Source organism: Variovorax sp. EBFNA2 (assembly GCF_033802765.1).
Classification (GTDB): Bacteria; Pseudomonadota; Gammaproteobacteria; order Burkholderiales; family Burkholderiaceae_C; genus Variovorax; species Variovorax paradoxus_H.
The window spans coordinates 2,891,764-2,946,144 of sequence record NZ_CP138496.1 but is presented as its reverse complement, the minus strand read 5'-3'; the positions used below and the strand labels follow the sequence as shown (position 1 = coordinate 2,946,144).

Genomic DNA, 54,381 nt, shown 5'->3' with positions numbered 1-54,381 from the left:
GTTCAGCAGCAGCAGCGCGGCGGCCACGCCGGCGATGCCCATCGGGCCGGTGATGAACACCAGCAGCGAACGGCTGAAGCTGTGCAGCTGCAGCATCAGCAGCGTGAACACCAGGAACAGCATGATCGGCACGCCCGCCACGATGGAGGCCGAGCCCTTGCTGCTTTCCTCGACCGCGCCCGCCACCTCGATGCGGTAGCCGCCCTGCCCGGCCGCATGCCAGCCGGCCTCGAGCTTGCGCAGTTGCGGCAGCAGTTGCTCGGTCACGGTGGCGCCCTGCAGGCCTTCCACCACGTCGCCCTGCACGGTGATGGCGTAGTCGCGGTTCTCGCGCCACATCACGCCGGGCTCCCAGGTGAACACCGGTCGGGCGATCTGCGTGAGCGGAATCGAACGGCCCGTGGTCGTCGGGATGTAGGCGTTGCCGATGTCCGAGATCGCCTCGCGCTCGTCGGCCGACTGGCGCAGCACGATGTCGATCAGCAGGTCGTTCTCGCGGTACTGGCCGACCGTGGTGCCGCTGAACATCGTGCGCGATGCTTGCGCGATGGCCTGGCTGGTCACGCCGAGCGCACGCGCCTTGGCCTGGTCGATCTCGAGGCGGATCACCTTCACCGACTCGTTCCAGTTGTCGTTCACGCCGATGAGGTTCGTGTTCTCGCGCAGCACGGCCTTCACCTCGTCGGCGCGCGCGCGCAGCTGGCCGGGCTCGGTGCCGACCACGCGGAACTGCACCGGATACGGCACCGGAGGGCCGTTGGGCAGCAACTTGACGCGGCCGCGCACCTCGGGAAACTCTTCGGCGAGCACCGCGGGAAGGCGCAGGCGCAGGCGCTCGCGCACCTTCAGGTCCTGGGCCAGCACGATGAGCTGCGACACGTTGGTCTGCGGAAAGACCTGGTCCAGCGGCAGGTAGAAGCGCGGCACGCCGGAGCCGATCCAGGTGCTGACGGTCTTCACGCCCTCTTCCTTCATCACGCGCTGTTCGACGCGCCTGGCCACCTCTTCATTCGCGGCGAACGACGTGCCCTCGGGGAACCAGAGGTCCACCATGATCTCGGGCCGGCTCGAATCGGGGAAGAACTGCTGCTGCACCTTGCCCATGCCGAAGATGCCGAGCGCAAAGATCAGCACGGTCGCGCCGATGGTCAGCCAGCGGTGCTGCACGCACCAGTTCACCGCGCGGCGGAAGCCGTTGTAGAACGGCGTGTCGAACAGCTCGTGCGGCGGCGCGTCGGGGTCGTGCGGCTTCACCTTGAGCAGCAGCGTGCCCAGATACGGCACGAAGTACACCGACACGATCCACGACAGCACCAGCGCAATCACCGTCACCGCGAAGATCGCGAAGGTGTACTCGCCCGTCACCGACTTGGCGATGCCGATCGGCAAAAAGCCTGCCGCCGTGATGAGCGTGCCCGTGAGCATCGGCTTGGCCGTCACGTCGTAGGCGAAGGTGGCGGCGCGGACCTTGTCGTAGCCCTCTTCCATCTTCCGCACCATCATCTCGACCGCGATGATCGCGTCGTCGACCAGCAGGCCCAGCGCGATGATCAGCGACCCCAGCGATATCTTGTGCAGCCCGATGCCGAAGTAGTTCATGGCCAGGAAGGTCACGGCCAGCACCAGCGGAATGGTGATCGCCACCACCAGCCCCGGGCGCATGTCGATGTACCAGCCGAAGCGCCCGCCCTTGTGCAGGCCGAGCGCGATGATGCTCACGGCCAGCACGATGGCCACGGCCTCGATGAGCACGCCGACGAATTCGTTGACCGAGCTGGCCACCGACACCGGCTGGTCCTGCACCTGCGCCAGCTTCACGCCGGCCGGCAGGCGCTGGTCGATAGTCGCGGTGGTGGCCTTCAGCGCCTTGCCCAGGGCAATGATGTCGCCGCCCTTGGCCATCGACACGCCGAGCGCGATCACTTCCTTGCCCTGGTGGTGCACCTTGACGGCCGGCGGATCGACGTACCCGCGGCGGATCTCGGCGATGTCGCCGAGCTTGATCTGGTTGCCCGAGCTGCCGCGGATCGGCATCTCGCGCAGCTGCTCGACGCTGGTGAACTGGCCGCCCACGCGCACCTGCACCACGTCCAGCGGCGACTGGATCGTGCCGGCGCTTTCGACCGCGTTCTGCGAGCCGAGCTGCGCGAGCACGGCGTTGAAGTCGAGCCCCAGCTGCGCCAGGCGCTTCTGCGAGATCTCGATGAAGACTTTTTCGTCCTGCACGCCGAACTGGTCGACCTTGGCGACGTCCTTCACGCGCAGCAATTGCTGGCGCACGTCGTCGGCCAGCGTCTTGAGCTCGGCGTAGCTGAAGCCTTCGCTCTCCAGCGCGTAGATCACGCCGTAGACGTCGCCGAAATCGTCATTGAAGAACGGCCCCTGTACACCCGCGGGCAAGGTGCCGCGCATGTCGCCGATCTTCTTGCGCACCGTGTACCAGACGTTGGCCACCTCGGCGGCCTTCGACGAATCCTTGATCTGGAAAATGATCTGCGACTCGCCGGGCTTGGAGTAGCTGCGGATCTTGTCGGCGTACGGCGCTTCCTGCAGCGTGCGCTCCAGCTTGTCGGTGACCTGCTCGGCCACCTGCTGCGCGGTCGCGCCGGGCCAGTAGGTGCGCACGACCATCGCGCGGAAGGTGAACGGCGGGTCTTCGTCTTGGCCGAGCTGGAAGTACGCAAACGCGCCCAGCACCATCAGCACCACCATCAGGTAGCGCGTGAGCGGCGCGTGGTCCAGCGCCCATTTGGAAAGATTGAAGCCGGCGGGTTTGTGTCCGGGAGTTTCAGGGTTCGTGGGGGTCGCAGGGCCTTCCGTCATTTGGCGGCACCCGTTGCGATCTCCTTCTTCGTCGCGGCCACGGCCTCGACGGCCTGCTGCTGCGCCTGTGTCTGTTGCTTGCCGTTGGCGGCGGCCGCCATGGCCTCCTTCGACTGGTAGACGGTGACCTTCTGCCCCGGCGACAGCACATGCACGCCCGCGGCCACGACCATCGCGCCGGGCACCAGGCCCGAACCGATCACCGCTTCATTGCCGTCGGCCGTGACCACCTGCACCGGCTGCGAGCGCACGGTCATGCTGTCCTTGTCGAGCACCCAGACCGCGGAGCCCTTGCCTTCCTGGCGCAGCGCGCTGGTCGGCAGCTTGATCACCGCGACATCGGTGCGCGCCAGGGCCTGCGGCCTTGCGTAGACCGTGGCGCCAAGCGCCGGCGATGTGGCCGCGTCGATCGACACCTTGACCGAATAAGTGCGCGTGACCGCATCGGCACTGGCCGCCACCTCGCGCACCTTGCCTTGCAGCACCTCGCCGCCGGACCAGCCGCGCACCGCGACCGGCGAGCCGGGCTTGATCAGCGCGGCGCGGTCTTCAGGCACCGCGAACACCACGTCGCGCGCGCCGTCCTGGGCGATGCGCACGACCGGCGTACCGGCCTGCACGACCTGGCCCGGCTCGGCCTCGATGGCAGTGATGACGCCCGCCACGTCGGCCACCAGCGTCGTGTAGCTGGCCTGGTTGCCCTGCGAGGCCAGTTGCGCCTGCGCCTGTTCGAGCTGCGCCTGCGCGGCCTTCCAGGTGGTTTCGCGGCGCTCCAGTTCGGCGCCGCTGATGAAGTTCTGCGAACGCAGTTCGGTGTAGCGCTTCAGGTCGGCAGCTGCGAGGTCGCGGTTGGTCTGCGCGGCGGCCTGCTGGGCGCGGGCGGCGTCGGCAGCCAGGCGGTAGTCCTGCGGATCGAGCTGCGCCAGCACCTGGCCGGCTTGCACGTGCTGGCCGAGTTCGGCCTGGCGCTTGGTGATTTTTCCGGCGACGCGGAAGCCCAGGCGCGATTCAACCCGGGCCCGCACCTCGGCCGAGAACTCGGGCTGGGCGTCGTAGTCGCTGGTGCCGACGGTCACGAACTTGACCGCCCTCACGGGCTCGGGGGCAGGTGGTTTCGGCGAACAGCCGGCCAAAAATATGGCGGGAAGCAGCAGCCAGGCGGCGCTGCGGGCACGGAGTGAGGCGGCGGAGGCGGTCATGAGACACCCAAGAAGAGAGGAACCGGGTCATTAATGACCCACCGGTTAGTAATCTAGGGTAAACGTTAAACAGTGTCAATGACCCGCGGGTCAGTTGAGCAAATGTTGCGCTACGTTCTCTGCCCCATTTCGACCAGCCGGTTGTCGGGAAGCTCGAAGTAATCGGATGCCCGGCCCGCGTTGCGCTGCAGCCAGCCGAACAGCACCCGTCGCACCGGGTTCATGCCCGGCAGGTTCTCCTCGCCCACCGAGGCGCGGGAGACAAAGTACGAGGTCTTCATCGAATCGATGGCCAGGGTCTTCTGGTAGGCCAGGATGCGGATGAACTCGGGCACGTCGGGCCGTTCCATGAAGCCGTGCCGCGCGGTGACCACCCAGATGCCGTCCATGAGCTGATCGGCCTCGATGCGCAGGCGCGCGTCCACGCGCGGCGTGTCGCACGAGAGCACGCGCAGCACGATCACCTGCTCGTGCAGCACCTGGTTGTGCTTCAGGTTGTGCAGCAGCGCGTGCGGCACCGCCGTGGCGTCGGGGTTCAGGAACACCGCCGTGCCGCTCACCCGGTGCGGCAGGTGGCGCGCCAGCGACTCGACGAAGGGCCGCAGCGGCAGGCTGTCGGCCGCCGCCGCTTCCAGGCCCAGGCGCCGGCCCTTGGCCCAGGTGGTGAAGAGCACCATCACCCCGGCCGCCACCGCCAGCGTGAGCCGGCCGCCCTCGGCCACCTTCAGGCTGTTGGACACCACGAAGGTCAGGTCGACGACCGCGAAGGCCAGCACGCCGACCACCACCGCCACCCTGTTCCGGCGCCACAGGCCCCAGGCGACGACACCAGCCAGCAGCGTGGTGGTCACCATCGTGATCGACACCGCGATGCCATACGCCGCCGACAGCGCCCCCGAGCTGCGGAAGCCCAACACCAGCAGCAGCACGCCGACCATCAGCAGCCAATTGACTGCTGGCACGTAGATCTGCCCGATGGCCGTGCCCGAGGTCTGCACCACGCGCATGCGCGGCAGGTAGCCCATGCGCATCGCCTGCGCAGTGAGCGAGAAGGCGCCCGAGATCACCGCCTGCGACGCAATCACCGTCGCCATCGCGGCCAGCACCACCATCGGCAGCACGCCCCAGGACGGAAAGAGCCGGAAGAACGGGTTGTCGATGGCCGCCGGGTTGCCCAGCACCAGCGCGCCCTGCCCGAAGTAGTTGAGCACCAGCCCCGGCAGCGCGATGAATATCCACGCCAGCCGGATCGGCCGGGCGCCGAAGTGCCCCATGTCGGCATACAGCGCCTCGCCGCCCGTGAACGCCAGGAACACCGCGCCCAGCACCGCCAGCGACTGCGCCCGGTGCTCGACCAGAAAGCCCACCGCCCGGCGCGGGTCGAGCGCCGCCAGCACCTGCGGCTGCTGCAGCACCTGCCAGAGACCGGACAGGCCCAGCACCAGGAACCACAGCAGCATCACCGGCCCGAAGATCTTGCCGACCACGCCTGTGCCCTTCTTCTGCACCATGAACAGCCCGATGAGGATGGCCACCGTGATCGGAATCACCGCGCGCTGCAGCACCGGCGCCTGCACCTCCAGGCCCTCGACCGCCGACAGCACCGAGATCGCCGGCGTGATCAGGCTGTCGCCATAGAACATGGCCGCGCCCACCAGGCCCAGCAGCCCGATCCCGCGCCACACCCAGGGCCGGGTCTTCGAGCCCGCGACCGCGTTGCGCGCCAATGCCTGCAACGCCAGGATGCCGCCCTCGCCGTCGTGGTCCGCGCGCAGCACGAACACCACGTACTTGAGCGTCACCACGAACATCAGGCCCCAGAAGATCAGCGAAAGCAGGCCCAGCACCGCGTCGGGCGAGAACGGCACGCCGTGCTCGGGGTTCATCGTCTCCTTGAAGGCATACAGCGGCGAGGTGCCGATGTCGCCGAAGACGACGCCCAGCGCCGCGATCATCAGCCCCGGCCCGGCCGGATGTGCGGTGTCGCCCGAAGCGGAAGGCGAAATCCCGGAAGTCCCGGAAGCCGCGGCAGTTGCTTTCATCGTCATGGGCGAAAGAGAGATGGAAAGTGGCGACGCCGCCAGCATAGTGCCCGGACATGACGTCGCGGACAATCGTGGCGTGTCCGCCACTCCCCCCGCCAATCCCCGTCATGCCGCCGCGCCGGCCCATTACGAAAACTTTCCCGTGGCCTCGTGGCTGTGCCCGCCGCACCTGCGCCCGCCGATTGCCGCGATCTACCACTTTGCGCGCACCGCCGACGACATCGCCGACGAAGGCGACGCCTCGCCCGACGCGCGCCTGGCCGAGCTGCGCGCCTACCGCGGGGAACTGGCCGCCGCCGCGCGCGGCGAAGCACTGCCCGACTCGCGCTGGCCCCATGTGTTCGGCCCGCTGGCCGGGGCCATCACCGAGTACCACCTGCCCGAAGACCTGCTCGCCGACCTGCTCAGCGCCTTCATGCAGGACATCGAGAAGACCCGCGACCGCGGCACCTATGCCGACCGAGCCGAGCTGCTCGACTACTGCCGCCGCTCCGCCAACCCGGTCGGCCGGCTGCTGCTGCACCTGTACGGCGTGACCGATGCACAGGCGCTGGCCCAAAGCGACGCGATCTGCAGCGCGCTGCAACTCATCAACTTCTGGCAGGACCCGAGCGTCGACCTGCCGCGCGGGCGCTTCTACTTTCCGCGTACCGACTGCGCGCGGCGCGGCCTGACGTCCGAGCATTTCAAGGTCTTTGAACCGCTGTCGCCGGCACCGCCGCCGCAGGAAGCGATCAACCTGATCGCCGTGGTGGCCTTCTGGGCGCGCGAGCTCATGACCGAAGGCGCCCCGCTCGTGCACCGCCTGCCGGGCCGCGTGGGCTGGGAGCTGCGCCTTGTCGTGCAAGGCGGCCTGCGCATCCTCGACAAGATCGAGGACCTGGGCTTCGACACCTTCACGCAGCGCCCCACCGTCGGCAAGGCCGATGCGCCCCTGCTGCTCTGGAAGGCATGGCGGATGCGGAGACAATCACGCCCCATGAAAGCAGCGCCTCCCCGATGAATCCCGAGCAATACGTGCAAGACAAGGCCGCCGCTTCGGGCAGCAGTTTCTATTACGCCTTCCTGTTCCTGCCCAAGCCGCGGCGCGCCGCGATCACGGCTTTTTATGCCTTCTGCCGCGAGGTCGACGACGTGGTCGACGAGGTTTCCGACCCCGGCGTGGCCGCCACCAAGCTCGCCTGGTGGCGCACGGAAGTCGCCCAGGCCTTTGCCGGCACGCCGCGCCACCCGGTCATGCAGGCGCTCATGCCGCATGCCGCGGCCTACGGCATCGAGGCGCGCCAGCTCCACGAGGTGATCGACGGCTGCCAGATGGACCTGGACCAGACCCGGTATCTCGACTTTCCCGGCCTCGCACGCTACTGCCACCTCGTGGCCGGCGTGGTCGGTGAAGTCGCGGCGCGCATCTTCGGCCAGACCGATCCGCAGACCACCGCCTACGCCCACAAGCTCGGCCTGGCGCTGCAGCTCACCAACATCCTGCGCGACGTCGGCGAAGACGCGCTGCGCGGCCGCATCTACCTGCCGGTCAACGAACTGCAGCAGTTCGACGTGAAGGCGCACGAGATCCTCAACCGCATCCACTCCGACCGCTTTGTCGCGCTCATGAAGTTCCAGGCCCAGCGCGCGCACGCCGCCTACGACGAGGCACTGGGCATGCTCCCGCTGGCCGACCGCCGCGCCCAGAAGCCCGGCCTCATGATGGCCAGCATCTACCGCACGCTGCTGCGCGAGATCGAGCGCGACGACTTCCAGGTGCTGAACCAGCGCGTCAGCCTGACGCCCGTGCGCAAGCTCTGGCTGGCCTGGAAAGTCCAGGCCCTGGGCCGTATATGACGCCCCACCCTTCGTGCCGATGAGGCTCGCCGTCATCGGCGCCGGCTGGGCCGGCCTCGCCTGCGCCGTCGAGGCCACGCGCCTCGGCCACGCCGTCACCCTGTTCGAAGCCGCGCCGATGGCCGGCGGGCGCGCGCGGCGCGTCGATCACATGCACGGCATGGCGCTGGACAACGGCCAGCACATCCTGATCGGCGCCTACACCGCCACGCTGGCGCTCATGCGCGACGTGGGCGTGGATGTCGACACCGTGCTGCAGCGCCTGCCGCTCTCGCTGCGCTTTGCCGACGGCGGCGGGCTGCAGCTGCCCGCGGGCCGGCCGCCGCCGCTCGACCTACTGATCGGCATCTTCACCGCGCGCGGCTGGAGTTGGCGCGACAAGGCCGCGCTGCTGTCCACCGCCGTGCGCTGGCGCCTCGCGGGCTTTCGCTGCGCGCCCGGCACCAGCGTGGCCACGCTCTGCACCGGGCTCACGCCGCGCGTCATGCAGGAGCTGATCGAGCCGCTGTGCGTCTCGGCGCTCAACACACCCGTGTCGCAGTCGAGCGGCCAGGTGTTCCTGCGCGTGCTGCACGACGCGCTGTTCAGCGGGCGCGGCGGTGCCGACCTGCTGCTGCCGCGCGTCGACCTCGGCGCCCTGCTGCCCGACGCCGCGCTGGCGTGGCTTGCCCAGCATGGCGCCACCACGCGCATCGGCCACCGCGTGCGCGCCATCGCGCCCGAAGGTGACCAGTGGCGCGTCGATGACGAAGTCTTCGACCAGGCCGTGCTCGCGGGCGCGCCCTGGGACGCCGCGCGACTCGCGCGTGCCACCGGCCTGCCCGCGGCATCGCGCTGGTGCAACGTCACCGAATCGCTGCGCTTCGAGGCGATTGCCACGGTCTACGTGCGCGGCGCCGCGCCACTGGCCGAACCGATGCTCGCGCTGCGCAGCCAGCCGGGCAGCGCACCGGCCCAGTTCGTGTTCGATCGCGGCCAGCTCGGCGGACCAGAAGGCGTGCTCGCCTTTGTCGTGAGCGCCAACGAAACGCCGCGCGAGACGCTCGAAAAACAGGTCCTCGCCCAAGCCGGCACGCAGCTCGGGCAACCGGGGCTGACGCCGATCCAGACCGTGGTCGAGAAACGCGCCACCTTCGCCTGCACGCCCGGCCTGGCCCGCCCGCCGGCCATCATTGCGCCGGGGCTGCTGGCCTGCGGCGACTACACCGAAGGCCCCTATCCCGCCACGCTCGAAGGCGCCGTCCTCAACGGACTGGCCGTCGCGCGCTCGCTTGCCACCCCATGACCACGACCCTGCGCTACCTCGATTTCGACTACAGCGAAGACACCGAAGACCACGGCACCTTCGACGCCATGGCCTCGACCCCGCCCGAGCGCACGCCCGAGGTGGAAGCCGAGATCGCGCTGGTGCTCGCCTGGGCCGACGCCACCTTTCCGGGCGCGCGCGGCGCCCTCGACGAAGGCGCGATGTGGGACTGCGACGTGCAGCGCACGCGCGAAGACAACCCGCGCCTGGACACCCTCACGCTCTCGCTCAGCGGCACCGCCGACTTCTGCGCGGCGCTGCGCGAGCGCTTCGGGCTCGACTGAAAAGCCAGGGCCGACTCAGGCCGTCTTGTTGCGCAGCCGCAGCAGGCTCAACCCCAGCAGCACGAAGGCGCCGCCCGACACGCGGTTGAAGAGCTTCGCGCGCTTCGGGTTCGCGAACTGCTTCTTCAGCAGGCGCGCCAGCACCACGTACGACCCATGCGCCACCACCGAGCCGACCGCGAAGGTCGTGGTGAGCACAGCGAACTGCGTGAGGATCGGCGCGTCGTGCGTGAGGAACTGCGGGAACAGCGCCGAGAAGAACAGGATGCCCTTGGGGTTGGTCAGCGCCACCGTCACGCCATGCCCGAACAGCCGCCGTGCAGAGCGCGAAGGCGCCGGTGCACCCGAAGGCTGCAGCTCGGCGAACACGCTCGTGCGGCTGCGCCACTGCCGGATGCCCAGGTACACGAGGTAGCCCGCACCCGCCACCTTCAGCACCATGAAGGCCGTGGCCGAGGTGTTGAGCACCACGCCCAGCCCGCCCATCGCGGCGGCCGACACCAGGAAGAGCCCGCAGGCGTTGCCCAGCGAACTGATCATCGCGCGGCGCGGGCCGACGGTGATGGCGTTGGAGACCGCGAGCAGCACGGCCGGGCCGGGCGTGAAGGCGACGAGCAGGGTCACGCCGCAAAAGAGGAGCCAGGTGGAGAGATGCATGGGAGGAAATTCGCGCGGACGCGATGAAGAAAGCAGTGAAAGGAGGCAGCCGCAAAACTATAGTCCGGGCAGCCGCGTGCCGCTGAGGCCGTGCCGATAGTCCCTAGACCCCCGTCACCCATGATCACCTGCTACCTGCGCTACATCGTCGATCCGTTCAAGCTCAAGGAATTCGAGCACTACGGCAAGCTCTGGATTCCACTGGTCGAGAAGTTCGGCGGCCAGCACCACGGCTACTTCCTGCCGTCAGAAGGCGCGAACAACGTCGCGCTGGCGATGTTCAGCTTCCCGAGCCTGGCCGCCTACGAAACCTACCGGGCCGACTCGATGCAGGACGCCGACTGCCAGGCCGCCTTCCGCTACGCCGAAGAAACCCGCTGCATCGTCAGCTACGAACGCAGCTTCTTCCGCCCGGTGTTCCGCTGACCCGAAGAAAGTTCAGGCGCCCAGCGCGATGCACAGCGCGTGCAGGTTGGGCACGATCAGCTGCGGGCGCGCGCCGTGCTCCCACGGGCGCTCGTCGCGCACCAGCCATGCGGCCTGCATGCCGGCGTTGAGCGCGCCCACCACATCGAGCGCGGCATCGTCGCCCACGTGCAGCACGTCTTTCGGGAGCAGGCCGACCGAGGCCGCCGCGGCGCGGAAGATCGGCGCGTGCGGCTTGCCGCTGCCGAAGGCGCGCGCATTGAAGGCGGTGCGGAACCACCGGCCGACGCCGGTCTTGTGGATGTCGGCATTGCCGTTCGACACCGCCACCAGCGGGTAGCGCTCGCTGAGCCACTTGAGCGCCGGCAGCGCGTCGTCGTACAGCGTGACGCGCTGGCGCTCTTCGAAGAAGGCATCGAAGGCCGGGTCGGCCAGCGCCGGGTCTTCGCCCGCGCGCGTGAGCGCCGTGCGGATCGACTCGCGGCGCAGCGCGCTCAGGTCGTGCGCAAGATCGGAACGCTCCTTGGCGGTGGCTTCGCGCAGCTCGCGCAGCACGCCCGGCGTGAGCAGCAGCGAGGCCGTCTTGGGTGCCTCGCGCAGCAGCCATTCGTGCAGCACGCGCTCGGCGCGTTCGATGGTCGGCCAGATCGGCCACAGCGTGTCGTCGAGGTCGAGCGTGATCGCCGAAATGCGTGAGATGTCGAGCGGCGTGGCGCCGCCGGGCGCCGGGGAAGCGGAAGTCATGCCCGAGAATATCGCATGCCTCTCACGCCCCCAGACAGCAAGAACAGCAGCAACGACCGCACCGCCGTGCTCTGGTGCAACCTCGGCTCGCCCGACGCGCCCACCGCCGCCGCGGTGCGCCCCTACCTCGCCGAATTTCTGGGCGACCCGCGCGTGGTCGAGATTCCCAGGGTGCTGTGGGCGTTGATCCTGCACGGCATCATCCTGCGCACGCGGCCCGCGAAGTCGGCTGCGAAGTACGCGAGCATCTGGCTGCCCGAGGGCTCGCCGCTCAAGGTCTGGACGCAGAAGCAGGCCACCTTGCTGGCCGGCTTGCTCGGCGAACGCGGCCACCGCGTGACGGTGCGCGACGCGATGCGCTACGCCAACCCGTCGATCGCCTCGCGGCTCGACGCACTGCAGGCCGAGGGCGCCACGCGCGTGCTGGTGCTGCAGGCCTATCCGCAGTACTCGGCCACGACCACCGCGAGCGTGATCGACGCGGTGAACGACTGGAGCCGCAAGCAACGCCGCATTCCCGAATTCCGCTTCGTCAACCAGTACCACAACGATCCCGCCTACATCGATGCCCTGGCCCAGGGCATCGAAAAGCACTGGAAGACCGAGGGCCGTGGCGAGCTGCTGGTGATGAGCTTCCACGGCATTCCCGCGCGCAACATCGCGCTCGGCGATCCCTACGAGGCGCAGTGCCTCGAGACCGCGCGCCTGCTCGCGGCGCGGCTGGGCCTGGCGTCCACGCAGTACCGCACGACCTTCCAGTCGCGCTTCGGCCGCGCCAAGTGGCTGGAGCCCTACACCGAACCGACCCTGCGCGAACTCGGCGCCAGCGGCGTGAAGCACGTCGACGTGGTGTGCCCGGGTTTTCCGGCCGACTGCCTCGAAACGCTCGAAGAGATCGCCATGGAAGGCCGCGAAGCCTTCCTGCACGCAGGCGGTGAACGCTTCGGCTACATCCCCTGCCTGAACGACAGCCCGGTGTGGATCACCGCGCTCGCGGGCATCGCCGAACGCAACCTGGCTGGCTGGCCGACGCGACCAGACACCACTTCATGAAGAAAGACCTGCACGAAGCCAACCGCCAGTCGTGGAACGCGGCCACGGTCGCGCACAACAGCCACAAGGGCGACCAGGCCGCCTTCTTCCGCGCGGGCGGCTCCACGCTGTTCCCCGAGGAAAGCGCCCTGCTCGGCGACGTGAACGGCCTCTCGGTGCTGCATCTGCAATGCAACGCGGGGCAAGACAGCCTGAGCATCGCGCGCCGCGGTGCACGCGTGACCGGCGTCGACATCTCCGACGAAGCCATCGACTTCGCCACCCGGCTCTCGGCCGAGTCAGGCGTTGCGGCGCGCTTCGAGCGTGCGGACGTCTACGACTACTTCGAGGCCGCCGCCGCACGCGGCGAGCGCCACGACCTCGTGTTCTGTTCGTACGGCACGCTGTGCTGGCTGTCCGACCTCGGCGCGTGGGCGCGCGGCGTAGCGCAGTTACTCAAACCCGGCGGTCGCTTCGTGATCGTCGAGTTCCACCCGTTCGCGCTGGTGTTCGATCCGCAGTGGAGGTTCCGCTACGACTACTTCAACGACGCACCCGTGCCCGAGGAAGGCGTAGGCGACTACGTGGCCGAATCGGGCGACGGCCTTGTGCCCGACGACCGGCCGATGCCCGGCGTTCAAGGCTTTCGCAACCCGCACCCCAGCTTCGAGTTCACCTGGGGCGTGGGCCAGGTGACGACCGCGCTCGCGCAGGCGGGCCTGGCCATCGAGCGCGTCGAGGAGTACCCGTATACCAACGGCTGGAAGCCCTTCGAGGGCATGCGTGACATGGGCGGACGGCGCATGGCCCCGCCCGAAGGCATGCCGCGCATTCCGCTGATGTACGCGCTGGCGGCACGCCGCGCCTGAACGGGCTCAGAAGCGGCCGAGGTAATCCATCTTGCCGACGGGCACGCCCTTGTGGCGCAGCACGTCGTAGGCGGTGGTCACGTGGAAGAAGAAGTTCGGCAGTGCGAACTGCAGCAGGTAGCGCTGCGCGGTGAAGTGCGCCTCGCCTTCGCGCGCCTTGATGGTCACGGGGCGTTCTTCCTGGCCGTCGATGAGCGCGCGGTCCACGGTCGCCAAAAAATCCTGCGTCTTCGCGATGCGCGCCAGCAGGTCGTCCCAGGTCTTTTCCTCGTCGGGAAAGCTCGGGGCGGTGATGCCGGCGATGCGCGCCGTGCCCAGCTTCGAGGCGTCGCTCGCGCGCTGGATCTGGCCGGCCAGCGTGAGCATGTCGGGCGCGAGGCGCGCGTCGACCAGCGTCGCCGGATCGATGCCCTGGGCCGTCGCGTGCGCGAGGCCCTTGTTCAGCAGGTGAGTGAGTTGGCCGAGTCCGCGGGTGAAAACCGGCACGGACAGGTCGTACATCGAGAGGGCCATGGCGAGGTGGTCTTGGAGTTGAAGTCGGCCGGATTGTGATCCGGCCGTGCCTTCAACGACCGGCCGCGCGAATAAACCCTTCGATCGGGTCCAGTTGTTCCGCCACGTTGAGCGCGGGCGCGTGACCGCACCCCTGCACCTCGATCACCTGCAGGCGCCCGGCCGCGCCCGGCCCGCGCCGGTGCATCTCGTCGATCACCTCGGGCAGCACCAGGTCGGACTCGGCGCCGCGCAGGCACAGCACCGGCGCCTCGATCACGTCGTAGTGCGGCCAGATCAGGTAGTCGTTGTCGTGCGCGCTGAACTGCCGGACCATCGCCGGGTCGTAGTGCGGCGTGACGCGGCCGTCGGCCAGGCGGCGTGTGGAGCTCTCGGTCAGCCGGCGCCACTGCGCATCGCTGAGCCAGCCGTAGGGCTTGTAGACGGTGCGGAAAAAAGCCTCGAGCTCGGCGACCGTGTCGAAGGCCGGCGGGTCGCCGGCATAGGCGCGGATGCGCTCGATGGCGGCCTGCGCGAGCTGCGGTGCGTTGTCGTTGAGCGTGAGGCTGGCGATGCGCGCCTTCATGCGCGGCTCGAACAGGCCCGACGCGCAGACCGTGCCGATCGCACCGCCCATCGACGTACCCACCCAGTGCACGCGGCCCAGCCGCAGCTCGTCGCACAGCGCATTGGCCAGGCGCGCGTAGAACGCGAGCGTGTATTCGTCGTCGGGCGCCGGGCTCCACTGGCTCAGGCCGCGCCCCAGCGTGTCGGGGCAGATCACGCGGAAGCCGCGCGCCGCAAAGTGCTGCGCCAGCTCGTCCATGTCGCGGCTGGTGCGCGCCAGGCCGTGCCAGGCGATGACGACGGGGGCGTTGGCGGTGCCCCAATCGAGCCAGTGGATTTCACGGCCGCAGAGTTGGGCGTAGTGCGATGACGGCGTCATGGGGCTGTTGTTGTTGCCGTCATTCATTTCGCCGCCCTCGCCCGCAGCTTGCCGACGATGCCGGTCGGGAAGTAATACACCGACAGCACGAACAGCACGCCCAGCCACAGCAGCCAGCGGTCGGGCGACAGCAGCGCCGCGAGCCACGGCAGCCCGCTGGCGGCTTCGCTGCCCATGCGCAGCAGGTCCTGCAGGTAGCTCTGCGCCACCACGAACAGCACCGCACCGATGGCCGCGCCGTAGATCGTGCCCATGCCACCGATCACCACGATGAGCAGCACGTCGATCATGATCTCGAAGCTCAGCGAGGTGTCGGGCCCGTTGTAGCGCAGCCAGATGGCGAGCATCGCGCCGGCCAGCGTGGCGAACAGCGCCGACAGCACGGCCGCCGTGGTGCGGTACACCACCACGCGGTAGCCGATGGCCTCGGCACGGAACTCGTTCTCGCGGATGGCCTGCAGCACGCGGCCGAAGGGCGAGTTCACGATGCGCAGCATCGCCAGCACCAGCACCACCGCCGCCACGAACAGCAGGTAGTAGCACAGCAGCCGCCCGTCGAGCGAGACGCCGAGGAACGGTTCTTCCGAGAACTCGAAGCTCGGCGAGATCAGCTCGGGCAGCTTGAAGGTCAGGCCGTCTTCGCCGCCGGTGAAGTCCGACAGCTGCGAGGCCAGCGTCTGGAACGCCGAGGCCACCGCCAGCGTGATCATCGCGAAGAAGATCGCGCGCACCCGCAGCGAGAACAAGCCGATGGCCAGCGAGAGCACCAGCGAGATGGCGAGCGACGCGCCCAGCCCCACCAGCACCGCGCCCCAGTTGGGCCCGAGCCGCGAGGCCGAGATGGCGATGCCGTAGGCGCCGATGCCGAAGAACATCGTGTGCGCGAAGCTCACGATGCCGGTGTAGCCCAGCAGCAGATCGAAGCTCGCGACCAGCACCACGAACACCAGAATCTTGGCCGCGACGCTGAGCGCCTTCACGCCCGGGAACAGGAACGGCGCAAAGGCCAGCGCCAGGAACAGTGCCACCAGCAGCAGCGCCAGCAGGCGACTGCGCGGCATGTCGTTGGAGAGAAGTCGTTTCAGGAACATGACGGCTTTCTCCTCAACGGTTCGCCACGGGGTACACGCCCTGCGGGCGCCACAGCAGCACGGCCACCATGAGGAAGATGCTCGCGAACTGCGTGAGCGTGGGCAGCAAAAAGCCGATGTAGTTGGTCATGAGCCCCACGAGCACCGCGCCGAGCAGCGCCCCGCCGGTCGAGCCCAGCCCGCCGATGATGATCACGATGAAGATCAGCACGTTGACCTGCGCGCCCATCTGCGGCACCAGGTTCTGCTGGAACAAGCCCCACATCACGCCGCCCAGGCCGGCCAGCGCGCTGCCCACCACGAACACGCCGACGAACAGGCGACCGATGCGGTAGCCCAGCGACTCGACCATCTCGCGGTCTTGCACGCCGGCACGGATGAGCAGGCCGATCTTGGTGCGGCCCAGCGTCCAGGCGAGCACGCCGAACACCACCACGCCCACGGCCACCGCGAGCAGTCGGTACTTGCTGATGGCGGCGTCGCCGATCAGCAGCGAGCCGCGCAGCGCCTCGGGCAGCGGCAGCGGAATCTGCGCCGGGCCCCAGATCACCTTGATGAGCTCTTCGCCGATGATCATGCCGCCCATCGTGATGAGGATCTGCTTCAGGTGCTGGCCGTACACCGGCCGCACGATGAAGCGCTCGAAGGCCAGGCCGATGGCGCCGGCCACTGCCATCGCGGCCAGCATGGCCGGGAACACGGCCACGAGGTTGCGCCACAGCTCGCCCGAGCCGGTCCAGTCGCCCATGAGGCCGAGCACGCTGCTGGCCACGAAGGCGCCCAGCGCAATGAACACGCCGTGGCCGAAGTTCAGAACGTCCATCAGGCCGAACACCAGCGTGAGGCCCGAGGCGATGATGAAGATGATCATGCCCATCGCCAGGCCCGCCACCGTGAGCGTGAGCCAGGTGGAGAAGGAGCCGGTGAGCGGCAGTGCGACGAGCGCGAGGATGGGGGCGAGAAGCAGTGGCTTCCAGTCGAAGTCGATCTTGGTCATGAGCGCGCGCCCTCCTGGTCTTGGTCTTGCTCCTTCCCCCTCTGGGGGAAGGCGGGGATGGGGGCTGACGGCGCTTGCAAGGCCGCGCTGTATCGAAGGCCGCGAGCCCCCACCCCGACCCTCCCCCAGAGGGGGAGGGAGACATACGTCGAATACTTCATAGAGCCAGTCCCAGCAGCGACTGCTGCAATTGCGCGTCCGCAGAAAACGCGGCCATCGAGCCGCTGTGCACCACGCGGCCGTTGTCCATCACCGCAACGGTGTCGCCCAGGCGCTGGGCGAAGTGGATGTTCTGTTCGACCAGCAGGATCGTCACGCCGCTCGCCTTGAGCTCGCCGAACGCTTCGATCATGTTGTTGATCATCACGGGCGCCAGGCCCTTGCTGGGCTCGTCGATGATGAGCAGCTGGCGCGGCTCGACGATGGCGCGCGACACGGCCAGCATCTGCTTTTGCCCGCCCGACAGCTTGCCGGCCGGGTGGTTCCAGAATTTCTCGACCGCGGGGAAGAGCTTGAAGATCCACTTCAGCCGCGTGTCGTCGATGGCGTCGGCGTTCTTCGCGCCGCGCGCAGCCAGCACCATGTTCTCCTTCACCGTGAGGTCGGAAAAGATGCCCATGTTCTCGGGCACGTAGGCCACGCCGAGACCGGCGATCTGCGGCGTGTGCATCGCCGTGATGTCCTTGCCGTCGAACTGCACCCTGCCCTGCGACGCATGCCACAGGCCCATGATGGTTCGCAGCGTGGTGGTCTTGCCTGCGCCGTTGCGGCCCAGCAGCATGGTGAGCTGGCCCCTGGGCACGGCGAGGTCGACGCCGTGCAGGATGTGGTACGCCCCGATGTGCGTCTGCACGCCTTCGAGGGTCAACAGGTTCTGAGTGCTCATAGGTCTTGCTCCTTCCCCTTCCGGGGGAAGGCTGGGATAGGGGCAAGCGGCGCTTGCAAGGCTGCGGTGGTGTGGAGGCCGCGAGCCCCCACCCCTGCCCTCCCCCGGGAGGGCAGGGAGAAATTCAAATTCATCAGGGCCGTCTTCATGCGGCGGCCTCCTTCGCGATGCCCAGGTAGGCCTCTTGCACGACCGGCGAGGCGATCACCTCGGCCGGTTCGCCGTCGGCCACGAGCGTGCCGTTGTGCAGCACGATGATGCGGTCCGCGAGCTCGCGCACCACATCCATCTTGTGTTCGACCAGCAGGATGGTCTTGGTCTTGTCCTGCTTCAGCTTGCGGATCAGGTCGAGGATGACGGGCGCCTCGGCCGCGTGCATGCCGGCCGTGGGCTCGTCGAACATGAAGACCTTGGGTTCGAGCGCCATCAGCAGCGCCACCTCGAGCTTGCGCTGGTCGCCGTGCGGCAGGCTGGCCACGGTGGCGTGGGCGCGCGGCTCGAGCGCCACGTCGGCCAGGATCTGGTCGGCGCGTTCGGTCAGCGCCTTGTGGTCGCTCCAGATGCTCCACAGGTTGAGCCCGTGGCGGTGCGCGCCGGCACGCGTGGCCTGCACGGCGAGCCGCACATTTTCCAGCACCGTGAGGTTCGGGAACAGGTTGGTGAGCTGGAACGCGCGCCCCAGCCCGGCGTGCGTGCGCGCCGACGGCGACAGGTGCGACAACGGTTGCCCGTCGAGCGACACCGTGCCGGCCGTGGCCTTGAGCTGCCCGGAGATCAGGTTGAAGTAAGTGGTCTTGCCCGCGCCGTTGGGGCCGACGATGGCCGTCAGCGTGCCTGGCGCGAATGCGCAGCTCACGCTGTTGACGGCCACGTGCCCTCCGAAGCGGATGGTCAGATCCCGGGTCTCAAGCATTGTGGAAAGGTCCTTGCGAATCAAAAAAAATCAGTGCTCGGTGAGCGGCCTCAACAGGTGCCGATCACGTAGTAGTTGGTGCCCGTCTGCTTCAGCGTGGTCGTGGCGTAGATGTTCCAGAGGCCCATCGACTGGCCCGAGCCGTTGGCATAGGTCAGGCCCCACAGCGCATAGGCGCGTCCGGCCATGGTGTGCGTGTAGTTGCTCGCGGTGTAGCAGGTGCCCCCGCCGCCGCCCGGGCCCGCCGTGGTCGCGCCCGTGGCGGCCGCCGACATCGCGCCTTCGACGTTGCTCGCGTTCAGCGCGGCCACGGTCCAGCTGTAGGTGGTCGACGCGGCCAGGCCGGTGTCGGTGTAGCTGGTGCCGGACACCGGCGAGGCGTTGACCTTGCTGCTCCCGCGGTACACGTTGTAGCCCGATGCGCCCGAGACGCCGGCCCAGCCGACGACCATGCTGCTGCTGGTCGCGCCCGAGGTGCCCACGCCCGTGGGCGCCGGCAGCCCGCCGCCGCCGGCCGAACCGGTCACGCGGTCGATCATGGCCTTCATGGCGGCCATCTGCGGGCCCGACTTCTTCGCGTAATTGGCGCTGTCGTAGCCCCACCAGTCCCAGCAGCTGTTGGTGGCCGCGGTGCTGGTCTGCGGGTAGATCAGGATGATGTTGTTGGTGTCGGCCCAGCGGTTGTAGCCGGTCTTCCTGACGTACTGGTCGCTCACGTCGGTGTAGTTCTGCTTGCAGCCGTGCAGCACCAGGTGCACGCGGCACGAGGTGGTGGTGCAGGCCTGCGGCACGTAGAGCCAGCCGGTGGCGGCCACGCCGTGGCCGGTGACGAACTCCGACTGGTTGAACTCGGTGAAGGTGCCGCCGAGCGTGCCGTTGTTGCGCGGGTTCAGCGGACCATACAGCTGCGTGAGGATCTCGCCCGCGAGGTCGAAGCCGCAGTTGTTGATGTACGGCGCGGCCGTGGTGCTGCAGGCGCCGCCGTAGTCGTCGGTGACCATCGCGTGGCCCGCGCCGAGGTTGTTCTTGTAGACCGTGTTGGCGGCCGGCACAAAGCTCTGGTAGTACGTCTTCAGGTCGTCCATCACCGCCTGCTTGACGGTGTTGTCCGAGGTGCCCGAGAACAGGTAGACCTTGGAATTGGTGAGATTCGACACCGGGTCGATCGCGCCGCTGGCGGCCCAGCTGTTGGTGGTGCTCACGAGCGTCGACACCGGAATGCCGGTGCTGTGCGTCATGCAGCGCCCGGTGGCATTGAGCACGGAGCCTTCGGCGCAGTAGTACGGACCGCCGGCGACCACGCCCGCGCCGCGCTTGAAGGTGGCCGAGTAGGCCACGTGCAGTTGCACCGCCATGAAGCCGCCGGCCGACAGGCCGGACACGCTCACCTCCGCCGGGTTGGCGCCGAGCGCCGGCAGCGGCACGGCCGCCGTGGCGGCCTGCGCCGCGGCCGTGATCACCGCCGCTGCGGCAAACCCCTTCCAGTTGTTCCATCGCATCGCTGGCATCGCTGTCTCCTATTGGTTTATGTATCGAACGCTTGCTTGCAGACTGACGAATTGGCCGTGGAGCGCGACAGCGTGCGCAGGCGCAGGCTGGCGCTTCGCCCGGCGGCCATCCGGGGCGAAAAGGGGGCGGCGCCTGCATGCGCGCCGCGGGTTCAGGGGGCGATCAGCGCCGTGTTCAGCGCTTGTTTTTGATGGGGATGTCCATCTCTTCGGGCTTGATCTCGTGCACCAGCTCGGGCACGCCCCACGCGAAGGCGGGGTCGGCCTTGATCTTGAAGTGGTACATCGACTGCATCGCCTGGTGATCTTCCTTGCGGAAGGTCATCTTGCCCTTGGGCGTGTCGAAGCTCATGCCTTCCATGGTGCTGATGAGCTTGTTGGTGTTGGTGTCGCCGTTGGTCTTCTTCAGCGCCGTCACCACCGCCATTGCGGCCGAGAAACCACCGGCCGTGAAGAAGTCCGGCGGCGTCTTGAATTCCTTGTAGTGGGCCGCGACCAGCGCCTCGTTCACCGGGTTCTTCGGGATGCCGAAGTAGTAGTAGGCCGCGCCTTCCATGCCCGGCAGCGACTTGTAGGCCGCCATGGCCGGCAGGATGTTGCCGCCGGTGGCGATCTCGATGCCGTAGCGCTTCAGGTCGAGGTCGACGATCTTGAACGGGTTGCCAGCGCCGGCCCAGACGATCCAGATGATCTTGCGGCCCGGCTGGTCCTTCAGCTTGTCGATCAGGCGCTGCGCGCCGGCCGTGAAGTCGGTGGTCGTGGGCGGCAGGTATTCCTCGTGCGCGAGCTTGGCTTTCTTCAGCGCGGCGCCGAAGGCCTTCACGCCGTCGCGGCCGAAGGCGTTGTCTTGTGCGAGCGTGGCGACGGTGACGCCGGCCTTGTCGATGGCCACGGCGTTGGAGATGGCGTCCTGGCTCGAGTTGCGGCCGGTGCGGAAGATGTACTTGTTCCACTTGTCGCCCGTGATCGAGTCGGCCACGGCGGGCTCGACGATCAGGATCTTCTTGTATTCCTCGGCCACCGGCAGCATGGCCAGCGCCACGCCTGAAGCGGTCGGGCCGACCGCGAGCGCGGCCTTGTCGTCGGAGTACGCGGCGGCCAGCAGCGACTTGCCCAGGTCGGGCTTGCCCTGGTCGTCCTTCTCGAGGACCACGAGCTTCTTGCCGTTGACCATCATCGTGCCGCCGGTGGCGTAGTTCAGGCCCATCATCAGGCCGGTCTGCGTCTGCTTGCCGTAGGCCTCCAGCGCGCCGGTCTTGCTGTAGACGTGGGCGATGCGGATCTCGTTCGATTGGGCCCAGGCGGGCAGGGTTGCGGCGGTGGCGCCCAGGGCGGCCAGGGCGATGAGGTGGCGACGGTGCATGTCTTGTCTCCTGATAATGGTGACTGAATATTGCACAGTTCGTGCCACCCACCTAAGCCATTGATAACAAAGGCTTCCTCATTCGGGCGCAACCGGTTTCGCCTGATTTCAGTGCATTCGTGTTGTCTTTTTTTCAGACAACTGTCTGTTGATCAGTCAGGGTTTCCCAGCAGAGTCGCGGCGCGCCGCGAGCCAGCCTTCGAACTCGCGTTCAGCCTGCATCCGCAGCGCGTTGCGCGTGTGGTTGCACACCGCATGCGCGAGCCGCCGGTGCTTCTGCTGGCGCACGCCGCCCAGCGTGGCGTCGAGCAGGTGTTCGATGGTGGCCGACTCGGGCCGCCCGTGCGGCTCGTCGAAGTCCATCGGCAGACCGCACCAGTGGCAGTTCGGGCCGAAGGTGGAGCGCAGTGCCTTCACGCTCATGACAAGCCCATCCCGGTCATGCGCTCGTACAGCGTGGCGCGCGAGATGCCCAGCAGCCGCGAGGTCGCGAGCTTGTTGCCGCCCGTGCTTTCAAGCGCAGCGGCGATCGCCTTGCGCTCCAGCTCGGCCACCTGCTGCGACAGCGGGCGCAGCAGGGCTGCCTCCTGGTCGACGTCGCGCAAGCTGTGCGAGGTGTCGGGCGCTTCGATCTGCTCCAGCCCCGCCTCGCGCAGGATGCGTTCGAGCTGCGCCGCGTCGATGCGCTGCGAGTCGCTGCGCATCGTCACCTGTTCCAGCACGTTGCGCAGCTCGCGGATGTTGCCGCGCCAATGCTGGCCGGCCAGCAGCGCGAGCGCGTCGGGCGTGAGTTCGGGCGGCGCCTCGCCGCTGCGCAGCGCCATGTCCTCGCCCAGCGCCTCGACCAGCGCCGGGATGTCACTGCGCCTCTCGCGCAGCGGCGGCACGCGCAGCGGCAGCACGTTGAGGCGGTAATACAAGTCTTCGCGGAACAGGCCGCGGCGCACCAGCTCGGGCAGGTCGCGCGAGGTGGCGGCGATCACGCGGGCGTCGAACGGGATCAGCTTGTTGGAGCCCAGCGGCTCGATCTCGCCTTCCTGCAACGCGCGCAGCAGCTTGGCCTGCAGACCGAGCGGCATGTCGCCGATTTCGTCGAGGAACAGGCTGCCGCCGTCGGCCAGCTTGAACTTGCCTTCGCGCCCTCGCTTGTCGGCGCCGGTGAAGGCGCCGGGGGCGAAGCCGAAGAACTCGGCCTCGAGCAGCGTGTCGGGCACGGCCGCGATGTTGACGCTGACGAACTGGCCCTTGGCGCGCGTGGACGACGCATGGATCGCGTGCGCCAGCAATTCCTTGCCGGTGCCGGTCTCGCCGAGCAACAGCACCGGACTGGTGGACTGCGCGGCGCGGCGCGCGTGGCGCTTCACTTCCACCGCCGCCGGGCTGCTGCCGATGAAGCTCGCGAAGGTGTACTTGGAACGGCGCTGGCCGTCGGGCGCGTGCTGGTACAGCGGGTTGTTGCGCTGGCTGGCCAGCTCGCGCCGCGCGTCGTCGAGGTCGCGCTGCAGCAGCGCGAACTTGCTGATGAGCGGCTGCAGCGTGGTCTCGGGCTGGTCGAACAGCACGATGCCGATGGCGCCGATCACGTCGCCCAAACCACGGTCGCCGTCTTCACGCTCCTCGCGCAGCGGGATGCGGCTCACGACGAAGGTGCCGGCTTTGTTGGTCAGCAGGTCGATGAGGATGGGCTCGCCCGTGTCGAGCACGCGGCGCATCATGGTGTTGGGAATCACGTCCTCGACCATGTGCCCCATGAACTCGTCGATGGACGAGAAACCCAGCGCCGGCAGGAAGCGCCGGTAGCCCTCGTTCACCCAGACGATGCGCCCGCTGCGATCGACCAGGAACATGCCCTGGCTGATGCTCGAAAACAAATGAAACATCGAGCGCGCGGCGAGCGCGAGGATGCCTTCGGCGTCCAGGGGCAAGGCGGGCGGCGGTGCGGCGGCGGAGGGAGCAACGGGCATGCGCGGATCGTACTGTGTGCGACGCCCTGCCCTGCAGCGCGCCGGCCCCTCGCGCGCCCGACATACAACCAAAAACAAAAGCCTTCAGCAAGCCTTAAGTAAATCAATCGTTTGATTTCGACCGTGCTCTAATCGCGCCGATGAACGCCCGGGACCCCCTCACGCCAGCGCCCACGCCGGCCCTCACGCCGCCCCCGCGCCGCGCGCCCCGCAGCGACGGCGCCGAGGCGCGCCACCGCCTGCTGCACACCGCGCTGCGGCTGTTCGCCCAGAACGGTTTCGCCAAGACCTCGATCCGCGAGATCGCGCGCGAGGCCGGCGTGAACGTGTCGGCCATCAGCTACTACTTCGGCGACAAGGAGGGGCTGTACGGCGCCACCTTCAACGAGCCGATGGGCAGCGATTCGAACGACCTCGTGGCCGCCTGCAACGTGCCCGGCCAGTCGCTCGAGGACACGCTGCGCATCTGCATGGCGGCCATGATCGATCCGCTCAAGCAGGGCGAGATCGTGCGCCAGTGCATCCAGCTGCACATGCGCGAGATGCTGGAGCCCACCAGCCAATGGGCCAAAGAGCTGGAGCGCGACATCAAGGGCCCGCACCGCGCCATCGCCGAGCTGCTGTGCCGCCACCTGCAGGTGGCGCGTGCCGACGACGACATCCACCGCCTGACCTTCGCGATCACGGGGCTGTCGATGCAGCTGTACGTGAGCCAGGATTTCATCGAGGCCCTGCGCCCGTCGCTGCTGCGCACGCCGCGCGCCATCGACACCTGGGCCGACCGGCTCACGGGCTACGCGATGGCGCTGGTCCAGGCCGAAACCGCACGCCGCCGCCAGGTGGCCGCCGAGCAAAGAAAGAAGCCATGAGACGACTCCGACGGATTGCCCTTGTTCTGAGCCTGCCGCTGGGCCTCGGCCTGGCAGGCTGCGGCCTCACGCGCCCGCCCGCCTCGGTGCAGGCGCCCTTCCCCGCCCAGTGGCACGTGCCCCTGCCGCACGGCGGCTCGCTCACCGCGCTGGCCGACTGGTGGCGCCAGCTCGACGACCCGCTGCTGGTCGAGCTGATCGCCGCCGCCGAAACCGCCAGCCCCAACCTCGCAAGCGCCGCGGCGCGCGTGGCCGAGGCGCGCTCCACGCGCGTGCAGGCCGGCGCGGCGCTGCTGCCCAACCTGGACGGCACGGTGTCGGCCAGCCGCGGCGTCTCGGGCTCGTCGTTCGGATCGGGCGGTTCTTCGAGCAGCAGCAGCGCCAGCACCGCCATCGCGCCGGTCACCACGCTGCAGGCCGGCCTGCAGTCGAAGTGGGAGATCGACCTGTTCGGCCGCCTGCGCGCCGACCGCGACGCGGCCCAGCAACGACTCGACAGCGCCACGGCCAAGTGGCACGACGCCCGCGTCGCCGTGGCGGCCGAAACGGCCAACGCCTACTTCGCCGAGCGCGCGTGCCAGCTGCAGTTGACCGTGTCCGGATCGGATGCGAAATCGCGCAGCGAAACGGCGCGGCTCACCGACCTGTCGGCGCGCGCCGGCTTCACCGCGCCGGCCGATGCCGCACTCGCGCGTGCCAGCGCCTCCGATGCTTCCGGCCGCCTCACGCAACAGCGCGCCCTGTGCGCGGTGCAGCGCAAGGCGCTGGTCGCACTCAGCGGGCTCGACGAACCCACGCTCGCGCAGAAGCTCGCGGCCTCGCCCACGCAGCGCGCGCTGCCGGTGGTCGGCGCCATCGCCAGCGTGCCGGCGCAGGCGCTGTCGCAGCGGCCCGACGTGTACGCGGCCGAACTCGGCGTGGCGTCGGCCAGCGCCGAGGTGGGTTCGGCCGAGGCCGAGCGCTACCCCAAGCTCACGCTCTCGGGCTCGATAGGCCGCATGCAGATCCGCACCAGCGGCTTTCGCGAATCGCTCGACACCTGGACGGTCGGGCCGCTGTCGCTCACCGTGCCGCTGCTCGACGGCGGCGCGCGCGCCGCCAACGCCGAGGCCGCCAAGGCGCGCTACACCGAGGCCGTGTCGCTGTACCGCGCGAACGTGCGCCAGGCGGTGCGCGAGGTGGAAGAAGCGCTCGTGAACCTCGACGCCACCACGGCGCGCAGCACCGACGCCGACAGCGCCGTGAAGAACTACCAGGCCTCGTTCGACGCCACCCAGGCCCGCTTCAGCAGCGGCCTGGCCAGCCTGTTCGAGCTCGAGGACTCGCGGCGCACGCTGTTCGCCGCGCAGACCGCGCGCGTCTCGCTGCAGCGCGAGAGCACCGAAGCCTGGGTTTCGCTGTACCGCTCGATGGGCGGCGGCTGGAGCCGCCCCGCCGAAGCATCGTCCCCAATGACCTCCACCCCGGCCGCCAAGGTCGCGACGTCGCCATGAAAACAATGAAGCGTTCCACCCTGTTCATCGCGCTGCTGGCGCTGATCGTCGTCGTTGCCGCAGGCCTGTGGCTCACGCGCAAGCCGGCCGACGACAAGGCCGCATCGGCCGCCAAGACCCCGGCCCAGCGCCCCGCGCTGACGGTCTCGGTCGCCAAACCCGAGGCCACCGAGCTGACCGTCACGCTGGCCGCCAACGGCAACGTGGCAGCCTGGCAGGAGGCCGTGATCGGCTCCGAATCGAACGGCCTGAAGCTGGCCGAGGTGCGCGTCAACGTGGGCGACACCGTGAAGAAGGGCCAGGTGCTCGCAGTGTTCTCGCCCGAGACGGTGCAGGCCGACATCGCGCAGGCACGCGCTTCGCTCGCCGAAGCCCGCGCCTCGGCCGCCGACGCGGCCGGCAACGCCGCGCGCGCCCGCACGCTGCAGGCCACGGGCGCGCTGAGCCAGCAGCAGATCAACCAGTACCAGACCACCGAGCAGACCGCCAAGGCGCGCGCCGAAGCGGCCGAGGCCGTGCTGGCCGCGCAGCAGGTGCGCGGTCGCAACACGCAGGTGCTGGCACCGGACGACGGCGTGATCTCCGCGCGCACCGCCACGGTCGGCAGCGTGGTCGGTGCCGGCACCGAGCTGTTCCGCCTGATCCGCCAGGGCCGGCTCGAATGGCGCGCCGAAGTCACCTCGGCCGAACTCGGCCGCATCGCCGTGGGCACGCCGGTCTTTGTGGTCAGCGCCAGCGGCGCGCAGGTCAAGGGCAAGGTGCGCAGCATCGCGCCCACGGTCGATCCGCAGACGCGCGCGGCGCTGGTCTACGTCGACCTGCCCAACGTGCAGCAGAACACCGGCGTGAAGGCCGGCATGTTCGCGCGCGGCGACTTCGAACTCGGCCGCAGTTCCGCGCCGACCGTGCCGCAAAGCGCCATCGTGCCGCGCGACGGCTTCAACAACGTCTTCACGCTGCTGCCCGACGGCCGCGTGGCGCAGCTCAAGGTGCAGACCGGCCGCCGCCTGAAGGACCGCGTGGAAATCACCAGCGCCCTGCCCGAGGGCGTGCAGATCGTGGTGCAGGGCGCGGGCTTCCTCAACGACGGCGACCTGGTGCGCGTGGTGGACGCCACGCCCACCGCCGTGGCACCTGCCACCCCGGCGAAGGCAGCGGCATCCGCGCCTTCGCCTAAATAAGCAAGCACAAAGGACACGCCATGAACGTTTCCGCCTGGTCCATACGCAACCCCATTCCGGCGGTGATGCTGTTCGTGCTGCTCACCTTCGGGGGGCTGCTGTCGTTCAACGCCATGAAGGTGCAGAACTTTCCGGACATCGACCTGCCGACCGTCACCGTCTCGGCCTCGCTGCCCGGCGCCGCGCCGTCGCAGCTCGAAACCGACGTCGCGCGCAAGCTCGAGAACTCCATCGCCACCATCCAGGGCCTGAAGCACATCACGACCAAGGTGCAGGACGGCGCCGCCACGCTGATCGTCGAGTTCCGCCTCGAGAAGCCCGTGCAGGAAGCCGTGGACGACGTGCGCTCGGCCGTGCAGAAGGTGCGCGCCGACCTGCCCGCCGACGTGCGCGACCCGGTCGTCACCAAGCTCGACTTCGCGGCCCAGCCGGTGCTGGCCTTCACCATCGCGTCGTCGCGCATGGACGGCGAGGCGCTGAGCTGGTTCGTCGACAACGACATCACCAAGAAGCTGCTCGCGCTGCCCGGCGTGGGCGCGGTGAACCGCGTGGGCGGCGTCACGCGCCAGGTGCACGTCGACCTCGACCCGAGCAAGCTGCAGGCACTGGGCGCGTCAGCCGCCGACATCTCGCGCCAGCTGCGCCAGGTGCAAACCGAAAGCGCGGGCGGTCGCATCGACCTGGGCGGCAGCGAACAGCCGGTGCGCACCATGGCCACCGTGCAGTCAGCCGACCAGCTCGCCGACATGCAGATCGCGCTGAGCGACGGCCGCCGCATCCGCCTGGACCAGGTGGCGCGCATCAGCGACACCATCGCCGAGCCGCGCGCCGCCGCGCTGCTCAACGGCAAGCCGGTGGTGGGCTTCGAAGTGGCCCGCAGCCGCGGCGCCAGCGAGGTGGAAGTGGGCCGCGCCATTCAGAAAGCGCTGGCCGACCTGCGCGTGCAGCGCCCCGACATCGAGCTGACCGAAGCCTTCAACTTCGTCGACCCGGTGGAAGAAGAGTACGACGGCTCGCTGCACCTGCTGTACGAGGGCGCCATCCTCGCCGTGATCGTGGTGTGGCTCTTCCTGCGCGACTGGCGCGCCACCTTCGTCTCTGCCGTGGCGCTGCCGATGTCGGTGATTCCGGCCTTCATCGGCATGCACCTGCTGGGCTTCTCGGTCAACGTGATCTCGCTGCTCGCGCTCTCGCTGGTGGTCGGCATCTTGGTGGACGACGCCATCGTGGAGGTCGAGAACATCGTGCGCCACCTGCGCATGGGCAAGTCGCCCTACCAGGCGGCCATGGAGGCGGCGGATGAAATCGGCCTGGCCGTGATCGCCACCACCTTCACGCTGATTGCGGTGTTCCTGCCCACGGCCTTCATGAGCGGCGTGGCCGGCAAGTTCTTCAAGCAGTTCGGCTGGACCGCGTCGCTTGCAGTGTTCGCTTCGCTGGTGGTGGCGCGGGTGCTCACGCCGATGATGGCGGCCTACATCATGAAGCCCATCCTCACGCAGGAGAAGGAGCCGGGCTGGCTGCGCTGGTACATGCGCGCCGTGGAGTGGAGCACCCACCACCGCTTCAAGACGATGGTGATGGCCACCCTCTTCTTCTTCGGCTCGCTGGCGATGATCCCGCTGCTCAAGACCGGCTTCATTCCGGCCGACGACAACTCGCAGACGCAGGTCTACCTGTCGCTGCCGCCGGGCTCCACGCTGGCGCAGACCACGGCCGCGGCCGAGGAAACGCGCCGCCGCGTGATGCAGATCAACCACGTGAAGAGCGTCTACACCACGGTGGCGGGCGGCAGCGCGGGCGGCGACCCGTTCGCGAACTTCGGCACGCCCGAGACGCGCAAGGCCACGCTGACGATCCAGCTCGACCCGCGCGGCGACCGGCCGCGCAAGCAGGTGATCGAGAAAGAGATCCGCACCACGCTCGAAACCCTGCCCGGCGTGCGCAGCACCGTGGGCCTGGGCGGTTCGGGCGAGAAGTACATCCTGGTGCTCACCGGCGAAGACCCGGCAGCGCTGTCGGCGGCCGCGGGCGCGGTCGAGAAAGACCTGCGCACCATTCCCGGCCTGGGCAACATCACCTCGACCGCGAGCCTGATCCGCCCCGAGATCGCCGTGCGCCCCGACTTCGCGCGCGCCGCCGACCTCGGCGTGACCAGCTCGGCCATCGCCGAAACACTGCGCGTGGCCACACTGGGCGACTACGACCAGGCGCTGGCCAAGCTCAACCTCGCGCAGCGGCAGGTGCCGATCGTGGTGAAGCTCGAAGACTCGGCGCGGCAAGACCTCGACCTGATCGGACGCCTGTCGGTGCCGGGCGCGCGCGGCCCCGTCATGCTGAGCCAGGTGGCCTCGCTCACGATGGAAGGCGGCCCGGCCGTCATCGACCGCTACGACCGTTCGCGCAACGTCAACTTCGAGATCGAGCTGTCGGGCGTGGGCCTGGGCGACGCCAAGACCGCGGTCGAGGCCCTGCCCTCGATCCAGAAGCTGCCGCCCGGCGTGCGCATCGCCGAAGTGGGCGACGCCGAAGTGATGACCGAGCTGTTCGCCAGCTTCGGCCTGGCGATGCTCACGGGCGTGCTGTGCATCTACATCGTGCTGGTGCTGCTGTTCAAGGACTTCCTGCACCCGGTGACCATCCTGTGCGCGCTGCCGCTCGCGCTGGGCGGGGCCTTCGTGGGCTTGCTGATCGGGCAGAAGGCGCTGTCGATGCCGTCGCTGATCGGCCTGATCATGCTGATGGGCATCGCCACGAAGAACTCGATTCTTCTGGTGGAGTACGCCATCGTGGCGCGCCGCGACCACGGCATGAGCCGCTGGGACGCGCTGCGCGACGCCTGCCACAAGCGCGCGCGGCCCATCATCATGACCACGCTCGCCATGGGCGCCGGCATGCTGCCGATTGCCGTCGGCTTCGGCGCCGCCGACTCGAGCTTCCGCTCGCCGATGGCGATGGCGGTGATCGGCGGACTCATCACCTCGACCGTGCTGAGCCTGCTGGTGGTGCCGGCGGTGTTCACCTACGTGGACGACATCGAGCACTGGATTCGCCGCACCGTGCGCAAGCTGCGCGGGCAGCCGGCCGATCCGCACATCGACGACGACCTGGTCGAGGCGCCGCAGCGCTGAACTGAGCGGCCAAAAAAAATGCCGCGGGCGCCAATCGCCCGCGGCATATGAATCAGAAAAAGGGTCGGTCGGTCGCGTCAGGCGTCCAGCTGCGCCAGCCGCTTCAGCTTGCGTTCGCTCATGCGCTTGGCCAGGCGCGGCAGCACGAGCACGGCGACGATGGCGATGATCACGACGATCGATTCGGGGCGCTGGAAGAACACGACCGGGCTGCCCTGCCCCATGGCGATGGCGTTGCGCAGGTTGGCTTCGGCGAGCGGGCCGAGGATCATGCCGACCACCACGGGGGCGGTCGGGAAGTCGAAGCGCCGCATCACCACGCCGAGCAGGCCAATGCCGAACAGCAGGAACAGGTCGAAGGTGTTCTGGCGCATGCCGTACGCACCCACGGTCGCGAAGATCAGGATGCCGGCGTACAGCTGCGGCTTCGGGATCTTGAGCAGCTTGACCCACAGGCCGACCATCGGCAGGTTGAGCACCAGCAGCATCAGGTTGCCGATGTACAGCGAGGCGATGAGCGCCCAGACCAGTGCGGCCGAGGTGGTGAAGAGCTGCGGACCCGGCTGGATGCCGTAGTTCTGGAACGCGCCCAGCATGATGGCCGTGGTGTTCGACGTGGGAATGCCCAGCGTGAGCAGCGGAATCAGCGCGGCGGTCACGGTGGCGTTGTTGGCGGCCTCGGGGCCGGCCACGCCTTCGATGGCGCCGGTGGTGCCGAACTCGGCCTTGGCGTCCTTGTCCTTGGCCAGCTTCTTCTCGGTCGCGTAGCTCAGGAAGGTCGGAATCTCCGTGCCGCCGGCCGGAATGCAGCCGAAGGGCGTGCCGATGGCCGCACCGCGCAGCCACGCGGGAATCGAGCGCTTCCAGTCGCGCGATGTCATGTGCACGCGGGTCAGCTTGTTCTGGCCCTCGACCACGCGGCCTTCGTACAGCACGGCGTACAGCACCTCGGCCACGGCGAACAGGCCCACCGCCACCAGCACGATCTCGATGCCGTCGAGCAGCTCGGGCATGTTGCCGGTGTAGCGGCCCTGGCCGGTGATCTGGTCCAGGCCCACGCAGCCCATGGCCAGGCCGACGAACAGCGCCGTCATGCCGCGCAGCGTGCTCTTGCCGAGCACCGCGCTCACCGTGGTGAAGGCCAGCAGCATCAGCAGGAAGTACTCGGGCGCCGCGAGCCGCACGGCGTAGTCGGCCACGAACGGCGCGAACAGCGTGACGACCACGGTGGCGATGGTGCCGGCCACGAAGGAGCCGATGGCCGCGGTCGCGAGGGCCGCGCCCGCGCGGCCGCTCTTGGCCATCTTGTTGCCCTCCATCGCCGTGACCATGCTGGCGGTTTCGCCGGGCGTGTTCAGCAGGATCGAGGTGGTCGAGCCGCCGTACATGGCGCCGTAGTAGATGCCCGAGAAAAAGATCATCGAGGCCGTGATGTCGACCTTGCCGGTGATCGGCAGCAGCATCGCCACGGCCACGGCGGGGCCGATGCCGGGCAGCACGCCCACGGCCGTGCCCAGGGCACAGCCGATGAGGCACCACAGCAGATTGATGGGGGTGATCGCGGCCGCGAAGCCGGCCATCAGTGCGTTGAAGATATCCATGACGGGGCTCCGATCAGATCCAGCCGGTGCTGGTGAGACCCGGCAGGCTGATGGCCAGGAACTTGGTGAACAGCCAGAAGACCGGCGCCGAAATCGCCAGGCCTGTCACGAAGTCGGTGCCCCAGGTGGCCGGCGCGTTGACCTTCGCCTGCCCTGCGGCGCGGCGCAGGCCCTGCACAGCCAGCAGGTAGCACAGCGTGCAGCTCAGGATGAAGCCGATGCTGGTGATGAGCGCCGCGTTGAGCAGCAGGCCCGCCGCCACCCAGATGAAGCCGGGCCAGTAGGCCTTGTCCGCACCGGACGGTGCGTCGAGTTCACGGAAGCCGCCGGTGAACGCTTCCCAGGTGATCCACGCGCCGCAGACCATCAGGACGATCGAGACCATCCACGGGAGGAAGTTGGGACCGACGCCGCCGTAGCCGGCTTCGGAAGAAATGCCGATGGCGCCGTAGGCCAGCGCAGCGCCGGTCAGCAGCACGCCGACGCCGACGAGGTATTGCGGCCATGGGGCCGCGCCGGGGGTGGCCTCAGCAACGTGAGAGACCGAGGATTCTGGAGTTGTCATTTTTTGCTCCCGCAGTCGTGGGGAAAAAGAACGGCCTCCTTCCAGAAACACCGCGGAACCGGCGCTGCCAGGCCGCAGGTGTTGCCCCCGGAAGGAGGTTGGCGCGCGCGACACGAAATGCGCGCGGCCCGGGGGGCGAACCAAACTCAGACCATGCCGGACTTGACCATGATCGCGCGCAGCGCGGCGAAGTCATCGTCGACGAACTTGGCGAAGGCATCGCCCGACAGCACGGCCGGCGTCCAGGCGTTCTTCTTGAGCGACTCGGCCCACGAGGCACTCTTGAGTGCGGCCAGCACCATCTCGGTCAGGGCCTTGCGCTGGTCGGCCGAGATGCCGGGCGCGCCGTACACGCCGCGCCAGTTGCCGATCTCGACGTCGATACCCTGCTCCTTCAGCGTGGGCACGTTGATGCCCGGCAGGCGCTGGGCCGAGGTGACGGCAATGGCCTTCATCTTGCCGGCGGCGATGTACTCGGCGAACTCGCTGTAGCCGCTGCCGCCGATGGTGACGTTGCCGCCCAGGATGGCGGCGGTGGCTTCACCGCCTCCGCGGAAGGCGACGTAGTTGATCTTCGACGGATCGGCACCGACCTTCTGCGCGATCATGGCCGCGGCGATGTGCTCGGTGGAACCGCGCGAACCGCCGCCCCACTTGACGCTGCCCGGGTCTTTCTTGAGCTGCTCGACCACGTCCTTCATGGTCTTGAACGGCGAGTTCGACGGCAGCACGAACACGTTGTATTCGGTGGTCAGGCGCGCGATGGGCGTGGCCTGCGACAGGTTGACCGGCGGCTTGCCGGTGATGATGCCGCCCAGCATGACGGAGCCCATCACCATGAGTGCGTTCGGGTCGCCCTTGGAACCGTTGACGAACTGGGCCAGGCCCAGCGCACCGGCGGCGCCGCCCTTGTTGTCGTAGGCGACGGTGTCGGCGGCCTTGGCGTCGGTCAGGGCCTTGCCCAGCGCACGGCCTGTGGTGTCCCAGCCGCCGCCCGGGTTGGCGGGGATCATCATCTTGACGTTGGCGGCAGCGCGCGCCGACAGCGGCAAGGCGCCGGCAGCGGCCAGTGCGGCCAGGGACTTCAAAAAGGTATCGCGACGCATCGTTGGTGTCTCCTGAAAACTTGGGAACGGGTGGAACCTGACTTGGACCTGAGCCGCTATCATGCGCCGCCCCGCTGTCAGTTGGCTGTCCACCAGACTGGGGAAAACACCGAAGCAGCACCCACCGACCACCCACCGATCCGCGCCCCGCATGAAGCTGCTCCTCGTCGAAGACGACCCCTCGATGCAACTCACCCTGCAGCGCACGCTCGGGCGCCGGCACATCGACGTGCGCATCTGCGGCGACGGTGCGCAGGCCCTCACGCAGTGGCGCGCCATCGAGCCCGACGTGGTCGCGCTCGACCTGAGCCTGCCCAACGTCGACGGCCTGCAGGTGCTGGCGCAGGCGCGCGCCGAGGGCCTGCGCACGCCGGTGCTGCTGCTCACCGCGCGCGGCACGGTGGGCGACCGGATCATGGGCCTGAACGCCGGCGCGGACGACTACCTGCCCAAGCCCTTCGACCTGGACGAGCTCGAGGCCCGCATCCGCGCGCTGCGCCGGCGCAGCCAGAGCGCCGGGCACGAGGCAACGATGAATCCGATGGAGGTCGGTGGCCTGCGCTTCGAGCCCGACAACGGCGCCATCTACCACCGCGCCGAACTGCTCGAGGTCACGCCGCGCGAACTCGCACTGCTCAAGGCACTGATGATGAAGCCCGGCCACGCCGTCACGAAGGAGCGCCTCTTCGAGCTGGTGTTCCCGGGCGAAGCCAACGTGCAGTACGAAGCGATCGAAGTGGTCGTGTACCGCCTGCGCAAGAAGCTGGTGGGCACGGGCACGGTGCTGATGACGATGCGCGGCCTCGGCTACCTGCTGCGAGCCGAGACTTGATGCTGGGCATGCGGCAGATGATGTCGTCCCTGCGCGCAAGGCTCCTGCTCGGCATCCTCGTGCCGGTGGCGGTGTTCGTCGTGATCAACAGCGTGAGCCTGTACCGCCAGAGCCTGGCCGCCGCCACCACGGCCTACGACCGCACGCTGCTGGCCTCGGCCAAGACCATCGGCGAACAGCTCGATGTGGAAGGCTACGACGACATGGCGCGGCTGCGCGCGATCGTGCCCTACTCCGCGCTCGAGGCCTTCGAGGCCGACAACCGCAGCCGCCTGTTTTACCGCGTGTCGGCGCTCGATGGCGAGATGGTCTCGGGCTTTGCCGAGCTGCCGTTCTGGCGCGGCCGCATCCCCGACCGCGGGGCGTATGCGGCGCTGGTCGATTTCTACGATGCCGAGTTTCGTGGCCAGCCGGTGCGCGTCGCCGTGATGCTGCAGCCGGTGGCCAGCGCGCGTGGACGCGGCATGGCCGTGGTGCAGGTGGCCGAAACACTGGAGCTGCGCGAGACGCTGGTGCGCAAGCTGCTGCTCGACATGCTCTGGCGCCAGCTGCTGCTGATGGGCGTGATCGCGCTCGTCACCGTGGTCGTGGTGCAGCGCGCCACGCGGCCGGTGCGCGAGCTTGGCGAAGCCATCGAGCGGCGCCCGGAAGACGACCTGTCGCCCATCGATGCGCCCGGTGCCCCGGCCGAACTGCGCCCGCTGATCGACGCCACCACCGAGGTCATGGGCCGGCTGCAACGCCTGCTCGATCACCAGAAGCGCTTCGTGCGCGACAGCGCCCACCAGCTGCGCACGCCGCTGGCGGTGCTCAAGGCGCAGGTGCAGTCGGCGCGCCGTGGCGACGTGGCGCCCGAGCAGGCGCTGGTCGAAATCAGCCAGACCGTCGAGCGCGCCACCACGCTGGCCAACCAGATGCTATCGCTCGCGAAGGTGGAACAGCTGCGCCAGCAACCCGAATCGGCGCTGCTCGACCTGGGCGACGCGGTGCGCCACATCGCGCTCGACCTGTCGCCGCTCGTGGCCGACAAAGCGCTCGACTTCGAACTGGCCACCGACGACGCCGTGACCGTGCGCGCGCACCAGTGGATGCTGCAGGAGCTCACGCGCAACCTGCTGCACAACGCGATCAAGCACAGCCCCGTGGGCGCCCCGCTGTCGGTGCGCGTGCACGCCGAGGGCGACGAGGCCGTGCTCACCGTGCGCGACGACGGGCCAGGCATCTCGACCGAGCTGCGCCAGCGCCTGTTCGCGCCGTTCGCGGCGGGCAACACCTCGAGCGGCTCGGGCCTGGGCCTGGCGATCTGCCGCGAGATCGTGCTCGCGCTGGGCGGGCGCATCAGCCTGGACAACCGCACCGCGCCCGGCGCCGGCGGTACCGTGACCGGGCTCGATGCCGTGGTGCGGCTGCCGCTGTCGCGCCACAATGGCTGATCTTTCTTTTCCGACCTTCATGGACCGTCTGCGCATCGACAAGTGGCTCTGGGCCGCCCGCTTCTTCAAGACCCGTTCGCTGGCCGCGGACGAAATCGGCAAGAACCGCATCCAGGTGAACGGCGACGTCGCCAAGGCCTCGCGCGAGGTCAAGGCTGGCGACACGGTCGCGATGCGCATGGGCCCGCTCACGCGGACCGTGACGGTGCGCGGCCTCAGCGGCCAGCGCGGCCCGGCGCCCGTGGCCCAGCAGCTGTACGAGGAAACGCCCGAGAGCCTGGCCGCGCAGGCCGCCTTCCGCGAGCAGCGCCGCATGGGCAGCGAGCCGGCGCTGGCCATCGAGCAGGGCCGCCCGACCAAGCGCGACCGGCGCGAGATCGACGGCGTGCGCCACCAGGCCGAGTGGGACAACCGCTGGAGCGCGTCGATCGACGAAAGCAACGGCGACGACGACCACCCGCCGCCGCGCGGCCGCCCGCAGCGCTGATTCGCGTACCCTGCGGGCTTCGTTTCTTTTTTGACGGAGCGCCCGCAGATGTCCAAGTTCAAGAAGTACCGCGTCGGCAGCAAGTTCAAGCTCTCGCGCATCGATCCCGACGACACGTCCTTTCTCCTGGGCGACGAGGCGGCCGAGCGCGACGCGCTCGATGCCATGTCGCTCGAACTCGACGAGTTGCAGGATCTGCTGCACGCCGAAGGCCGGCGCAAGCTGCTGCTGGTGCTGCAGGGCATGGACACCAGCGGCAAGGACGGCACGGTGCGCTGGGTGTTCGCGCGCACCTCGCCGCTGGGCGTGCGGGTGACGGCCTTCAAGGCACCGAGTGAAGACGAACGCGCGCGCGACTACCTCTGGCGCTGCCACGCGGTCGTGCCGCGCACCGGCGAGATCATGGTGTGGAACCGCAGCCACTATGAAGACGTGCTGGTGCCCGTGGTCGAAGGCTGGATCGATGGCGACGAAGCCCGTCGCCGCTACGCGCAGATCAACGATTTCGAGCGACTGCTCACCGAGACCGGCACGGTCGTCGTCAAGTGCATGTTGCACATCGACAAGGACGAGCAGCGCGAGCGCCTGCAGGCCCGCATCGACACGCCCGGCAAGCAATGGAAGTTCAGCATGGGCGACCTCGAGGTGCGCACCAAGTGGGCCGACTACCAGAAGGCGTATCAGGACGCGCTGGCCGCCACCTCGACCGACCACGCGCCATGGCACGTGATTCCGGCCAACAGCAAACGGCACCGCAACATGGTGATTGCGCAGCTGCTCGTTAAGACGCTGCGTGACATGAAGCTGAAAGCCCCGCCGCCCAACCCCGCGCTCAAGGGCATGGTCGTGAAGTGAGCCGACCCGCCTGGCGGGCGGTGCGGGCTCAGGAGCGGCGCACGGGCGCCGTGGAGCGCATCGGCGTCTGCGCCAGCACGCGGCAGTTGCCGAACTCGCAGCGCACGGCCCAGGCCACGCCGTTCGCGCACGGCACGCTGTAGTTTTCGTAGCCCGGCCCCTTGGCCGTCATCTCGGCGCGCGGCTGCACGTTGCAGCGGCCGGCCTTGGCCAGTTGCTCGACGTTGTAGGTGTCGACACCCGTGCGGCGCGGCTTGAGCGCGAGCACGGGGTTGAAGGTGTTGCCGTAGAACGTGTCCTGCACGTTCGGGTCGAGGTTGCGGTAACCGCGCTTGGCCATGCAATGGACGATGGCGATCTGCTGGTGCTCGGCGATCAGCGCGCTGCTGGGGCGGCTGTTCCAGTCGATGACGGCGGCGGTGATGCCGGTGTACGAAGCCGCGGCGACGATGCCCTGGCCATGCACGGTGATGAGACCCAGGCCCAGTGCGGCCCACATCGCGTCGCCGGATTCGCTGCGTGCGGTGATGCGGGTCGCTGCGGTGCGGCAGTCGGCCACGTCGCTGTCGTAGCGCGCCTTGTCCACGCCTTCCATGGCGACCATCGGCATGTACGACATGCCGGTGCCCTTCCCGGGTCCGGTCGGCGGTGCGCTGGCGCATCCGGCCAGAACCACGGTGGCCAATGCCATGCTGAGCAGCAACTTCATGGGATTCCCTCGTCCTCTTCGCGGTAGTTGCGAGGGATTTAACCATACATATAGTTACTTCTGAATCGACTTGTCGCGAATGAGCGACGCCCTTCGTGCGGGGATTTCGGCGCGCGATCCGGGGCGCGCAAAGGGGCAAGGTACAGTTTTCACCCGCTCCGAGTTCCCCCGTCCATGCACCGCACTTCCCGGCTTTCCGTTTCCCACCTGCTCCCGCTCGCACTGGCGGGCCTTCTGGCCACCGCATCCTTCGGCGCCGCGGCCCAGCAGGCGCAACCGTCCCCCGTGGATCTGGCGCGCAAGAACGCCTGCATGGCCTGCCATGGGCTGGTGCACAAGCAGGTCGGCCCGGGCTTTGCGCAGATCGCCGACCGCTACCGGAACGACGCCGCCGCGCCCGCGCGCCTGGCCGACAAGATCCGCAACGGCAGCGTCGGCACCTGGGGCCGCGTGATCATGCCGCGCCAGTCGCTGGTGTCGGAGGCCGACGCGCAGGTGCTCGCGCGCTGGGTGCTGGCACAGCCGCAACAGCAAGCGCCCGCGCGCTGAATCGCCGCTCAGGTCGACAGCTGCGACGGCGTGGCCGACTCCACCCGGAAATCCGTCGGGAACGTCCAGGTGCCGGGCGCGTCGCGCTTGCCCAATTGGCTGAGCTGGTAGCCCATGCCCCAGACCGCGTGCAACGACAGGCCGTGCGGCTGGTCGACGTACAGCCCGAGCTTGCGCCGCAGCTTCGACACGTTGGCGTCCAGCGTGCGCGAACCGGCGGCCACGCCGCTTTGCCAGCCGATCATTTCCAGGTGCTCGCGGCCCAGCGGGCGGTTCATGTGGCGGAAGAATTCGGCCGCCAGATCGAATTCGATCGGCGTCAGGCGAATCTCGGTGCCAGCCACGTCGACCATGTCGAACGGCGACAGCAAGCTGAATTCCTGCCATTCGAGGCTGCGCGGCACGACCGGCCGATTGCGCTGCCGCAGGAAGAATTCGAGCATGAAATACATCTCTTCGAAGGTCGACGGCTCCGGCAGCACGGCGTCGTCGGGGCCGGCATGCAGCAGCGACAGCCCGCGAATCTGCCGCTTGCGCGCACTCATGATCAATGGCGTGTTGTAGCGCAGCGTTTCACGCACCTGGCCCACGAGTTTTTGCACATCGTCGGGCGCCGACGGAATTGAAAGCAGCAGCGCCTCGAAACTGCCGGAAGGGGCAACCTGCGAAATCAATTCGTCGATATGCGAAAAGGCGACGGGCGTATAACCCAGCATCTTGACGGCACGGCTGGCATGCCACCGCGTTCGGGGAGAGGGGTCCAACACTGCAATGTGCGGGGAGTTTTGCTCAAACATTGAAAATTACCTTGCACACCGTGGCGTTACAAACTTCTATTTTTGCCTCGATGGCCGAAGAATTACCCTTGTTCATTCAAGCTCACCGCAATAAATTGCTTTGAATTGTTTGGGGTGGATTCATTTTTTTACAAATGAATTTCCATTCGCCTGAATTCCTTGGGAAGTGAATTTATTCCCAAATAAAGTTCACAGGTATGAGTGAAGTGAACAGAAATATGAGGATCGGGCACAGCGGCAGCGCCGTGCCCGAAATGCGCCGGCAGCGCGCCGGTCAGTGGGCGAGCAACGCCTTGCCTGCCCCGGCCAGCTCTCGCTGCAAGGCAAAGGCACGCGGCGTACAGCCGTACTTCTTGCGGAAGACGAGGCCGAAGTAGGCCGGGTCGGCAAAGCCGCAGTCGTAGGCGACCTGGGCGACGAACTTGCGCGCGCCTTCGGGGCTGCGCAGCATCCGGGCCGCGGCGTCCAGGCGGTCGCCCTGCAGGGTTTCCAGGAAGGTCATGCCGCGGCCGGCCTTGGCAAACACCTTGTGCACATAGCGCACCGACACGTTGAAGCTGGCGGCCAGCTTCTGCGCGTCGATCCCGGTGTCGGCATGGTGGTCGCGAATCCAGCGCCGCATGCGGGCGTGCAGGTCGCCATCGCGCGGCGATACGCGCTCGCCCAGCGCGCCCGGCCGCGCTGCCAGTCCGTTCTGTTCCAGCGCGAACGACAGCATCGACATCAGGTGCTCGCCGAGCAGCTGACGCTCGGCCGGACTCCGGATGCTGCACAGGTGTTCGACGTCCAGCGCGCGCAGGTAGCCCGACAGCATCCCGGCCCAGCCCTTGCCGGCCGCCAGCCGCAGGTCGGTGGACTGGTCCGCATGGGGCAGCCAGCGGTTCACCACCGCTTCCGGCAGTCCGAGCGTCCACGAATTGGTGACCTCGGTCGAGCGCAGGCGCAGCGGTTGCCACGAGTCGATCAGCACCATGTCCCCGGTGCCAAGTTCGACGCGCCCGCGCTGCTCGCTGATGGCCAGGCCGCCGTCGAGCTTGATCAGCAGGTGATAGGGGTACACCTCGGCCCCCAGCATCTGGCTCGGCCCGGTGCGCGCGATGCTCGCGCCGCTGCCATGCACCCGCATGAAAGCCAGCCCGGCCGTGTCGACGATGGTGAGTTCCTGCTGGAAGTCGGTGCGCTGGGTGCTGTCCAGCGACCCCACGTGCGGACCGATTTCATCGGCCCAGAAGGCGAACCCGTCCTTGCGCGACACCATGCCGGTGTGAACGCGCTGGACGCGACTGTCGGTCTCGGACATGCGGCACGCCTTCCTCCATGCAGCCCGGCGCAACGCCAGAAGCCGCGGGTCACGAACGGGGGACTCCCAGATTTTTTCCTGACAGGTCCGCGTGGACCTCGGATAATTTTTACAAACGATAACAGAGATAACAGCCCGGGTGTTCGGGGGGATGGAGCGGCGCACCAACCGGCGCAAGCTGCTGACGCACCACGGTCTCGGGCCGCGCCAAGGGCCGATCAGCGCATCGATCCGGGCCCGTTTCCCCCTTCGGCCGAGGCGTCTGCCGGGCAATTGCATCTGAATGTGAATCACGACACATCCGTGCCGCGAAAGCGAATGTCAAAGAAGGGCGCGATTCGTAGCATTCATTCGAATCGAACGTCAACCGGAACTTTCTCTACTGGGGATGAAATGGCTGCTCTGTATTTCACGGAAATCGAACCTTTCGGCGCACGATGGCGCGCGGCGCTGGCGTCCTGCCTGCCGGGCCCGCGCCGCGATGCCGAAGTGGTGCGGCCTTCTTCTCCCCTGCCGCCGGCGGACCGGGTGTGTGCGCTGGTCTTCATCGCCAACCTCGCGCAACTGGCCGACACCGACGGCCCCGAGGTGGCGGCGGGCGTGAGCCGCGAGATCCGTCGCCGGCTCTTCGCGGCCTTTCCGCCATCGGGCGACACCGACCTGAGCTGCCTGCGCGACGACTGCTTTCTGCTGCGCACCCGCCACGCGCAGCTCGACGACCTGCTCGCGGCGCTCGGTCGCGAGCCGATCCTGGTGAAGGGCATCGCCGCCCAGCCGCAGCTGCATGCCGACTGGATCGCACTGCGCGACAGCGGCCCCATGAGCCCGGCCGAGATCGAACTGGCGTTGTGGGCCGCACAGCCGCATCCCGCGCCCACGGTCAGGGCGCGGCCTGCGAGCGACGTCGTGGTCGACGACATCGAGCATGTGTACGACCTGCGCATCGCGCGCCAGGGAGATGCCCTGTGGCTGCGCGAGCGCTGTCTGCGAGGCGCCGAGGAACGCGCCCGGATCGACACGCTGTTCGCGCAACTCCAGCCCGGCTGACATGGCGTCGTTGCCTGCAGCCTGTCGCAGCCCGGTCCGGCGAAAGGGCGCTCAATGGCGAGCTGCCCCGGGGACGCCGCACCGTCCTGCGCCTTGACCGCCGCCCGTGGATTCGCGCATGCGCATGAACCGCCGCCGGTCTCGCAACCGCCCTGGCCATGTATCTCCATCCCCTGATCGCCAGCGTGCCGCCCGACGAGCGCGCCGCCCTGATTCGCAGCAGCGCGCTGCATTCGTACCGGCGCAACGAGATCGTGCTGCAGGCCGACACGCACACCGACCGCATCTACTGCGTGGCCACGGGCCTGCTGCGCGCGGTCGACCGCGACGTGACAACCGACTTCATCCGCCGCGGCGATTTCTTCCTCGGCCCCTCGCTGGGCGAGAACAGCTACCAGGCCACCTCGACGCTCGTGGCCGCCCTGCCCTCGTCGGTCTACCACCTGCCCGTGGCCGCGGTGCGCCGGCTGTGCGCGCTGTACCCCGAGGTGACCATGGGCCTGCTGGAGATCGCGATGAAGCGCGTCGCCATGGTGCGCGGCCAGCTGCGCCGCATCTCGTCGCTCTCTTCCGAAAGCCTCGTGAGCCGCGTGCTGCACGAGCTCACGCAACTGGCGCCCGCGGCCACCGGCGGCTACGACAAGCGCATCACGCAGGCGGTGATCGCGTCGTACTCGGGGCTGTCGCGCGAGGTCGTCAACAAGACGATGCGCGACATGGAAAGCCGCGGGCTGGTGCGCCGCGACGACCAGGGCGTGCACGTGCCGCCGACCTTCGCCTCGACCGATTTCGGCAGCCTGCCGCCCGAAGCGCGCGCGCTGTCCGACGAGCTGTGCGCCTGGGACGGCGACAGCCCCCCAATGCCATGACACGCCACGTTCATCGCGCCCGTGGGGCGCGTCGGCTTCCTGCAAACTCGCCGTAGAAAAGAAGTACCGCCGCCACGATGCCCAAAGGAATTCCGAACCCCGCCGACATGTACGGCATCTCGCCGCGCCCCTGGGGCTTCGAGGTGTCGCTCATGCGAAACGGCGTGCGCTACGCGCGCCTCTTCGGCCACGCCAGCTACGGCGGTCCCCAGCAGGCGCTGCGATGCGCACAGGCCTGGCGCGACACCATCGTGAAGGAGCACCCGCCCATCGCACGCAAGGAACGCGCGCAGACCCTGCGCAGCAACAACAAGACGGGCGAGCCCGGCGTCTCCCCGCGGCTTTCCGCACAAGGCAAGCCCGTGGCCTGGCTGGCCAAGACCTACCTCGGCCACGAAGAGATCTTGCGCGCCGAATTCGAACTCACCGACTGGGGCCACGCCGCCCGTGCGCAAGCCGTCGGCGAACGGCAGCGCCAGCTCGGGCGCATGGTCGGCCTCGCGCGGGTGCATCCCGCCGAGGAAGCCATCCGCCAACGCCCACCGCCCGGCGACGAAACGGCGCTGCCGCGCAAGCGCTCGAAATCGGAGATCGTTCGGCGCAACAACACGAGCGGTGTCAGCGGGGTGCAATTCAAGACACCACGCCCGGGCCATCCCGGGTACTGGGTGGCGATCACCTACACGGCGGGCCAAGGCAGCGTGAGCAAGTCGTTCTCGGTGCGCACGCTGGGCCACGACGTGGCGCGCGAAATGGCGATCGCCGAACGCGAAAAACAATTGCGCGCCAAGAGCTCCTGAGTTGCCGCGGACCTCAGCGCTCGGACTGCCCACTCCTGCGCGCAATGACCGCGTCGCGCACCGCGCGCTTCGACGCCAGCTGCGGCTTGCCGCAATGGCTGCAGCGATAGAAGCGCAGGCTCGGAAACAACTTCATCCACGGCCGCCGATGGATGCGCTCCAGGCGGGCCAGTCCGCACCGGCAGCGCACGAACGGGTTGCCGAAAGCAAAGCCCAGCGCCGAAGCGCGGCCGTGGTGTGTGATTGCGTACCCAGGAGCGTCGGTGTGCATGCAGGCCATGGTGCCGGCCCGAAGGCACGCCGCGCGCCCGACTGTGATCCCCGTCACTTGCCGCCGCAACAAAGCGGCGTGCGGTGATCCGCGCCTAGGCGGCAGCAAGCTCCTGCGGCTCACCCAGCGACAGCATCAACCGGTTGGCCCAGTTGAAGAACGCCGCGCCATGCACGACATCGGCAATCGCCAGATCGTCCAGCCCCTGCGCGCGCAGTGCCTCGACGTGCGCGGGCCCGAAGGTCGATGGCGTGGCCGACAGCGCGACCGACGCCGCGACGATCGCATTCCAGCGCGCGCCCAGGTCGGCCTGCACGCCTTCATCGAGCAGCCGCTGCACATCGTCCGTGCGCTGCGAGAAATGCGAGGCAAAGCGCGCATGCACCGACGCGCAGTAGATGCAGCCGTTGAAGCGCGACGCAGCGGCAGCCGAGAGCTCGCGTTCGGCGCGCGGCAGGCCCGCTTCGGGGTTGTAGAAGATGTCCTTGTCGGTGCGCGTGCGCGCGCCGAGGATGTCGGGGTCGCGTGCCAGCAATCGGAAGTACGGCGACCTGGCGCGCGATGCATCGACGAGGCCTGCGTAGTGGCGTTCGGTCAGTTCGTCCTCGCGCAGCGGCTCGAGCCAGGGCAGCCATTCGAGCTGCGCCTGCGTGAAGGTGCGCGGGTGCGTGTTGCCGGGATGGTTCAGGGTCGATTCAGTGCTCATGGGGGCGCTCATGCGGAAGTGGTGACCAGCGCGCGCAGGCCGATGACGACGCGGATCTGGAACGCGAGGAACGCCACCAGCTGCGACAACGTAACGATCTCGGTGGTGCGCCATCCCGCATCGAGCAGCGCCTGCAGTGCCGCCGGGCTGGCATCGCGCGGATGCAAGACGAGCAGGTGCGCATGCGCCAGGCCTGCCGAGAGCCGCTCACCGAACACGGCGCGGTGCGCGTCGTCGACAGCGTAGACCGGGCCGGCTTCGTCTTCCACGCGGAGCGGACCTTCCGGATAGCGGCCATACGGCCCTTGCGCGGCGCCGCGTGCGACTTCGGTTTCGATGGCCTGCGCCACGCCCTTCCCCGCCAAGGCTTTGGCATAGAAGCGCGCAACGTCAGGCTGCCTGTGCAAGCCGGCGACAAAGGCCGCGACGGCGAAACGGTCCGTGATCTCGAAGTGCCCGGCCACGGAGTCGGTCGGCGCGAACAGCGCGAGATAGCTCTGCTGTGCCTGCGTGCGCGCCTGCTCGCGCTGCGCGCGCAGCCGGTCGAGCGCACTGCCGGGCGCGATGCCCACCAGTCGGTCGATCACGTCGAAGGTCTGAAGAATCGGAGAAGAAGAGACAACGGCATTCATGGAAAAACAGCCTAGAGAAGCGCAAGCGATTGAAGGTCCGGCACGCCCGCATCGCGCGTCCAGCCCAGGGCGGGTGCGACGATGGTGGCGGTCAGTTCGATGGAACGCAGGATGGCCGCATGCGGCGGATCGACCGAATGCACCTGGCACACGAGGTCGGTCACGCGCGCGAGCGTGCGGTCGGCGCGCAGCGAGGCGATGACGTCGTCGGGCGCGCCGACATGCACGTCGTACGCGGCAATCAGTTCGTCGAGTGGCGCGTCGGCGCGGACGCGGTCAGCAAGGCCAACCTGCCCTGTGGCGGCGGCTTGCACCACCGCGCGGCGCAACCCGATCTCGGCGAGGCGCAGTGCCTCCTTGCGGGTGTCCGCCACGAAGACGCTGCGCGAGCCCACGATGCGCGGCGGGCGGCCCGGCGGCAGCGCGGCGAGGTAGGCGTCGACGATCGGGTCCTGCAGATCGGCCAGCGATGCATGGGGCGCCTGCGCAGCGCGCGGTTGCGTGCGCGAGAGCATCAGCCCGTCGCCGGCTGTGCCCGCGCGCGTGCCGCCGCTCACCGAGAACGTGGCCTGCCAGAGCCGCCCGAGCAGTTGTGCGCCCGCCGGGTACAGCGTGTCGCCGCCGGGCAGCGGCCGGCCGGCCCAGGCGTCGCGCACGGTGGCGAGCTGTCGCTCGAACAGCGCCGCGCGGTCTTCGCTGTCCAGCCCGAAGGCCGCGAAGGACGCCGGCGTGCCGCCCGTGCCGACGCCCACTTCGAGCCGGCCGCCCGAGAGCAGGTCCAGCACGATCGCGTCTTCGGCCGTGCGCACCGCGTTCTCCAGCGGCAGCGTGACGATGCCCGTGCCCAGGCGGATGCGCCTCGTGTGCGAGGCCACGTGGGCGAGGAACACGAAGGGCGACGGCAGGCCGCCCTCGTGTTCATGGAAATGATGCTGCGCCACCCATGCCGAATCGAAGCCGAAGGCCTCGGCGTGGGCGATCTGCGCGGCAACGAGGCGGTAGCGCTCGGCGGCGGGGGCATCGTCGAGCAGCCGGCTGAAAAAGCCGAGCCGCTTGCGCGGGGAAGTGAAGGTACCGGGCATCCGAAGGCCTGCGTGATCGAGAGCCTTCGAGTGTTGCGCCGCAGGCCGGTCGAACGGAAATCCGGTTTTCGCGCTTGCTTATGCGCTTTGCGCGCATCGCGTGTTCAATGCGGCACCGCGGGTGATCGCCGTGCGAGGCGCCGCAACCAGCCGACGCCTGCACCGACGCCCACGGCCATCAGTCCGGTGGTGGCGAGCATCGCTGCCGTGTGCAGCGCAACAGCCGCAAACGCCAGCAGCAGCGAGCCATTCATCGCACCCGTCGATGCATCGCCCATGCACAACGGAATCAGCACCGGCACCAGCATCAGGCCGGCGCCATGTGCGGTGGACATCATGAAAGACCACAGCGCCAGCCCCGCATGCCCCGCCGGCGCACGCGCCACGGCAGGCAGCCGGCCCGACAGGTGAACGAGCGCGACCACCGCGAACAACCCACCGGCGAGCCACTGCAGCAGGCCCCGGTCCATCGACAGGCCGAGAGCCACTGCGACGACCACGAGCGCGACCGAAGCCACATGCCCGACCGCGATCGGCCACAGGGCCCGCAGCGCCTGCGCCTTGTCGTGCGAGCGCAGCCCCCACGCGGCGGCGAACATCCAGCCGGTGGTGGGGTTCAGGCCGTGCAAGACGCCCATTCCCGCCACCGCCAGCCAGGGCCAGAGGCTTGCCATGGTGCGGACCGATCGACAACACGCCGGGTCGCGCGCTTTTACGACTTCGCGTGGCAGCAACCACCGGCCGCCGCAACGGGCGCGGGTTCGTAGCGGTCGTGGTGACGAATCCAGTCCATCGCGTAGGACGGGTTGTGCTCGTCGCGGCCCTTGGGCACGAGGTCGAGCATGTTGTAAGTGCCCATCATCACTTCCACGCCGCGACCGTAGGTCGAGTAGGTGTGGAACACGTCGCCCGCGTCGTCCTTGTAGAACACGCTGACGCCGGGCGCTTCCTCGCTCGGGAACGGCTGCTTCACGTAGTTGTAGGCGACGGCGCCGCTGGCCATTTCGTCGGGCGTGAAGCTCACGCCGAAGTCGTGGTTGAAGTCGTTGTCGTGCGACGAGACCCAGGTGAACTCCCAGCCCATGCGCCGGCGGAAGGCCTCGATACGGGCCAGCGGCGCGCGCGAGACGGCCAGCAGCGTGACGTCGCGGTGTTCGAGGTGCACGCGCATGCCGTCGGAATGGTCGGCCATGAACGAGCAGCTCTTGCAGCCCTGCTCCCAGTCGGGGCCGAACATGAAGTGCTGCACCAGCAACTGGCGGCGGCCCTCGAACAGGTCGGCGAGCGAACGGCGGCCGGTGGGGGTCTCGAAGGCGTAGGCCTTCTCGACGCGCGTCCACGGCAGCGAGCGGCGCTCCTCGGCGATGCGGTCGCGCAGCTGGGTCAGCTCCTTCTCGCGCGCCAGCAAGGCCTTGCGCGCGTCCATCCAGCGGTCGGGGGTCACGACGGGGTGATTCACGGTGGTGTTCATGGTGTGTGTGCTCCTTGGCTTGCGTGTCGTTCGTTCAGGCCGTGGCGGCCTTCGGGCGGCGCACCGCGCGGACCTTGCTGGCCCGGCCGTCGCCGGCATAGAAGAGCCCCGCGCCGTCGGATTCCAGGCCGCTCACGCCGACGCCGCTGGGCATTTCGAGCCGCGCGATCACGTCGCCATTCGCGGGGTCGATGCGACGGATGTCGCTCTGGTCGCCTTCCCAGGTGCCGTGCCAGAGTTCGCCGTCGACCCAGGTCACGCCGGTGACGAAGCGGTTCGATTCGATGGTGCGGCGGATCGCACCGGTCGCCGGGTCGATCTGGTGGATCTTGCGGTCGCGGTACTCGCCCACCCAGAGGCTGCCTTCGGCCCAGGTGAGGCCCGAGTCGGAGCCGTTGCCGGGTGCGGGAATCGACCCCAGCACCTTGCCGGTGGCGGCATCGATCTTGTCGATCCGGGCCTCGACGATCTGATAGAAGCAGGTGCCGTCGAAGGCGGTGCCGGCGTCGCAGGCGACGTCGATGCGGCGTGTCGCTTCGCCGCTCGCGGGGTCGAAGGCGACCAGCTGCCCGCCGGTGGCGGCCCACACCTGGTGGCCGTCGTGCGTCACGCCGTGGATGCGCTCCACGCCTTCGAACGGGCCGTATTCGCGCACGATCTCCGCGGCCTGCACCGCGCCTTCGAACCGGTCCTTGCCTGCTGCCTTCCTGCTCTGACTGTTGTTGCTGCTGCTCATGGGGGGCTCCTGTAGGTGCGCCACGGGGCAGCGCATGAGCCCGACTCTATTCAATCGGCAGTGCGGCGGGGAGTAACAAGATCGTCGTGAATCCCGCCAGCGGCGGAGCCAGCCAGCGGCGCGCCCGCGTCTGCCCGATGGCACGCACGCGCCGCTGCGCCTCGAGTTCGGCCAGCGCGCGCTGCACGGTGCGCTGGCTCGCGCCCAGGGCCAGCGCGAGGGCCGAGGTCGACCAGGCAGCGCCGTCCGACAGCAGCGCCACCAGCGAGGCCTGGTCGCCGTCGATGGGCGGCGCCAGCACGATGACCGGCCGCGCATCGTGCGGCGTGAGGATGAAGCCCTGCGGCGTCGCCTCGATGCGCGCCATCGGCTTGACGAGCGCGCGCAGCCGGCCGATCTCGACGCGCAGCCGCGCGCGGTGCGTTTCGTCGGGGTCGCGTGTGCGGAAGGCGTCGGCGATCAGCGCGTCGCGGTCGACATCGCCGGGCCAGGCCGCAGCCAGCGCACGCGCCAGCGAGAACAGCACGGGCCGGCGCGCGAGCGAACGCCAGGTGTCGCCGCCTCCGACGCCGCGGCGGCAGGCATCGACGACCAGCGCATCGGACGCGAGCAGTGCTTCGACTTCGTCGAGGCGCAGGGCTTGTTCGCCCTCTGCGGCGATGCGCCGGGCGGCGGGACGCTCGAGCGCGGCGCGCGCCTCCGCCACCTCGGCCAGCAACGCCGGCACGCGCGCCCGCAGGGCCGCGTCATGCGCGCGGGTGAGCGCTGCCCGTGCCGTGCCGGTGCGCAGCGAGCGCAAGGCGAGTTCCGCCGCCGCCAGCTCGGCCACCGCCGCGAGCGACGGCGGCAGGTTGTGGCCGTCGAGCAGCGACAGCGCGGCGGCGGCCTCGCCGAGCCGGCCGAGCAGCAGCAACCGACGGGCCGCGATGAGCCGCGCCTGCAGCGCATTGGCCAGATCGTCGCGCGCCTCCAGCGTGATGGCCGCCGCCATCAACGCGCGCGGCGAACCGCCCAGGTCGCGCATCGCGAGCGCCACCTCGGCCTCGGCCACGATGCAACGCGCGCGCGCCAACTCTTCATGCGCCCCGAAGCCGCGCGCCGCGTGCCGCAGCAACTCGCGTGCACGCGGATGCTCGCCGAGTTGCGCCATCGCGATGCCGCGCAGCGCGAGCGCCGGCGGGTCGTCGCGCAGGGCCACGCGCTTGAGGGCACCCAGCGCGTCGCCGGCAGCGAGCGCACGCGCGGAGGCGGCAATGAGGGAATCCATGGGGCGACAGGCTACAACACCGCCGGTGCGCCCGGCATCGGTCGGCCTTCGCCTACAGACAGCCGCCGTGAGAGCGGACATGGTGGGGTCATGACACATCCGATCGAACTCATCATCGACGAGCCGGCTCCCGGATCCTTTGTCTGGCGGCTGCTTGAAACCGACACCGACGGTGCGCATCCCACTGTCCTTCGCTGCGCCTTCGACCCGGTCGAGAGCTACGAGCTCGCACTGGCCTCGGGACAGCGCGCCCTGCACAGCGAGATGCGCACGCACACTACAACGCAAGGCCACTGAGCGTCAGCATGCGCTGACGGCGGCTTCGCGAGGCGTCCTACCGCCCGGGCGCCATCGCTTCCTAGGATGGCTTTCGGGCGCCGGCTCTCTTGCGCTTGTTGCAACGAGACAACCGCCGGCGTCTTCAAGGAGATGACCATGCAAAGAAAGCTCATGTGGATGTGCGCCGCTGCCGTGTCCTGTGTCACGGCTGTCTCTGTGCAGGCGCAAGTGAACACGCCGCCCCCTGCCCCCGTCGATCCGGCGGTGGCCGAGTTCAAGGCAGCCCGCGACAAGATCTCGGCCGACTACAAGGCCGACCGCGCCGCGTGCGATGCCATGAAGGACAACGCCAAGGACGTCTGCGTGGAGGAAGCCAAGGGCAAGGAAAAAATCGCCAAGGCCGAACTCGACCAGAAGATGAAGCCCAGCGACGGCAATGCCCGCAAGGTGGCCGAAGCCAAGGTCGAAGTGGCCTACAGCGTCGCCAAGGAAAAATGCGACGACCAGAAGGGCGAAGCCAAGTCGACGTGCGTGAAGCAGGCCAAGGCCGACGAAAGCAAGGGCATGGCCGAAGTCAAGGCGATGAAGAAGTAACCCACCGGGCCGCCGCCCTTCCCGTGGGTCTTGACGGGGGTGGTCGCATACTCGACAGATGCCCTCCTCCCCCACGCGTCCACGGGTCTACCTCGCGGGCCCCGACGTGTTCCGGCCCGACGCCGCGCAGTACTTCGCCGCACTGGCACTGGCCTGCGACGCCCTCGGCATGACGGCCGTGCCACCGTTCGACGGCAAGGACGCCGGCCCCGACCCGGCGCGCCGGATCTACGAAGAGAACATGAAGCTGCTGCGGTCGGCGGACGGCGTCATTGCCAACCTCGCGCCGTTCCGCGGCCTGGAGCCGGACTCGGGCACGGTGTTCGAGGTCGGCGTGGCCATCGCCCTGGGCCTTCCGGTGGCCGCCTACGGCATCCCGCCGGGCACCTATGCGCAACGCGCCGGCACCGCGGGCCTCGTCGGCCGAGATCCGGACGGCTCCTTGCGCGATCCCGAGGGCACGCTGATCGAAGATTTCGGGCTGCCGCTGAACCTCATGCTCGCCTGCTCGGTCCGCTGTTCGGATCTGGCGACCGACGCGTTGCGGGTGCTGGCCGAGGTGTGGGGGTCTGCCCCCGCCAAGCGGCAGTGAGCCGAAATTCGTGACATAAGTCACGAATAGAAGGCCAAACATCCCCAATTTTGGGGAGACTGTCTTCAAAAGTAATCCTTTAAGCCTCTTTTCACGTTGGACATTCCAACGCCCCAAAAAGGAGGCCAAGATGCCCCCCTCAGACCAACAAGCAGTTTTCGAAGCGGCGGGCCGCCTGGGTTCCATGGAAGTCCTGACCACGCAGATCAGCGCCATCGTCTCGATGCTGCGTGCCCTGTACGCCGCGCACCCCGAGCCGGCGAAGGTCCGCTTCCACTTCGACCGGCTGATCGGCCAGTTGATGACCAGCCCCTACCTCAGCTACGACCCGGACCACGCGTTGATCCTTCAAGACACGGCCGCGACGCTGGTCCGGCCTCCGATCGAATCCGACACTTCGCGCTGAGCATCGGATGCACTCCAGGAGACTCTGAAATGAGCTTTGAAAAAATCAGGCTTCGGTTCGGCCGGTCGTTCCGTCGCGGCGATCGCGTCATCTGCGAAGGCCGGCCCGGCACCATCACCGGAACCACCTATCCGCATGTGCGGGTGCGCTTCGATGGACGGCAGATTTCGGTGCCTTGCGATCCGTGCGAACTGCATGCGGGCGCAGCGCCGATCGCGGCGCTGCTCGCACCGGGACCACAACACACCTGAAGACATCGCTTCGCCTTATCGGCGGGCTGTCGTGCGTTGCGAGCAGACGCAAAAAAGCCCCGACTGGCGGGGCTCTTAAGGGCTGTTTGATCACTGCAAAGTGATCAGGAAGCCAATCCTGGCGGAACCGGATGTTTACGCCCCTACACCTTGCCACGCTTGAGGTGATCCGCTCCCTTCGTAACGCGGTAAACAGCACGCTTCACGACCGACTCGGAAACACCGTTGCGTTTGGCTAACTCGCGGTAGGTCACCCCACCCGCCCGATATTCGGCAACCACACGAGCCTCAGCTTCGGACTCCAAACTCCGCACGCGCCCCGGCTCCCTGCCCCGCTCCCGTGCCGCGATCTGCCCAGCAATCGATCGCTCCCGAATCATCGACCTCTCCAGCTGCGCTACAGCGCCCAGCATCTGTACGACAAAGAGCCCCATGCTGCTCGTCGTATCAAGCGGCTCAGTCACGCTCTTGATCGTGGCCCCGACTCTCTCCAGGCGCCGCAATATGTCGAGTAGGTCAAAGAGACTGCGAGCGATGCGGTCTATCTTGTAGACCACCAACACATCCCCACGAGACAACAGCGACAAGCAGCGCGCCAGCTCAGGACGGCCCTTTTGCGACGCGCCACTAGCCTTTTCCTGCAGGATTACATCGCACTTAGCCCTGTTCAACGCGTCAAGCTGCAGATCGTTTTCTTGTTCTCGCGTAGACACACGCGCATATCCGTACATCGTCATAAATCGCCTTACGAGGCGGGATCACAGGCGCGACCTCCCTCCGGTTAGAAACGCCCAATCCCCATGCGCCTAGGCCCATCGGCACCACTCCCCAACCCGCCCGGTGCTCTCGTTTTTGCAGCCTAGTACATTTAGCAACATGAAGAAGCCGATGCTCGCCATTGCCCTTGTCGCCGCGACCCAGTGCCACGCAGCAACGATCTATCTTTGCAAGGCATACAACGGCTCGACCTTTTGGGCGCAAGCCCACTGCAACCAGCACAACGCGTTCATCGAGAGGATCGTGCCAGTCGCTGACGTTCCCTGGGATCAACAGGTTCAGCAAGCCCAACAGGGCCTCCAGCTGCAGCAAGCACCAAGACAGCAAGCGAATGTGACAATGATCGGCGCCGGGTCACCCCAATGCAAAGTGCTCGACGACCGCGTGCGCGAGCTAGACAGCATGGCGCGCCAGCCTCAGTCAGCGAGCAGCCAAGGATGGATCGCAGAAGAACGGAAGAAGGCAAGAGACCAACGCTTTCGAATCGGCTGTTGAGCACTGCTAGACCCCTCCCCTTACGCAGGGAGCCGGCTCGCTGTACAGCAGCCACATGCTGTTTTCCCTCGTGCAAATGTGATTTGCCACCACGTGGCCCTCAGGCAGCTCCCAAGCGGCGACGATCACATCACCCAATGGACATTCCGGGAATTCAAAAACCCGCGGCTTCTTCGGCGTGAGCCCACGCGTGCTGTCCCACATGCGCGCATCCTTGACGCCATCTTCGTGGTGCTTCGTGAGGTACTTCGAGACGTAGCCCGCCATCTTCGCGCAGCTACGGTAACGGTTGAATCGGCCATCCTTCCCGCCAACGAAACAGAGCCCGTTATTCGGACCCACCACGTCGCGCCACAGAGCCGTGCCGACCTTCCAGCTTTTGACGCGAGCGCCACGGAAATGCATGAGGACCGGGAGCCGGTCACAGCACACGTGGACGTGCCACGCACCGCGTTTCTGCCGCTCGAAAGCCCACACCCCACGAAAGCCCGGCAGCGCCTTTCTCATCTTGCGAAGCCATGCGGCAAAGTGCGTGCGGCACAGAGCAAGATCGCATTGATTCTGGCGGTACGTGATCGTCAGAAGCTCATCAAAACCAGCCTCTTTAATCTTGCCGCGACAGTTACGCTTTGCGCGCTGGCCAGCCTTCCATGCCAGCACCTCAGCACGTTGCGCATCCCGTTCAGCCTGGAGCAATGTCCCGCTCTGATCGATCTCTTCGACAAGCGCACTGCCGTCCTCGAAAAACTCGGTGCCCACGTGATATTCAAACCGCCGAGTGATCAACGTCTCGCGCTGTCCGCTGGCGAACTCGCTCACACGAACTTTCCAGCCGCTGGCGACCTTCTCGCACCAATAGCCGTTGTGCTTTACCATCTGTCCCATATCGCAGTCCTTGAACTAGTTGCGGTATCTGTCCCGGGTGGCCTGCCAGCTACGCCGGGACTTTCTTTTGGCCCTTCGGGCCTGACTCTCAACCTACCGTTTGCACCTCGACCGCCTGCTGTTTGCATGTGCCGGTCGTAATGTGTTCTTTTAATAAATTAAGGCCGCGCTGCGCGCGGCCTTGGTCCTCGTACCTCGGCCCTGCGGCCTCTTCGCGCAGGCCCCTATCGCACCCACACGCACACACCAGCGACGTGCCTACGGCCCGCACGCGCACAACCGGCCATGGCTGCACGCCATGGGACATCCGCTTAGCAGGAAAGCAGCGCATCAGAAGCCGCCCGAGGGCTGAAACGACCACGGGGAGCCCGGACGGACCCGAGCCTGTGGCGCTGGTGCAGGTGCGGCTGCAACCGTGGTAGACGCGCCGGGCGACTTGCCGCCCCCGTCGATCAGCACGATGCCGGAAGGCGCAGCAGGGGCAGTTTCTGGGCCGTGAGCAGCCATTGGGGCGGGCGGAGGGGTCCGGGCCTCACCTTCGGCCTGAAACGCGAGGAACGCGCCCTGTGCGACCAACTGGCGGCACATGGCGAGGTCCATGGGGTAAGGCGTGGCGTCCTGTGTGTAGCACTTGCAGCCGACCGACTTCATTTCCACACACGCGGCGGGCACCGGAACGCGCTTCGGCTCGGTCAGCTTGTCGTAGGCCGGGGCGGTGTGCATCAGCCCGGCCAGCCGCGGCTGATACGAGGCCACGTACTCCTCGGTGGTCATGGGCTTGCGTTCATCACTGGCCGGGCGCGCATTGCCGCCAAACATCGACGGCTGCGACGATGCAGCTGCAGCAGGCTTTGCCGTCGACGTGCTGCCGGGCATGAACTTGGTGACCAGCAGGTAGGCGACGGCCACGAACGCCAAGATGCAAATCA

Annotated in this window: 57 protein-coding genes (2 of these 57 cut by a window edge); 25 read left to right on the top strand and 32 right to left on the bottom strand. The window is 68.2% G+C overall.

Translation table 11 applies throughout. The features are described from left to right. The 3 genes from RZE79_RS13750 to RZE79_RS13740 all read right to left on the bottom strand — a co-directional run. Positions 1-2,823 carry the 5' portion of an efflux RND transporter permease subunit gene (locus RZE79_RS13750; RefSeq protein WP_319360857.1) on the bottom strand. 342 nt of this gene lie to the left of the window's left edge, so only the first 2,823 of its 3,165 coding nucleotides appear in the window; it begins with the start codon at positions 2,821-2,823; the stop codon falls past the left edge of the window. Further along, positions 2,820-4,022, bottom strand: coding sequence for an efflux RND transporter periplasmic adaptor subunit (locus tag RZE79_RS13745; RefSeq protein ID WP_319360856.1), 1,203 nt, complete (start codon positions 4,020-4,022; stop codon positions 2,820-2,822). The genes RZE79_RS13750 and RZE79_RS13745 overlap by 4 nt, the downstream gene beginning before the upstream one ends. Positions 4,023-4,132: 110 nt before the next feature. Continuing rightward, positions 4,133-5,977, bottom strand: a complete 1,845-nt coding sequence (locus RZE79_RS13740; RefSeq protein WP_319361179.1) for a potassium transporter Kup — start codon at positions 5,975-5,977, stop codon at positions 4,133-4,135. Positions 5,978-6,143: 166 nt separating this feature from the next. Here RZE79_RS13740 and hpnC point away from each other — a divergent pair, with 166 nt between their 5' ends. Genes hpnC through RZE79_RS13720 form a run of 4 tightly spaced genes read left to right on the top strand, consistent with a single transcriptional unit; the run spans position 6,144 to position 9,496 of the window. Beyond that, a complete protein-coding gene (gene hpnC / locus RZE79_RS13735) occupies positions 6,144-7,070 on the top strand; it encodes a squalene synthase HpnC (protein ID WP_373696556.1) in 927 nt (308 codons plus the stop codon). Next, positions 7,067-7,906 carry a presqualene diphosphate synthase HpnD gene (hpnD, locus tag RZE79_RS13730; protein WP_319360855.1) on the top strand — a complete coding sequence of 280 codons (840 nt, stop codon included), beginning with the start codon at positions 7,067-7,069 and terminating at the stop codon, positions 7,904-7,906. Before hpnC ends, hpnD begins: the two co-directional genes overlap by 4 nt. 19 nt (positions 7,907-7,925) lie before the next feature. Beyond that, positions 7,926-9,191, top strand: a complete 1,266-nt coding sequence (gene hpnE, locus RZE79_RS13725) for a hydroxysqualene dehydroxylase HpnE (RefSeq protein WP_319361176.1) — start codon at positions 7,926-7,928, stop codon at positions 9,189-9,191. After that, on the top strand, positions 9,188-9,496 hold the full coding sequence (locus RZE79_RS13720) for a hypothetical protein (protein ID WP_319360854.1): 309 nt from the start codon (positions 9,188-9,190) through the stop codon (positions 9,494-9,496). The genes hpnE and RZE79_RS13720 overlap by 4 nt, the downstream gene beginning before the upstream one ends. A 15-nt stretch (positions 9,497-9,511) precedes the next feature. Here the strand turns inward: RZE79_RS13720 and RZE79_RS13715 are convergent, their stop codons facing one another. After that, the gene (locus RZE79_RS13715) at positions 9,512-10,153 is read right to left on the bottom strand and encodes a LysE family translocator (protein ID WP_319360853.1); all 642 of its coding nucleotides are present in this window, start codon (positions 10,151-10,153) and stop codon (positions 9,512-9,514) included. Positions 10,154-10,273: 120 nt separating this feature from the next. Between RZE79_RS13715 and RZE79_RS13710 the strand changes: the two genes are divergently transcribed. Beyond that, positions 10,274-10,579, top strand: coding sequence for an NIPSNAP family protein (locus RZE79_RS13710; protein ID WP_062475864.1), 306 nt, complete (start codon positions 10,274-10,276; stop codon positions 10,577-10,579). A 12-nt stretch (positions 10,580-10,591) separates the two neighbouring features. On the opposite strand, the gene RZE79_RS13705 is transcribed toward RZE79_RS13710, so the two are convergent. Further along, positions 10,592-11,323 (bottom strand): HAD family hydrolase, encoded by a 732-nt coding sequence (locus tag RZE79_RS13705; protein WP_153284514.1) that lies wholly within the window; start codon positions 11,321-11,323, stop codon positions 10,592-10,594. 15 nt (positions 11,324-11,338) lie between these two features. Between RZE79_RS13705 and hemH the strand changes: the two genes are divergently transcribed. Then, on the top strand, positions 11,339-12,376 hold the full coding sequence (gene hemH / locus RZE79_RS13700; RefSeq protein ID WP_319360852.1) for a ferrochelatase: 1,038 nt from the start codon (positions 11,339-11,341) through the stop codon (positions 12,374-12,376). Then, positions 12,373-13,224 carry a class I SAM-dependent methyltransferase gene (locus tag RZE79_RS13695; RefSeq protein ID WP_319360851.1) on the top strand — a complete coding sequence of 284 codons (852 nt, stop codon included), beginning with the start codon at positions 12,373-12,375 and terminating at the stop codon, positions 13,222-13,224. Before hemH ends, RZE79_RS13695 begins: the two co-directional genes overlap by 4 nt. A gap of 6 nt (positions 13,225-13,230) precedes the next feature. On the opposite strand, the gene RZE79_RS13690 is transcribed toward RZE79_RS13695, so the two are convergent. The 10 genes from RZE79_RS13690 to RZE79_RS13645 form a co-directional block, all read right to left on the bottom strand. Then, a complete protein-coding gene (locus RZE79_RS13690; RefSeq protein ID WP_319360850.1) occupies positions 13,231-13,737 on the bottom strand; it encodes a DUF1993 domain-containing protein in 507 nt (168 codons plus the stop codon). A gap of 52 nt (positions 13,738-13,789) precedes the next feature. Next, complete coding sequence (locus tag RZE79_RS13685) at positions 13,790-14,662, bottom strand: alpha/beta hydrolase (RefSeq protein ID WP_319360849.1); 873 nt, start codon at positions 14,660-14,662, stop codon at positions 13,790-13,792. Positions 14,663-14,685: 23 nt separating this feature from the next. After that, entirely contained in the window at positions 14,686-15,753 is a 1,068-nt protein-coding gene (locus tag RZE79_RS13680; protein ID WP_319360848.1) for a branched-chain amino acid ABC transporter permease, read from the bottom strand. Positions 15,754-15,766: 13 nt separating this feature from the next. Continuing rightward, entirely contained in the window at positions 15,767-16,750 is a 984-nt protein-coding gene (locus RZE79_RS13675; protein ID WP_153284519.1) for a branched-chain amino acid ABC transporter permease, read from the bottom strand. A 157-nt stretch (positions 16,751-16,907) separates the two neighbouring features. Next, positions 16,908-17,636 carry an ABC transporter ATP-binding protein gene (locus RZE79_RS13670; protein ID WP_319360847.1) on the bottom strand — a complete coding sequence of 243 codons (729 nt, stop codon included), beginning with the start codon at positions 17,634-17,636 and terminating at the stop codon, positions 16,908-16,910. Positions 17,637-17,781: 145 nt separating this feature from the next. Beyond that, a complete protein-coding gene (locus RZE79_RS13665; protein ID WP_153284520.1) occupies positions 17,782-18,549 on the bottom strand; it encodes an ABC transporter ATP-binding protein in 768 nt (255 codons plus the stop codon). Positions 18,550-18,599: 50 nt separating this feature from the next. Next, positions 18,600-20,057 (bottom strand): PHB depolymerase family esterase, encoded by a 1,458-nt coding sequence (locus RZE79_RS13660; protein ID WP_319360846.1) that lies wholly within the window; start codon positions 20,055-20,057, stop codon positions 18,600-18,602. 175 nt (positions 20,058-20,232) lie between these two features. After that, positions 20,233-21,420: a substrate-binding domain-containing protein gene (locus RZE79_RS13655; RefSeq protein ID WP_101492913.1), complete on the bottom strand. Its 1,188-nt coding sequence runs from the start codon at positions 21,418-21,420 to the stop codon at positions 20,233-20,235. A gap of 156 nt (positions 21,421-21,576) precedes the next feature. Further along, complete coding sequence (locus RZE79_RS13650; RefSeq protein ID WP_192196496.1) at positions 21,577-21,843, bottom strand: hypothetical protein; 267 nt, start codon at positions 21,841-21,843, stop codon at positions 21,577-21,579. Next, on the bottom strand, positions 21,840-23,384 hold the full coding sequence (locus RZE79_RS13645) for a sigma 54-interacting transcriptional regulator (RefSeq protein ID WP_319360845.1): 1,545 nt from the start codon (positions 23,382-23,384) through the stop codon (positions 21,840-21,842). The genes RZE79_RS13650 and RZE79_RS13645 overlap by 4 nt, the downstream gene beginning before the upstream one ends. A gap of 140 nt (positions 23,385-23,524) precedes the next feature. Between RZE79_RS13645 and RZE79_RS13640 the strand changes: the two genes are divergently transcribed. From RZE79_RS13640 to RZE79_RS13625, 4 genes are read left to right on the top strand one after another with little or no spacing between them, the layout of a single operon-like run. Then, positions 23,525-24,253, top strand: coding sequence for a CerR family C-terminal domain-containing protein (locus RZE79_RS13640; protein ID WP_319360844.1), 729 nt, complete (start codon positions 23,525-23,527; stop codon positions 24,251-24,253). Next, positions 24,250-25,746 (top strand): efflux transporter outer membrane subunit, encoded by a 1,497-nt coding sequence (locus tag RZE79_RS13635; protein WP_319360843.1) that lies wholly within the window; start codon positions 24,250-24,252, stop codon positions 25,744-25,746. Before RZE79_RS13640 ends, RZE79_RS13635 begins: the two co-directional genes overlap by 4 nt. Beyond that, complete coding sequence (locus RZE79_RS13630) at positions 25,743-26,927, top strand: efflux RND transporter periplasmic adaptor subunit (RefSeq protein WP_319360842.1); 1,185 nt, start codon at positions 25,743-25,745, stop codon at positions 26,925-26,927. The genes RZE79_RS13635 and RZE79_RS13630 overlap by 4 nt, the downstream gene beginning before the upstream one ends. Before the next feature lie 20 nt (positions 26,928-26,947). Then, positions 26,948-30,058 (top strand): efflux RND transporter permease subunit, encoded by a 3,111-nt coding sequence (locus RZE79_RS13625; protein ID WP_319360841.1) that lies wholly within the window; start codon positions 26,948-26,950, stop codon positions 30,056-30,058. A gap of 77 nt (positions 30,059-30,135) precedes the next feature. Here the strand turns inward: RZE79_RS13625 and RZE79_RS13620 are convergent, their stop codons facing one another. The 3 genes from RZE79_RS13620 to RZE79_RS13610 all read right to left on the bottom strand — a co-directional run bounded on the left by RZE79_RS13620 (position 30,136) and on the right by RZE79_RS13610 (position 33,330). Then, positions 30,136-31,659: a tripartite tricarboxylate transporter permease gene (locus tag RZE79_RS13620; RefSeq protein ID WP_319360840.1), complete on the bottom strand. Its 1,524-nt coding sequence runs from the start codon at positions 31,657-31,659 to the stop codon at positions 30,136-30,138. 13 nt (positions 31,660-31,672) lie between these two features. After that, complete coding sequence (locus RZE79_RS13615; protein WP_319360839.1) at positions 31,673-32,224, bottom strand: tripartite tricarboxylate transporter TctB family protein; 552 nt, start codon at positions 32,222-32,224, stop codon at positions 31,673-31,675. 146 nt (positions 32,225-32,370) lie between these two features. Beyond that, complete coding sequence (locus RZE79_RS13610) at positions 32,371-33,330, bottom strand: tripartite tricarboxylate transporter substrate-binding protein (RefSeq protein WP_319360838.1); 960 nt, start codon at positions 33,328-33,330, stop codon at positions 32,371-32,373. 151 nt (positions 33,331-33,481) lie between these two features. Between RZE79_RS13610 and RZE79_RS13605 the strand changes: the two genes are divergently transcribed. From RZE79_RS13605 to RZE79_RS13590, 4 genes are read left to right on the top strand one after another with little or no spacing between them, the layout of a single operon-like run. Then, positions 33,482-34,162, top strand: coding sequence for a response regulator transcription factor (locus tag RZE79_RS13605; RefSeq protein ID WP_319360837.1), 681 nt, complete (start codon positions 33,482-33,484; stop codon positions 34,160-34,162). Continuing rightward, positions 34,162-35,595: a sensor histidine kinase gene (locus tag RZE79_RS13600; protein ID WP_373696555.1), complete on the top strand. Its 1,434-nt coding sequence runs from the start codon at positions 34,162-34,164 to the stop codon at positions 35,593-35,595. Before RZE79_RS13605 ends, RZE79_RS13600 begins: the two co-directional genes overlap by 1 nt. A 19-nt stretch (positions 35,596-35,614) precedes the next feature. Further along, complete coding sequence (locus tag RZE79_RS13595; protein ID WP_319360836.1) at positions 35,615-36,082, top strand: RNA-binding S4 domain-containing protein; 468 nt, start codon at positions 35,615-35,617, stop codon at positions 36,080-36,082. A gap of 48 nt (positions 36,083-36,130) precedes the next feature. Beyond that, the gene (locus tag RZE79_RS13590) at positions 36,131-36,937 is read left to right on the top strand and encodes a PPK2 family polyphosphate kinase (protein ID WP_319360835.1); all 807 of its coding nucleotides are present in this window, start codon (positions 36,131-36,133) and stop codon (positions 36,935-36,937) included. A 28-nt stretch (positions 36,938-36,965) separates the two neighbouring features. On the opposite strand, the gene RZE79_RS13585 is transcribed toward RZE79_RS13590, so the two are convergent. Beyond that, positions 36,966-37,646, bottom strand: a complete 681-nt coding sequence (locus tag RZE79_RS13585) for a hypothetical protein (RefSeq protein WP_319360834.1) — start codon at positions 37,644-37,646, stop codon at positions 36,966-36,968. Positions 37,647-37,820: 174 nt separating this feature from the next. Between RZE79_RS13585 and RZE79_RS13580 the strand changes: the two genes are divergently transcribed. After that, complete coding sequence (locus RZE79_RS13580; RefSeq protein WP_228121786.1) at positions 37,821-38,195, top strand: c-type cytochrome; 375 nt, start codon at positions 37,821-37,823, stop codon at positions 38,193-38,195. A gap of 8 nt (positions 38,196-38,203) precedes the next feature. Here the strand turns inward: RZE79_RS13580 and RZE79_RS13575 are convergent, their stop codons facing one another. Next, positions 38,204-38,869, bottom strand: a complete 666-nt coding sequence (locus RZE79_RS13575; protein ID WP_194273956.1) for a winged helix-turn-helix domain-containing protein — start codon at positions 38,867-38,869, stop codon at positions 38,204-38,206. Positions 38,870-39,266: 397 nt separating this feature from the next. Next, positions 39,267-40,292 (bottom strand): AraC family transcriptional regulator, encoded by a 1,026-nt coding sequence (locus tag RZE79_RS13570; RefSeq protein ID WP_319360833.1) that lies wholly within the window; start codon positions 40,290-40,292, stop codon positions 39,267-39,269. A gap of 393 nt (positions 40,293-40,685) precedes the next feature. Between RZE79_RS13570 and RZE79_RS13565 the strand changes: the two genes are divergently transcribed. From RZE79_RS13565 to RZE79_RS13555, 3 genes are all read left to right on the top strand, one after another. Then, entirely contained in the window at positions 40,686-41,339 is a 654-nt protein-coding gene (locus tag RZE79_RS13565; protein ID WP_319360832.1) for a hypothetical protein, read from the top strand. A gap of 158 nt (positions 41,340-41,497) precedes the next feature. Continuing rightward, entirely contained in the window at positions 41,498-42,208 is a 711-nt protein-coding gene (locus RZE79_RS13560) for a Crp/Fnr family transcriptional regulator (RefSeq protein WP_319360831.1), read from the top strand. Positions 42,209-42,285: 77 nt separating this feature from the next. Then, the gene (locus tag RZE79_RS13555) at positions 42,286-43,008 is read left to right on the top strand and encodes an AP2 domain-containing protein (RefSeq protein WP_319360830.1); all 723 of its coding nucleotides are present in this window, start codon (positions 42,286-42,288) and stop codon (positions 43,006-43,008) included. A 13-nt stretch (positions 43,009-43,021) separates the two neighbouring features. Here the strand turns inward: RZE79_RS13555 and RZE79_RS13550 are convergent, their stop codons facing one another. The 8 genes from RZE79_RS13550 to RZE79_RS13515 all read right to left on the bottom strand — a co-directional run bounded on the left by RZE79_RS13550 (position 43,022) and on the right by RZE79_RS13515 (position 49,173). Next, the gene (locus tag RZE79_RS13550) at positions 43,022-43,279 is read right to left on the bottom strand and encodes a hypothetical protein (protein ID WP_319360829.1); all 258 of its coding nucleotides are present in this window, start codon (positions 43,277-43,279) and stop codon (positions 43,022-43,024) included. 94 nt (positions 43,280-43,373) lie between these two features. Continuing rightward, a complete protein-coding gene (locus tag RZE79_RS13545) occupies positions 43,374-43,985 on the bottom strand; it encodes an alkylhydroperoxidase domain protein (protein WP_319360828.1) in 612 nt (203 codons plus the stop codon). A gap of 8 nt (positions 43,986-43,993) precedes the next feature. Continuing rightward, on the bottom strand, positions 43,994-44,617 hold the full coding sequence (locus tag RZE79_RS13540) for a CMD domain protein (protein ID WP_319360827.1): 624 nt from the start codon (positions 44,615-44,617) through the stop codon (positions 43,994-43,996). A gap of 11 nt (positions 44,618-44,628) precedes the next feature. Next, positions 44,629-45,699, bottom strand: a complete 1,071-nt coding sequence (locus RZE79_RS13535) for a putative FMN-dependent luciferase-like monooxygenase (RefSeq protein ID WP_319360826.1) — start codon at positions 45,697-45,699, stop codon at positions 44,629-44,631. A gap of 104 nt (positions 45,700-45,803) precedes the next feature. Continuing rightward, positions 45,804-46,373: a hypothetical protein gene (locus tag RZE79_RS13530; RefSeq protein ID WP_319360825.1), complete on the bottom strand. Its 570-nt coding sequence runs from the start codon at positions 46,371-46,373 to the stop codon at positions 45,804-45,806. A 38-nt stretch (positions 46,374-46,411) separates the two neighbouring features. Next, positions 46,412-47,170 carry a thioredoxin family protein gene (locus RZE79_RS13525; RefSeq protein WP_319360824.1) on the bottom strand — a complete coding sequence of 253 codons (759 nt, stop codon included), beginning with the start codon at positions 47,168-47,170 and terminating at the stop codon, positions 46,412-46,414. A gap of 34 nt (positions 47,171-47,204) precedes the next feature. After that, positions 47,205-47,906, bottom strand: coding sequence for a hypothetical protein (locus tag RZE79_RS13520; RefSeq protein ID WP_319360823.1), 702 nt, complete (start codon positions 47,904-47,906; stop codon positions 47,205-47,207). A 46-nt stretch (positions 47,907-47,952) separates the two neighbouring features. Then, positions 47,953-49,173, bottom strand: coding sequence for a helix-turn-helix domain-containing protein (locus RZE79_RS13515; protein WP_319360822.1), 1,221 nt, complete (start codon positions 49,171-49,173; stop codon positions 47,953-47,955). Positions 49,174-49,263: 90 nt separating this feature from the next. On the opposite strand from RZE79_RS13515, the gene RZE79_RS13510 reads away from it, so the two are divergent. From RZE79_RS13510 to RZE79_RS13490, 5 genes are all read left to right on the top strand, one after another. Continuing rightward, complete coding sequence (locus tag RZE79_RS13510; RefSeq protein ID WP_153284547.1) at positions 49,264-49,470, top strand: hypothetical protein; 207 nt, start codon at positions 49,264-49,266, stop codon at positions 49,468-49,470. Between the two features lie 138 nt (positions 49,471-49,608). Then, positions 49,609-50,046: a hypothetical protein gene (locus RZE79_RS13505; RefSeq protein WP_153284548.1), complete on the top strand. Its 438-nt coding sequence runs from the start codon at positions 49,609-49,611 to the stop codon at positions 50,044-50,046. A 58-nt stretch (positions 50,047-50,104) separates the two neighbouring features. Beyond that, positions 50,105-50,638: a nucleoside 2-deoxyribosyltransferase gene (locus RZE79_RS13500; RefSeq protein WP_319360821.1), complete on the top strand. Its 534-nt coding sequence runs from the start codon at positions 50,105-50,107 to the stop codon at positions 50,636-50,638. 130 nt (positions 50,639-50,768) lie between these two features. Continuing rightward, positions 50,769-51,044 (top strand): hypothetical protein, encoded by a 276-nt coding sequence (locus RZE79_RS13495; protein WP_319360820.1) that lies wholly within the window; start codon positions 50,769-50,771, stop codon positions 51,042-51,044. Between the two features lie 29 nt (positions 51,045-51,073). Further along, a complete protein-coding gene (locus tag RZE79_RS13490; protein ID WP_319360819.1) occupies positions 51,074-51,295 on the top strand; it encodes a hypothetical protein in 222 nt (73 codons plus the stop codon). A 143-nt stretch (positions 51,296-51,438) separates the two neighbouring features. Here the strand turns inward: RZE79_RS13490 and RZE79_RS13485 are convergent, their stop codons facing one another. Next, the gene (locus tag RZE79_RS13485) at positions 51,439-52,032 is read right to left on the bottom strand and encodes a recombinase family protein (protein WP_319360818.1); all 594 of its coding nucleotides are present in this window, start codon (positions 52,030-52,032) and stop codon (positions 51,439-51,441) included. A gap of 139 nt (positions 52,033-52,171) precedes the next feature. On the opposite strand from RZE79_RS13485, the gene RZE79_RS13480 reads away from it, so the two are divergent. Next, positions 52,172-52,567, top strand: coding sequence for a hypothetical protein (locus RZE79_RS13480; RefSeq protein WP_319360817.1), 396 nt, complete (start codon positions 52,172-52,174; stop codon positions 52,565-52,567). A 6-nt stretch (positions 52,568-52,573) separates the two neighbouring features. On the opposite strand, the gene RZE79_RS13475 is transcribed toward RZE79_RS13480, so the two are convergent. Then, the gene (locus RZE79_RS13475; protein ID WP_319360816.1) at positions 52,574-53,452 is read right to left on the bottom strand and encodes a hypothetical protein; all 879 of its coding nucleotides are present in this window, start codon (positions 53,450-53,452) and stop codon (positions 52,574-52,576) included. A gap of 330 nt (positions 53,453-53,782) precedes the next feature. Further along, on the bottom strand, positions 53,783-54,381 hold the 3' portion of the coding sequence (locus RZE79_RS13470; RefSeq protein WP_319360815.1) for a zonular occludens toxin domain-containing protein. The gene runs 583 nt beyond the window's last position; 599 of the gene's 1,182 nt are visible here — the last part of the coding sequence; its start codon lies beyond the right edge, outside the window — the gene reads right to left on this strand; the stop codon is at positions 53,783-53,785.

Excerpts from the sequence above, each read along its gene's own strand:
- RZE79_RS13745 (WP_319360856.1), bottom strand. The coding sequence starts at position 4,022 with ATGACCGCCTCCGCCGCCTCACTCCGTGCCCGCAGCGCCGCCTGGCTG.
- RZE79_RS13740 (WP_319361179.1), bottom strand. The coding sequence starts at position 5,977 with ATGATCGCGGCGCTGGGCGTCGTCTTCGGCGACATCGGCACCTCGCCG.
- hpnD (WP_319360855.1), top strand. The coding sequence starts at position 7,067 with ATGAATCCCGAGCAATACGTGCAAGACAAGGCCGCCGCTTCGGGCAGC.
- hpnE (WP_319361176.1), top strand. The coding sequence starts at position 7,926 with ATGAGGCTCGCCGTCATCGGCGCCGGCTGGGCCGGCCTCGCCTGCGCC.
- RZE79_RS13720 (WP_319360854.1), top strand. The coding sequence starts at position 9,188 with ATGACCACGACCCTGCGCTACCTCGATTTCGACTACAGCGAAGACACC.
- RZE79_RS13715 (WP_319360853.1), bottom strand. The coding sequence starts at position 10,153 with ATGCATCTCTCCACCTGGCTCCTCTTTTGCGGCGTGACCCTGCTCGTC.
- RZE79_RS13710 (WP_062475864.1), top strand. The coding sequence starts at position 10,274 with ATGATCACCTGCTACCTGCGCTACATCGTCGATCCGTTCAAGCTCAAG.
- RZE79_RS13705 (WP_153284514.1), bottom strand. The coding sequence starts at position 11,323 with ATGACTTCCGCTTCCCCGGCGCCCGGCGGCGCCACGCCGCTCGACATC.
- hemH (WP_319360852.1), top strand. The coding sequence starts at position 11,339 with ATGCCTCTCACGCCCCCAGACAGCAAGAACAGCAGCAACGACCGCACC.
- RZE79_RS13695 (WP_319360851.1), top strand. The coding sequence starts at position 12,373 with ATGAAGAAAGACCTGCACGAAGCCAACCGCCAGTCGTGGAACGCGGCC.
- RZE79_RS13690 (WP_319360850.1), bottom strand. The coding sequence starts at position 13,737 with ATGGCCCTCTCGATGTACGACCTGTCCGTGCCGGTTTTCACCCGCGGA.
- RZE79_RS13685 (WP_319360849.1), bottom strand. The coding sequence starts at position 14,662 with ATGACGCCGTCATCGCACTACGCCCAACTCTGCGGCCGTGAAATCCAC.
- RZE79_RS13680 (WP_319360848.1), bottom strand. The coding sequence starts at position 15,753 with ATGTTCCTGAAACGACTTCTCTCCAACGACATGCCGCGCAGTCGCCTG.
- RZE79_RS13675 (WP_153284519.1), bottom strand. The coding sequence starts at position 16,750 with ATGACCAAGATCGACTTCGACTGGAAGCCACTGCTTCTCGCCCCCATC.
- RZE79_RS13670 (WP_319360847.1), bottom strand. The coding sequence starts at position 17,636 with ATGAGCACTCAGAACCTGTTGACCCTCGAAGGCGTGCAGACGCACATC.
- RZE79_RS13665 (WP_153284520.1), bottom strand. The coding sequence starts at position 18,549 with ATGCTTGAGACCCGGGATCTGACCATCCGCTTCGGAGGGCACGTGGCC.
- RZE79_RS13660 (WP_319360846.1), bottom strand. The coding sequence starts at position 20,057 with ATGCCAGCGATGCGATGGAACAACTGGAAGGGGTTTGCCGCAGCGGCG.
- RZE79_RS13655 (WP_101492913.1), bottom strand. The coding sequence starts at position 21,420 with ATGCACCGTCGCCACCTCATCGCCCTGGCCGCCCTGGGCGCCACCGCC.
- RZE79_RS13650 (WP_192196496.1), bottom strand. The coding sequence starts at position 21,843 with ATGAGCGTGAAGGCACTGCGCTCCACCTTCGGCCCGAACTGCCACTGG.
- RZE79_RS13645 (WP_319360845.1), bottom strand. The coding sequence starts at position 23,384 with ATGCCCGTTGCTCCCTCCGCCGCCGCACCGCCGCCCGCCTTGCCCCTG.
- RZE79_RS13640 (WP_319360844.1), top strand. The coding sequence starts at position 23,525 with ATGAACGCCCGGGACCCCCTCACGCCAGCGCCCACGCCGGCCCTCACG.
- RZE79_RS13635 (WP_319360843.1), top strand. The coding sequence starts at position 24,250 with ATGAGACGACTCCGACGGATTGCCCTTGTTCTGAGCCTGCCGCTGGGC.
- RZE79_RS13630 (WP_319360842.1), top strand. The coding sequence starts at position 25,743 with ATGAAAACAATGAAGCGTTCCACCCTGTTCATCGCGCTGCTGGCGCTG.
- RZE79_RS13625 (WP_319360841.1), top strand. The coding sequence starts at position 26,948 with ATGAACGTTTCCGCCTGGTCCATACGCAACCCCATTCCGGCGGTGATG.
- RZE79_RS13620 (WP_319360840.1), bottom strand. The coding sequence starts at position 31,659 with ATGGATATCTTCAACGCACTGATGGCCGGCTTCGCGGCCGCGATCACC.
- RZE79_RS13615 (WP_319360839.1), bottom strand. The coding sequence starts at position 32,224 with ATGACAACTCCAGAATCCTCGGTCTCTCACGTTGCTGAGGCCACCCCC.
- RZE79_RS13610 (WP_319360838.1), bottom strand. The coding sequence starts at position 33,330 with ATGCGTCGCGATACCTTTTTGAAGTCCCTGGCCGCACTGGCCGCTGCC.
- RZE79_RS13605 (WP_319360837.1), top strand. The coding sequence starts at position 33,482 with ATGAAGCTGCTCCTCGTCGAAGACGACCCCTCGATGCAACTCACCCTG.
- RZE79_RS13600 (WP_373696555.1), top strand. The coding sequence starts at position 34,162 with ATGCTGGGCATGCGGCAGATGATGTCGTCCCTGCGCGCAAGGCTCCTG.
- RZE79_RS13595 (WP_319360836.1), top strand. The coding sequence starts at position 35,615 with ATGGACCGTCTGCGCATCGACAAGTGGCTCTGGGCCGCCCGCTTCTTC.
- RZE79_RS13590 (WP_319360835.1), top strand. The coding sequence starts at position 36,131 with ATGTCCAAGTTCAAGAAGTACCGCGTCGGCAGCAAGTTCAAGCTCTCG.
- RZE79_RS13585 (WP_319360834.1), bottom strand. The coding sequence starts at position 37,646 with ATGAAGTTGCTGCTCAGCATGGCATTGGCCACCGTGGTTCTGGCCGGA.
- RZE79_RS13580 (WP_228121786.1), top strand. The coding sequence starts at position 37,821 with ATGCACCGCACTTCCCGGCTTTCCGTTTCCCACCTGCTCCCGCTCGCA.
- RZE79_RS13570 (WP_319360833.1), bottom strand. The coding sequence starts at position 40,292 with ATGTCCGAGACCGACAGTCGCGTCCAGCGCGTTCACACCGGCATGGTG.
- RZE79_RS13565 (WP_319360832.1), top strand. The coding sequence starts at position 40,686 with ATGGCTGCTCTGTATTTCACGGAAATCGAACCTTTCGGCGCACGATGG.
- RZE79_RS13560 (WP_319360831.1), top strand. The coding sequence starts at position 41,498 with ATGTATCTCCATCCCCTGATCGCCAGCGTGCCGCCCGACGAGCGCGCC.
- RZE79_RS13555 (WP_319360830.1), top strand. The coding sequence starts at position 42,286 with ATGCCCAAAGGAATTCCGAACCCCGCCGACATGTACGGCATCTCGCCG.
- RZE79_RS13550 (WP_319360829.1), bottom strand. The coding sequence starts at position 43,279 with ATGCACACCGACGCTCCTGGGTACGCAATCACACACCACGGCCGCGCT.
- RZE79_RS13545 (WP_319360828.1), bottom strand. The coding sequence starts at position 43,985 with ATGAGCACTGAATCGACCCTGAACCATCCCGGCAACACGCACCCGCGC.
- RZE79_RS13540 (WP_319360827.1), bottom strand. The coding sequence starts at position 44,617 with ATGAATGCCGTTGTCTCTTCTTCTCCGATTCTTCAGACCTTCGACGTG.
- RZE79_RS13535 (WP_319360826.1), bottom strand. The coding sequence starts at position 45,699 with ATGCCCGGTACCTTCACTTCCCCGCGCAAGCGGCTCGGCTTTTTCAGC.
- RZE79_RS13530 (WP_319360825.1), bottom strand. The coding sequence starts at position 46,373 with ATGGCAAGCCTCTGGCCCTGGCTGGCGGTGGCGGGAATGGGCGTCTTG.
- RZE79_RS13525 (WP_319360824.1), bottom strand. The coding sequence starts at position 47,170 with ATGAACACCACCGTGAATCACCCCGTCGTGACCCCCGACCGCTGGATG.
- RZE79_RS13520 (WP_319360823.1), bottom strand. The coding sequence starts at position 47,906 with ATGAGCAGCAGCAACAACAGTCAGAGCAGGAAGGCAGCAGGCAAGGAC.
- RZE79_RS13515 (WP_319360822.1), bottom strand. The coding sequence starts at position 49,173 with ATGGATTCCCTCATTGCCGCCTCCGCGCGTGCGCTCGCTGCCGGCGAC.
- RZE79_RS13510 (WP_153284547.1), top strand. The coding sequence starts at position 49,264 with ATGACACATCCGATCGAACTCATCATCGACGAGCCGGCTCCCGGATCC.
- RZE79_RS13505 (WP_153284548.1), top strand. The coding sequence starts at position 49,609 with ATGCAAAGAAAGCTCATGTGGATGTGCGCCGCTGCCGTGTCCTGTGTC.
- RZE79_RS13500 (WP_319360821.1), top strand. The coding sequence starts at position 50,105 with ATGCCCTCCTCCCCCACGCGTCCACGGGTCTACCTCGCGGGCCCCGAC.
- RZE79_RS13495 (WP_319360820.1), top strand. The coding sequence starts at position 50,769 with ATGCCCCCCTCAGACCAACAAGCAGTTTTCGAAGCGGCGGGCCGCCTG.
- RZE79_RS13490 (WP_319360819.1), top strand. The coding sequence starts at position 51,074 with ATGAGCTTTGAAAAAATCAGGCTTCGGTTCGGCCGGTCGTTCCGTCGC.
- RZE79_RS13485 (WP_319360818.1), bottom strand. The coding sequence starts at position 52,032 with ATGACGATGTACGGATATGCGCGTGTGTCTACGCGAGAACAAGAAAAC.
- RZE79_RS13480 (WP_319360817.1), top strand. The coding sequence starts at position 52,172 with ATGAAGAAGCCGATGCTCGCCATTGCCCTTGTCGCCGCGACCCAGTGC.
- RZE79_RS13475 (WP_319360816.1), bottom strand. The coding sequence starts at position 53,452 with ATGGGACAGATGGTAAAGCACAACGGCTATTGGTGCGAGAAGGTCGCC.